This is a genomic window from Mycobacterium sp. NGS19, from assembly GCF_059813155.1.
In genome coordinates this window covers 1-56359 of record NZ_JCALEB010000007.1, presented here as the reverse complement: position 1 = coordinate 56359, position 56359 = coordinate 1, and the positions used below count along the sequence as shown (strand labels likewise).

Annotated in this window: 55 protein-coding genes, 1 tRNA gene and 1 pseudogene (1 of these 57 cut by a window edge); 40 read left to right on the top strand and 17 right to left on the bottom strand. The window is 64.2% G+C overall.

The features are described from left to right. A protein-coding gene (locus AC5Y4N_RS19290; RefSeq protein WP_005086619.1) for an alpha/beta fold hydrolase crosses the window boundary here: on the top strand, positions 1-721 show its 3' portion. The gene continues 191 nt to the left of window position 1, outside the view; the window shows 721 of its 912 coding nt (coding positions 192-912); the start codon falls outside the window, past its left edge; it ends in the stop codon at positions 719-721. 90 nt (positions 722-811) lie between these two features. Continuing rightward, positions 812-1393 (top strand): TetR/AcrR family transcriptional regulator, encoded by a 582-nt coding sequence (locus tag AC5Y4N_RS19285; protein WP_005116470.1) that lies wholly within the window; start codon positions 812-814, stop codon positions 1391-1393. 16 nt (positions 1394-1409) lie between these two features. On the opposite strand, the gene AC5Y4N_RS19280 is transcribed toward AC5Y4N_RS19285, so the two are convergent. The 3 genes from AC5Y4N_RS19280 to AC5Y4N_RS19270 are packed head-to-tail and all read right to left on the bottom strand — an operon-like array spanning position 1410 to position 4345. Then, a complete protein-coding gene (locus AC5Y4N_RS19280) occupies positions 1410-2609 on the bottom strand; it encodes an NAD(P)/FAD-dependent oxidoreductase (protein ID WP_005086617.1) in 1200 nt (399 codons plus the stop codon). Then, the gene (locus tag AC5Y4N_RS19275; RefSeq protein ID WP_005086616.1) at positions 2606-3994 is read right to left on the bottom strand and encodes a cytochrome P450; all 1389 of its coding nucleotides are present in this window, start codon (positions 3992-3994) and stop codon (positions 2606-2608) included. The genes AC5Y4N_RS19280 and AC5Y4N_RS19275 overlap by 4 nt, the downstream gene beginning before the upstream one ends. 30 nt (positions 3995-4024) lie before the next feature. After that, complete coding sequence (locus tag AC5Y4N_RS19270; RefSeq protein WP_005086615.1) at positions 4025-4345, bottom strand: 2Fe-2S iron-sulfur cluster-binding protein; 321 nt, start codon at positions 4343-4345, stop codon at positions 4025-4027. A 114-nt stretch (positions 4346-4459) separates the two neighbouring features. Between AC5Y4N_RS19270 and AC5Y4N_RS19265 the strand changes: the two genes are divergently transcribed. The 11 genes and pseudogenes from AC5Y4N_RS19265 to AC5Y4N_RS19215 all read left to right on the top strand — a co-directional run bounded on the left by AC5Y4N_RS19265 (position 4460) and on the right by AC5Y4N_RS19215 (position 13601). Continuing rightward, positions 4460-5464 carry a helix-turn-helix domain-containing protein gene (locus tag AC5Y4N_RS19265; RefSeq protein WP_005086614.1) on the top strand — a complete coding sequence of 335 codons (1005 nt, stop codon included), beginning with the start codon at positions 4460-4462 and terminating at the stop codon, positions 5462-5464. Positions 5465-5746: 282 nt separating this feature from the next. Continuing rightward, positions 5747-6914: pseudogene (locus tag AC5Y4N_RS19260) on the top strand (thiolase family protein). Then, complete coding sequence (locus AC5Y4N_RS19255; protein WP_005061010.1) at positions 6911-7348, top strand: Zn-ribbon domain-containing OB-fold protein; 438 nt, start codon at positions 6911-6913, stop codon at positions 7346-7348. Before AC5Y4N_RS19260 ends, AC5Y4N_RS19255 begins: the two are co-directional and overlap by 4 nt. Continuing rightward, entirely contained in the window at positions 7345-8388 is a 1044-nt protein-coding gene (locus tag AC5Y4N_RS19250) for an LLM class flavin-dependent oxidoreductase (RefSeq protein ID WP_005086613.1), read from the top strand. The genes AC5Y4N_RS19255 and AC5Y4N_RS19250 overlap by 4 nt, the downstream gene beginning before the upstream one ends. Beyond that, the gene (locus AC5Y4N_RS19245) at positions 8381-8839 is read left to right on the top strand and encodes an FAS1-like dehydratase domain-containing protein (protein WP_005086612.1); all 459 of its coding nucleotides are present in this window, start codon (positions 8381-8383) and stop codon (positions 8837-8839) included. The genes AC5Y4N_RS19250 and AC5Y4N_RS19245 overlap by 8 nt, the downstream gene beginning before the upstream one ends. Further along, positions 8836-9261, top strand: a complete 426-nt coding sequence (locus tag AC5Y4N_RS19240; protein ID WP_005086611.1) for a dihydroxy-acid dehydratase — start codon at positions 8836-8838, stop codon at positions 9259-9261. Before AC5Y4N_RS19245 ends, AC5Y4N_RS19240 begins: the two co-directional genes overlap by 4 nt. 32 nt (positions 9262-9293) lie before the next feature. Continuing rightward, on the top strand, positions 9294-9785 hold the full coding sequence (locus AC5Y4N_RS19235) for an FAS1-like dehydratase domain-containing protein (protein WP_005115562.1): 492 nt from the start codon (positions 9294-9296) through the stop codon (positions 9783-9785). Continuing rightward, positions 9782-10252, top strand: a complete 471-nt coding sequence (locus AC5Y4N_RS19230) for a hotdog family protein (protein ID WP_005086609.1) — start codon at positions 9782-9784, stop codon at positions 10250-10252. Before AC5Y4N_RS19235 ends, AC5Y4N_RS19230 begins: the two co-directional genes overlap by 4 nt. A gap of 43 nt (positions 10253-10295) precedes the next feature. Continuing rightward, the gene (locus AC5Y4N_RS19225; RefSeq protein WP_005086608.1) at positions 10296-11063 is read left to right on the top strand and encodes an enoyl-CoA hydratase/isomerase family protein; all 768 of its coding nucleotides are present in this window, start codon (positions 10296-10298) and stop codon (positions 11061-11063) included. Between the two features lies 1 nt (position 11064). Continuing rightward, the gene (locus tag AC5Y4N_RS19220; protein ID WP_005116473.1) at positions 11065-11877 is read left to right on the top strand and encodes a TIGR03084 family metal-binding protein; all 813 of its coding nucleotides are present in this window, start codon (positions 11065-11067) and stop codon (positions 11875-11877) included. Next, entirely contained in the window at positions 11874-13601 is a 1728-nt protein-coding gene (locus tag AC5Y4N_RS19215) for an acyclic terpene utilization AtuA family protein (RefSeq protein WP_005119331.1), read from the top strand. The genes AC5Y4N_RS19220 and AC5Y4N_RS19215 overlap by 4 nt, the downstream gene beginning before the upstream one ends. On the opposite strand, the gene AC5Y4N_RS19210 is transcribed toward AC5Y4N_RS19215, so the two are convergent. From AC5Y4N_RS19210 to AC5Y4N_RS19185, 6 genes are all read right to left on the bottom strand, one after another. Beyond that, complete coding sequence (locus AC5Y4N_RS19210; RefSeq protein WP_005086604.1) at positions 13598-14191, bottom strand: TetR/AcrR family transcriptional regulator; 594 nt, start codon at positions 14189-14191, stop codon at positions 13598-13600. The two genes, AC5Y4N_RS19215 and AC5Y4N_RS19210, sit on opposite strands and share 4 nt — an antisense overlap. Before the next feature lie 213 nt (positions 14192-14404). Further along, positions 14405-15958 (bottom strand): acyl-CoA synthetase, encoded by a 1554-nt coding sequence (locus AC5Y4N_RS19205; RefSeq protein ID WP_005086603.1) that lies wholly within the window; start codon positions 15956-15958, stop codon positions 14405-14407. Between the two features lie 26 nt (positions 15959-15984). Continuing rightward, entirely contained in the window at positions 15985-17139 is a 1155-nt protein-coding gene (locus AC5Y4N_RS19200; RefSeq protein ID WP_005086601.1) for an acyl-CoA dehydrogenase family protein, read from the bottom strand. A gap of 54 nt (positions 17140-17193) precedes the next feature. Then, positions 17194-19227: an ATP-binding protein gene (locus AC5Y4N_RS19195; protein ID WP_005116476.1), complete on the bottom strand. Its 2034-nt coding sequence runs from the start codon at positions 19225-19227 to the stop codon at positions 17194-17196. A 5-nt stretch (positions 19228-19232) separates the two neighbouring features. Further along, positions 19233-20834 carry an acyl-CoA carboxylase subunit beta gene (locus AC5Y4N_RS19190; RefSeq protein ID WP_005086599.1) on the bottom strand — a complete coding sequence of 534 codons (1602 nt, stop codon included), beginning with the start codon at positions 20832-20834 and terminating at the stop codon, positions 19233-19235. Between the two features lie 351 nt (positions 20835-21185). Further along, on the bottom strand, positions 21186-21860 hold the full coding sequence (locus AC5Y4N_RS19185; protein WP_005086598.1) for a TetR/AcrR family transcriptional regulator: 675 nt from the start codon (positions 21858-21860) through the stop codon (positions 21186-21188). Positions 21861-21928: 68 nt separating this feature from the next. Here AC5Y4N_RS19185 and AC5Y4N_RS19180 point away from each other — a divergent pair, with 68 nt between their 5' ends. Continuing rightward, entirely contained in the window at positions 21929-22798 is an 870-nt protein-coding gene (locus AC5Y4N_RS19180) for a metal-dependent hydrolase (RefSeq protein WP_005086597.1), read from the top strand. 183 nt (positions 22799-22981) lie between these two features. Here the strand turns inward: AC5Y4N_RS19180 and AC5Y4N_RS19175 are convergent, their stop codons facing one another. Beyond that, positions 22982-23614, bottom strand: coding sequence for a TetR/AcrR family transcriptional regulator (locus AC5Y4N_RS19175; RefSeq protein ID WP_005086596.1), 633 nt, complete (start codon positions 23612-23614; stop codon positions 22982-22984). A 128-nt stretch (positions 23615-23742) separates the two neighbouring features. Between AC5Y4N_RS19175 and AC5Y4N_RS19170 the strand changes: the two genes are divergently transcribed. The 15 genes from AC5Y4N_RS19170 to AC5Y4N_RS19100 all read left to right on the top strand — a co-directional run bounded on the left by AC5Y4N_RS19170 (position 23743) and on the right by AC5Y4N_RS19100 (position 41338). Next, the gene (locus AC5Y4N_RS19170; protein ID WP_005086595.1) at positions 23743-24597 is read left to right on the top strand and encodes an SDR family NAD(P)-dependent oxidoreductase; all 855 of its coding nucleotides are present in this window, start codon (positions 23743-23745) and stop codon (positions 24595-24597) included. Between the two features lie 13 nt (positions 24598-24610). Then, a complete protein-coding gene (locus tag AC5Y4N_RS19165) occupies positions 24611-25534 on the top strand; it encodes a hypothetical protein (RefSeq protein WP_005086594.1) in 924 nt (307 codons plus the stop codon). Beyond that, complete coding sequence (locus tag AC5Y4N_RS19160) at positions 25531-27024, top strand: flavin-containing monooxygenase (protein WP_005086592.1); 1494 nt, start codon at positions 25531-25533, stop codon at positions 27022-27024. The genes AC5Y4N_RS19165 and AC5Y4N_RS19160 overlap by 4 nt, the downstream gene beginning before the upstream one ends. 44 nt (positions 27025-27068) lie before the next feature. Beyond that, positions 27069-28586: a flavin-containing monooxygenase gene (locus AC5Y4N_RS19155; RefSeq protein WP_005086591.1), complete on the top strand. Its 1518-nt coding sequence runs from the start codon at positions 27069-27071 to the stop codon at positions 28584-28586. Further along, positions 28583-29548 (top strand): alpha/beta hydrolase, encoded by a 966-nt coding sequence (locus tag AC5Y4N_RS19150; protein WP_016895701.1) that lies wholly within the window; start codon positions 28583-28585, stop codon positions 29546-29548. Before AC5Y4N_RS19155 ends, AC5Y4N_RS19150 begins: the two co-directional genes overlap by 4 nt. A gap of 76 nt (positions 29549-29624) precedes the next feature. Further along, positions 29625-31154, top strand: a complete 1530-nt coding sequence (locus tag AC5Y4N_RS19145; RefSeq protein ID WP_005086589.1) for a flavin-containing monooxygenase — start codon at positions 29625-29627, stop codon at positions 31152-31154. Positions 31155-31269: 115 nt separating this feature from the next. Further along, a complete protein-coding gene (locus AC5Y4N_RS19140; RefSeq protein WP_005086587.1) occupies positions 31270-32727 on the top strand; it encodes a cytochrome P450 in 1458 nt (485 codons plus the stop codon). Continuing rightward, the gene (locus tag AC5Y4N_RS19135; RefSeq protein WP_005086585.1) at positions 32724-33377 is read left to right on the top strand and encodes a transglutaminase-like domain-containing protein; all 654 of its coding nucleotides are present in this window, start codon (positions 32724-32726) and stop codon (positions 33375-33377) included. The genes AC5Y4N_RS19140 and AC5Y4N_RS19135 overlap by 4 nt, the downstream gene beginning before the upstream one ends. Positions 33378-33403: 26 nt before the next feature. Further along, the gene (locus AC5Y4N_RS19130; RefSeq protein ID WP_005118169.1) at positions 33404-35023 is read left to right on the top strand and encodes a fatty acid--CoA ligase; all 1620 of its coding nucleotides are present in this window, start codon (positions 33404-33406) and stop codon (positions 35021-35023) included. Between the two features lie 38 nt (positions 35024-35061). After that, complete coding sequence (locus tag AC5Y4N_RS19125; protein ID WP_005086582.1) at positions 35062-36207, top strand: acyl-CoA dehydrogenase family protein; 1146 nt, start codon at positions 35062-35064, stop codon at positions 36205-36207. A gap of 49 nt (positions 36208-36256) precedes the next feature. Further along, on the top strand, positions 36257-37315 hold the full coding sequence (locus AC5Y4N_RS19120) for a BtrH N-terminal domain-containing protein (RefSeq protein WP_005086581.1): 1059 nt from the start codon (positions 36257-36259) through the stop codon (positions 37313-37315). Between the two features lie 91 nt (positions 37316-37406). Next, a complete protein-coding gene (locus AC5Y4N_RS19115) occupies positions 37407-37817 on the top strand; it encodes an SCP2 sterol-binding domain-containing protein (RefSeq protein WP_005086579.1) in 411 nt (136 codons plus the stop codon). A 148-nt stretch (positions 37818-37965) separates the two neighbouring features. After that, positions 37966-39072, top strand: coding sequence for an NDMA-dependent alcohol dehydrogenase (locus tag AC5Y4N_RS19110; protein ID WP_005086578.1), 1107 nt, complete (start codon positions 37966-37968; stop codon positions 39070-39072). Between the two features lie 159 nt (positions 39073-39231). Continuing rightward, positions 39232-40431: an acyl-CoA dehydrogenase family protein gene (locus AC5Y4N_RS19105; RefSeq protein ID WP_005086577.1), complete on the top strand. Its 1200-nt coding sequence runs from the start codon at positions 39232-39234 to the stop codon at positions 40429-40431. A 370-nt stretch (positions 40432-40801) separates the two neighbouring features. Beyond that, on the top strand, positions 40802-41338 hold the full coding sequence (locus AC5Y4N_RS19100) for an HD domain-containing protein (protein ID WP_005116484.1): 537 nt from the start codon (positions 40802-40804) through the stop codon (positions 41336-41338). 10 nt (positions 41339-41348) lie between these two features. Here the strand turns inward: AC5Y4N_RS19100 and AC5Y4N_RS19095 are convergent, their stop codons facing one another. Both AC5Y4N_RS19095 and AC5Y4N_RS19090 read right to left on the bottom strand, forming a co-directional pair. Then, on the bottom strand, positions 41349-41816 hold the full coding sequence (locus tag AC5Y4N_RS19095) for an NUDIX hydrolase (protein ID WP_005086575.1): 468 nt from the start codon (positions 41814-41816) through the stop codon (positions 41349-41351). A gap of 5 nt (positions 41817-41821) precedes the next feature. Then, entirely contained in the window at positions 41822-42622 is an 801-nt protein-coding gene (locus AC5Y4N_RS19090) for a hypothetical protein (protein WP_005086574.1), read from the bottom strand. 254 nt (positions 42623-42876) lie between these two features. Here AC5Y4N_RS19090 and AC5Y4N_RS19085 point away from each other — a divergent pair, with 254 nt between their 5' ends. From AC5Y4N_RS19085 to AC5Y4N_RS19070, 4 genes are all read left to right on the top strand, one after another. Beyond that, a complete protein-coding gene (locus AC5Y4N_RS19085) occupies positions 42877-43221 on the top strand; it encodes an SCO3933 family regulatory protein (RefSeq protein ID WP_005086573.1) in 345 nt (114 codons plus the stop codon). 104 nt (positions 43222-43325) lie between these two features. After that, complete coding sequence (locus AC5Y4N_RS19080) at positions 43326-44771, top strand: FtsK/SpoIIIE domain-containing protein (protein WP_005086572.1); 1446 nt, start codon at positions 43326-43328, stop codon at positions 44769-44771. Beyond that, positions 44764-46254, top strand: coding sequence for a replication initiator (locus AC5Y4N_RS19075; protein WP_005086571.1), 1491 nt, complete (start codon positions 44764-44766; stop codon positions 46252-46254). The genes AC5Y4N_RS19080 and AC5Y4N_RS19075 overlap by 8 nt, the downstream gene beginning before the upstream one ends. A 186-nt stretch (positions 46255-46440) precedes the next feature. Continuing rightward, positions 46441-48087 carry a recombinase family protein gene (locus AC5Y4N_RS19070; protein ID WP_005086570.1) on the top strand — a complete coding sequence of 549 codons (1647 nt, stop codon included), beginning with the start codon at positions 46441-46443 and terminating at the stop codon, positions 48085-48087. Here the strand turns inward: AC5Y4N_RS19070 and AC5Y4N_RS19065 are convergent. After that, positions 48069-48154: transfer RNA gene (locus AC5Y4N_RS19065), tRNA-Leu, on the bottom strand. The genes AC5Y4N_RS19070 and AC5Y4N_RS19065 overlap by 19 nt on opposite strands. A gap of 94 nt (positions 48155-48248) precedes the next feature. Between AC5Y4N_RS19065 and AC5Y4N_RS19060 the strand changes: the two genes are divergently transcribed. Both AC5Y4N_RS19060 and AC5Y4N_RS19055 read left to right on the top strand, forming a co-directional pair. Beyond that, positions 48249-49589 (top strand): M20/M25/M40 family metallo-hydrolase, encoded by a 1341-nt coding sequence (locus tag AC5Y4N_RS19060; protein WP_499911699.1) that lies wholly within the window; start codon positions 48249-48251, stop codon positions 49587-49589. 31 nt (positions 49590-49620) lie between these two features. Then, positions 49621-50157, top strand: a complete 537-nt coding sequence (locus AC5Y4N_RS19055) for a YbhB/YbcL family Raf kinase inhibitor-like protein (RefSeq protein WP_499911701.1) — start codon at positions 49621-49623, stop codon at positions 50155-50157. Here AC5Y4N_RS19055 and AC5Y4N_RS19050 read toward each other — a convergent pair. Genes AC5Y4N_RS19050 through AC5Y4N_RS19040 form a run of 3 tightly spaced genes read right to left on the bottom strand, consistent with a single transcriptional unit; the run spans position 50154 to position 52416 of the window. Continuing rightward, positions 50154-51188, bottom strand: coding sequence for a quinone-dependent dihydroorotate dehydrogenase (locus AC5Y4N_RS19050; RefSeq protein ID WP_499911703.1), 1035 nt, complete (start codon positions 51186-51188; stop codon positions 50154-50156). The two genes, AC5Y4N_RS19055 and AC5Y4N_RS19050, sit on opposite strands and share 4 nt — an antisense overlap. Further along, a complete protein-coding gene (locus AC5Y4N_RS19045) occupies positions 51188-51412 on the bottom strand; it encodes a DUF5703 family protein (RefSeq protein WP_499911705.1) in 225 nt (74 codons plus the stop codon). Before AC5Y4N_RS19045 ends, AC5Y4N_RS19050 begins: the two co-directional genes overlap by 1 nt. Continuing rightward, positions 51409-52416 (bottom strand): hypothetical protein, encoded by a 1008-nt coding sequence (locus tag AC5Y4N_RS19040; protein ID WP_499911707.1) that lies wholly within the window; start codon positions 52414-52416, stop codon positions 51409-51411. Before AC5Y4N_RS19040 ends, AC5Y4N_RS19045 begins: the two co-directional genes overlap by 4 nt. A gap of 75 nt (positions 52417-52491) precedes the next feature. Between AC5Y4N_RS19040 and AC5Y4N_RS19035 the strand changes: the two genes are divergently transcribed. Genes AC5Y4N_RS19035 through AC5Y4N_RS19015 form a run of 5 tightly spaced genes read left to right on the top strand, consistent with a single transcriptional unit; the run spans position 52492 to position 55787 of the window. Then, positions 52492-52791 (top strand): hypothetical protein, encoded by a 300-nt coding sequence (locus tag AC5Y4N_RS19035; RefSeq protein ID WP_499911709.1) that lies wholly within the window; start codon positions 52492-52494, stop codon positions 52789-52791. A 38-nt stretch (positions 52792-52829) separates the two neighbouring features. Then, on the top strand, positions 52830-53663 hold the full coding sequence (locus AC5Y4N_RS19030) for an undecaprenyl-diphosphate phosphatase (protein WP_499911735.1): 834 nt from the start codon (positions 52830-52832) through the stop codon (positions 53661-53663). Beyond that, positions 53660-54349: a histidine phosphatase family protein gene (locus AC5Y4N_RS19025; protein WP_499911711.1), complete on the top strand. Its 690-nt coding sequence runs from the start codon at positions 53660-53662 to the stop codon at positions 54347-54349. The genes AC5Y4N_RS19030 and AC5Y4N_RS19025 overlap by 4 nt, the downstream gene beginning before the upstream one ends. Positions 54350-54409: 60 nt before the next feature. Next, positions 54410-54988, top strand: coding sequence for a DUF3090 domain-containing protein (locus AC5Y4N_RS19020; RefSeq protein ID WP_499911713.1), 579 nt, complete (start codon positions 54410-54412; stop codon positions 54986-54988). Next, positions 54972-55787 (top strand): SCO1664 family protein, encoded by an 816-nt coding sequence (locus AC5Y4N_RS19015; RefSeq protein WP_499911715.1) that lies wholly within the window; start codon positions 54972-54974, stop codon positions 55785-55787. Before AC5Y4N_RS19020 ends, AC5Y4N_RS19015 begins: the two co-directional genes overlap by 17 nt. 22 nt (positions 55788-55809) lie before the next feature. Here AC5Y4N_RS19015 and AC5Y4N_RS19010 read toward each other — a convergent pair whose 3' ends face one another. Next, positions 55810-56208: a hypothetical protein gene (locus AC5Y4N_RS19010; RefSeq protein ID WP_499911717.1), complete on the bottom strand. Its 399-nt coding sequence runs from the start codon at positions 56206-56208 to the stop codon at positions 55810-55812. Between the last annotated feature and the right edge of the window lie 151 nt (positions 56209-56359).

Genomic DNA, 56359 nt, shown 5'->3' with positions numbered 1-56359 from the left:
CACGGTGGCCGCGTACGACACCAGGGGACACGGGGACAGCGACTGGGACCCCGACGGACGCTACGACATGGACCGGCTGGGGTCCGACCTATTGGCCGTGCGCTCATACGCCGATTCCGGCCGCCCCGTCGCCGCGATCGGCGCATCTCTGGGCGGGTTGACCATTCTCGGAACACACTTGCTCGCCCCGCCGGATCTATGGCAGGCCGTCGTGCTGGTTGACGTCACTCCGAGAATGGAGATGGACGGCGCCCGACGAGTCGTAGCGTTCATGTCGGCACACCCCGAAGGTTTCGACAGCCTAGAGTCGGCCGCTGACGTGATCGCCGCCTACAACCCGCACCGCCCTCGCCCCGAAAACCTCGACGGGCTCCGAAAAGTCCTCGCCCGTCGCGAAGACGGTCGCTGGTCCTGGCGATGGGATCCAGCCTTCGTGACGTCGAATTTCCAGTTCCTGCAGGGTGATCCAGACGAGGGCGCTGAGTACTTCGAGATGATGAGCGCCTTCCTTCTCGATGGTGCGCGGCAGGTGTCCGCGCCAACGCTGCTGGTCCGGGGCCTACTATCTGACATCGTCTCCGAAGAGACAGTAAGGCATTTCCTGACCGTCGTTCCGCACGCGCAAACCGTTGACGTGTCGGGCGCGGGACACATGATTGCCGGCGACAACAACGACGCATTCTCGACGGCGGTCGTCGAATTCCTCGACAGGACCATATGAACCCTGCTGTCGGTTGACTGCCCATGTAGGGCTGGCGCCTATCCTGCTCCTATGCCAACTGAACCAGTGCGGGTGTCTTTCCGCCGGCATGTGCGCGAAAAGGTTTTGAGGGCGACACGAGAACTCGCCATCGAGAAGGGCTGGGATCAGGTCCGGATGAGCGAGGTTGCCGAATCGGTCGGCGTCTCCCGCCCGACGTTGTACAAAGAGTTCGGCGACAAACAGGGGCTCGGCGACGCGCTTGTGGTGTCGGAGGGCCAGCGCTTTATGGAAGGCATTCTTGCCGTCCTTGCCGAACACGTGGGCGACGTGCGGGGCGGCATCACCGCAGCGGTGCAATTCACCCTCTGTGAAGCAGAAGACAGCCCGCTCCTCAAGGCAGTTCTGACGTCCAACGCTTCGGGGAATGATCGCGGTGGCTCGTCGTCTACTGGAGTCCTACCTCTTCTGCCGACGTCGGCTTCCCTGCTTCAGCTCTGCTCCGCGGCTCTGATCACGTGGTTTAACGACCACTTCGACGATCTCGATCCCGAAGACGTTGAGGAGGTCGCAGATGTTCTGGTGCGACTGACAGTGAGTCATGTTGTACTCCCCGCCGCGGACATCGCCACCACCGGTGAGCGGATCTCCCGCGTAGCACTCAGGTACCTGGGAGTTGTCCACAGTTTGTAGCCAGCAAGCTCTCGTGTCAGATCGAGCCGGCGAGGAGCTCTGAGCGGTCAACTCGGAGCTGCTGGCTGATGGCCCGCTTACTGGACATGAAATCGCGAGGACGATTGACGCAGTCGGCGGCGATGAGTTCGCCCTCGCGGAAGTAGAAGCAGCTGAAGTCACGGTCACGCGACGGGTCACCACTGAGCAACAGTTCGTCGTATCCGGCGTTGAGACCGGCAATCTGGAGTTTGAGATCGTACTGGTCGGACCAGAACCACGGAAGCGCAGCGATTGCGCTGTGTTTTCCGCAGATTGTCGCCGCAGCGATCTTGGCCTGCTCGCCGGCGCTCGATACGGATTCCAAACGAATACGCGAGCCGTATCGAGCCATGGTGTGGCTCGTGCAGTCGCCGGCGGCCACGATGTCGGGGTCGCTGGTGCGGGCCTGGTCGTCGATCACGATGCCGTTGTCGACGGATAATCCTGCGGCCGAGGCGAGCTCGGTGTTCGGCACCACACCGACGCCGACGATGACCAAGTCGGCGGGGATCGATTCGCCGTCAGCCAGCACGACCTCCTGCACCCCACCGTTACCGGAGAAGGCTTCGACGAGGGCGTGTGTTCGGATCTCCACTCCCTCGCCGCGGTGGATTCGCGTGTAAAACGCGGAAACCTCCGGCGCGGTGACCCTTTCGAGTACACGCTCGGTTGCCTCGAGGACGGTGACGTTCATGCCGAGCGAACACAGCGAGGCCGCCGTTTCCAACCCGATGTAACCGCCGCCCACGATCACAACCCTCCGACCCGGTGTGGCGGCGGCACGGATCAACTCGACGTCTGCAGCGGTACGCAGGTAGTGAATTCCGGGAAGATCCACCCCTGGTGTGGGGAGTCGTCTGGCCCTTGCGCCGGTGCACAACGCGAGCTTGGTGTACGTCAGCGTGTCGCCGGTGCTCAGAGACACACGCTTGGCACTCCGGTGGATCGCCTCCACGGTCGCATTCAAGAGTCGAATGTGCTGCTTTTCGTAGAAATCAGCGCCGCGAATCAGGAGGTCGTCGAGGCCGTTCTTGCCGGCCAGGTATCCCTTCGACAACGGAGGCCGGTGGTAGGGCAGTCCCCCCTCGTCGCCGATGAGCACGACCTCCCCAGACCACCCCTCCCTTCGAAGATTAGCTGCCAACTGCGCGCCGGCGTGGCTCGCGCCGACGATCACCGCTCGTTCGGGAGTCATGCACTCGGCCTGGGAGTGAGGCGAACCATCAGCTTGCTGATACCCCTGACGAAATTCGATTGCACATACTCGGGTTCGCCGACCACCTCGATGTTCTCAAAGCGAGGGAGCAATTCCTCCCACAGGATTCGAAGCTGCAACTCAGCAAGTCGGTTTCCCATGCACCTGTGCACGCCGAACCCGAACGAGATGTGATTGCGGGCGTTGCTCCTATCGATGATCAACTCATCGGCCCGCTCGAAGACACGCTCATCGCGGTTACCAGAGGCGTACCACATCACGACCTTGTCGCCCTTGCGGATGAATTGCCCGTTCAACATGATGTCTTTTTTCGCGACTCGGCGCATGTACGCCAACGGGGTCTGCCAGCGAATGATCTCGGACACCATGTTGGGAATCAGGTCAGGGTTCGCCTTCAACTTCTCGAACTGATCGGGGAACTGGTTCAAGGCGAGAACCCCTCCGCTCATCGAGTTGCGAGTCGTGTCGTTTCCCCCGACGATCAGCAATACCAAATTGCCGAGGAATTCCATCGGGCGGTCGATGAGATCCTTAGTGTCCTCGTTGGCCTGCAGCATCGTGATCAGATCGAAGCCCGGTCGCTCCCCGTTGGCGGTACGGGCCGCCTTGTCATGCCAGAGAGCGCTGAGCCCCTTCGCCATGTCGACCATGCCACGAAACACTCTGTCGTTGTCGGAAGGACCGCCATTGGCTTGCTCCATGGAGGTGGCGAGGTCCGACCATTCCACGAGCTTGTGCCGCTGCTCGTACGGGAAGTCCAGCAGGGTCGCGAGCATGCGCGCTGTCAGTTCGATGGAGACGTGGTGCACCCAATTGAACGGCTGATCCACCGGTAGATCGTCCAGCACTTCCTGGACACGCGAGCGGATCAGCCCCTCCATCTCGCGCAGGTTCTTCGGCGCGACAACCCCTTGGACGGAAGCGCGCTGCAAGTCGTGTTGTGGCGGATCCATCGCGATGAACATGGCGATGTCCATAAAACGAGGCGGTCTCCCGATGATGATGAACGGCTCTGCGGAGAAAGCCTCGTGGTTCTTGTCGACGGCGATGATGTCCGCGTGGCGGGTCACCGACCAGAACGGGCCGAACGGACTGCGAGCCTGGTAATGCACCGGCGCCTCGTTGCGCACGCGTTCGAAGTAGGACTTCCAGCGGCCTTGGCGGTAGAGGAACGGGTTGCTGAGATCGATGTCGGCGATATCGACGTCCTCGACCGGAGGAATGGGCGTCTCGGTGAAGATCTTCTTACCATTGGTTCCGGTTACCCACCGACGTGTCTTGTCGTAGAGGTGTGCGCCGCGGATTTGCAGCTCCAGAGGCACGGCAGACTGGGCTTTGGCGGCCACTGCCGCGGGAATACTCATTATTGTTTCCTCCAAATCCATGACGTTGTTTCAGAGCTGGAACTCAGGTAGCTCGACCGTCAAGCCATCCCATGCCTCGGAGGCGGCCATCTGGCAGGACAGCCTCGACGTCCGCTGACGCTCGGGGTTCATCGCGAGCATCTCCTCTTCGTTGGCGCCGCAGAGTCCCACCGTGTCCGACCACTCGGGAGCGACGATCACGTGGCATGTTCCGCATGCGGCTTCCCCTCCGCAATCGCCGTCGATGCCGGGCACCGCGTTATTGACCGCAATCTGCATCAAGGACTGCCCTTCGGCCAAGGGGGCTTCGTACTTCTCGCCGTCATGAGAGACGAAGGTGACGACTGCCATGATTAACTCTCCTCAATCTGGAACTTCTCTTTTTAGTGTTGTCGCGCGTGACCAGCGTCGCTAGACTCGCAGGAGTCAAAGAGTTGTGTTTTTAGCTCACGCGCAGGGAGGCACGTGAAACTCGACGACTCGGGTATGCCAGCGCTGGCTTTCCTGCAGATGCTGGACAGTGAGGCGCTGGGGCATGACGCCAGCATTGCGCTGCGCAGCATCATGGTTCGCGAGCACGTCACCGAGTCGATGTTGGTGGGCCGCGACGCGCAGGTCCCCTTACGGTGGTTCAGGGAGATATATTCCGATTTCGATTGTGATCAGGGAACCCGTCTGGGTTTCGCGTTCGCTGAACACGCCAAACTGACGTCCTTTGGGGCACTCAGTGTTCCCTTGGTCAGCGCGGGCTCGGTAGCCGAGGTTGTCGAGTTGCTTGCTTATCTGCCGGTGATCACCACAGCCCTCAGCCCGTCGTTCCATTCGACGGAACGCGGCCTCACGATCGGGCTCACCGGTCGCACCGGTGACGCGGGCCTGAACTGCCTGGCCGTCACCTACGGTGGGCTGGCGCTGTTGCGTCTGCTCGACATGCTCGCGGGTGCCGTACCGAATATTGAACTGCATCTGAGTCATTCAGCGCCGGAGTCGTGGGTTCTTCATGACGAAGTGTTGGCGGGTCGGATCTTCTTCGACGCCCCCAGCTCGTTCGTCCACGTTCCCGCGGCTACGCTGGAGGAGGTCTGTCGATTCTCCGATCCTGTGGCGTACCGGATTGCCGTCACCGATTTGCAGCGAACTCTCGATCAACGACGTGACACGTCGGTCTCCGAAAAAGTAAGGGACCTGCTCGAGAAAGATCCCGGAAAAACGAACATCAGCCGGACGGCGGGCGAGCTCTCGATATCCCCGAGCACGTTGAAGCGGCGCCTGCGCGAAGAGGGGACCACCTTTCGAGAATTACGTCAGTCGTTCTTGCAGGAGCGAGCAATTCTGCGAATTCTCGACAGATCGGTGTCTGTAAGCGAGATCGCGGCAGAACTCGGGTACGCGGACCTCACGAACTTCACACATGCGTTCAAACGGTGGACCGGTCGGTCACCGCGCCACTTCAGAAAAACGCGCGACTGAGCGCGCAAAGTTCCGCCCGGGCGCGTGCCGGGCGTCCACCGGAACCAGCGGGCTTCGCGATCGGCCTCATCTGTCACCTGGACATCGTCGAGAAACGACACGATCGGCGCGGGTTTCGGTCATCGCAGCACCCTCTTGGGAAGAGGCGCAACGACATCCAGAGAATCCATACCGCGCTGGCGGCGGGTGCGGGCCGGGGGTGACGCGGACCCCCTAGTCACGCTATGCTAACCGTCGTTCACGTCGGGACCGGCGTTGAACGCGTGGTCGGAAGGAGTCCGGATGCCACACGACCAGCCGGCCATCATCGGTGCCGCCGAAGTCGCTCCAGGAAGAAACGTTCCGTACACCTCCACTGAATTGCATGTGCGCGCCGCGGTCGCGGCTCTCGCCGACGCAGGGGTGGTCCCAGACGAGGTCGACGGTCTCGTGTGCGCCGGGCCGATGACGAACGAGGGTTCGATCTTCCTGTCCGAGGACCTCATGGACTATCTCGGGCTGCACAACCTGAAACTTCAGATGACCTGTCAGCTTGGCGGCGGGACCCATCTGGCCATGACGCGCATGGCGAGTAACGTCATCGCCCGGGGCGAGGCCGAGACGGTGCTGGTCGTGTCGGCGGGCAAGTTTCCACCGATCCGCGATGGCGGGCGCGAACTGATGGCGCTGGTGTGTGACCACGCGTTCGAGATGCCCTACGGACCCTCCGTGCCGGCGCTGTACGGTTTGATCGCGCAGGCCTGGATGCACGAGACGGGACAGGGCAAGGCGGACATCGCCGAGGTCACCGCGTCGCAGGACCGGTGGGCCGCGCTGAATCCCGCGGCGATCGCGCACCGCTCACAACGCCTGACTGTGGAGGACGTGCTGGCGTCCCGCCCGATCGCCGGGCCGTTCCACTTCTACCACTGCTCGATTCCCTGCGAGGGCGGTGGCGCGCTCGTGCTGGGCTCGGCCCGCCGGGCTCGCGCGGGCAAACACCGGCCGGTACACCTGCTCGGGTTTGGAGAGGGTCACACCCACGGTTTTCTGACCTCGCTGGCCCGCCCGGGTCGTACCGGGGCCGCCCGTTCGGGTCCGATGGCCTTCGAGCGCTCCGGACGGGCGCCGGCCGACATCGACATCGCCTTGCTCTACGACGCCTTCGCCTCAAACCCGGCGATGATCCTGGAGGAGGCGGGCTTCGTGAAGCCCGGCGGGGCAGGCGATTTCTACCGTGACGGCCGCGCCGATCCGGGGGGCGACCTTCCGGTGAACACCGACGGCGGCCTGATCCGGTTCGGGCACACCGGGACCTCCTCTGGCATTTCGCAGATCCTCGAGGGTTATTGGCAGTTGTCCCGGTCGCGCCGAGGGCCGTCAGGTCTTCGGGGCGGACACCGCGTTCGTGCACAGCTACGGCTCGATGCTGTGCAGTCACGTCAGCATGGTGATGGAGGGAGCGTCATGACCGCAGCTTCGAGTTCCCTCGACGGTCTGCACGATCCTGAGGCGCTGCCGCCGCTGACCGATGTCAACCGTCCCTACTTCGCAGCAGCGGCCCGCGGCGTACTCGTCTTCCAGCGGTGCGCGAACGGCCACCCGTTCCTCTACCCGCGGCTGGTGTGTCCCGTCTGCCATGACGGTGAGTTGGCCTGGGAGACCGCGGCGGGTACTGGTGAGATCGTCAGTTTCGCGCCGGTGTACCGCCCCCCGTGGGACTCGTTCCCGCGCAGCGAGCCGTACGTCGTCGTGCTCGTTCGTCTGGACGAGGGGCCGCAGTTGTTGGCCAGTCTCGAGGGCGTGGCCCCCGATGAAGTTGCGATCGGCGCAAGAGTGCGCGCAGTGTTCGAGCGGGTGAACGAGGACCTTGGGCTGGTCCGATTCAGGCCGGCGGCGTCGTGAGCACGTACGGGGTCTCGGTGCTCGGCGCGGACTTGGCCACCCTTGTCGAGACCGCCGAGGCTACCGACCTCGCCGGCTTCGACGCCGCCTGGGCCTCGGAGTTCTACTCGCGCTCCGGCTCGATCTCGATGGCCGCGATGGCCGCGCGCACAAAGCGCTGCCGCATCGGGTCGTCGATCCTGTATGGCGTCGGGCGCAGCCCGCTCGTGCTCGCCACCGAGGCGCGTGACCTCGACGAGCTTTCAGGCGGGCGCGTCGTGCTCGGGCTCGGCAACGGCACACGCCGCATGATGAGCGACTGGCACGGCGTGGAGGACACCTCCGCTCCCGCTCTGCGCATGGAGGAGCTGGTCCCGCTCGTGCGTCGGATCTGGAACCTGCACGAGGGCCCCGTGCGCCATGAGGGTCGCTTCTATCGGATGAATCTCGTCCCGACCGGCGACGTCGCGCCGCCGCAGCGGGCCATCCCGATCATCACCGCGGGCGTGCGTCCGCGGATGTGCGAGGTGGCAGGGCGCGTCGCCGACGGGTTGGCCGGTCATCCGCTATTCACCACGACCTACGTCGAGGAGGTCGCCCGCCCAGCCGTCGTGCGCGGTGCGGAGCGGGCCGGACGCGATCCCGCCGACATTGAGATCGTCTCGATGGTCATCTGCGCGGTGCACGACGACCCACAGATCGCACGCCGTGAGGCCGCGCAGCAGATCGCGTTCTACTCCTCGGTGAAGACCTACGAACACGTTCTCGATGTGAGCGGCTTCGCCAGGCAGGGGGCGGCGATTCGCGACGCGTTCGCGCGGCGTGACCTGCCGGCCATGTTCGCAGCCGTCACCGACGACATGATCGACGCGATGGCGGTGGCCGGCACCGCCGCCGAGGTCCGAGAAGGGCTGCGCCGCTACGAGGGCGTGCTGGACCACATCGTTCTCTACTCACCCTCGATCGGCCTCGCGCCCGAGCGCATCGCCGAGAACCTAGGCAGCCTCATTCGCGATTGTGCACCGGCCTTCGCCGGCGGGAAAGGTGACCAGAGTGGCTGACGCATCGCTCATCGGGACGCAACTCGGGAGCACCACATTTCCCGTCGACCGGTCCAAAGTGCGCGAGTTCGCGCTGTCCCTCGACGACCACGACCCGATCTACCAGGACGCCGCAGCGGCCCGCGCCGCCGGCTTCGGCGCGATCCCCGCTCCGCCGACCTTCGTCGTCTCCTCGGCTCACTGGCGCGCCGACGACGACATGTTCGGCGCCCTCGGGCTCGACCTGCGACGCGTACTGCACGGTGAGTGCGGCTGGGAGTATTTCGCGCCGGTGGTCGTCGGCGACGAGCTCACCGAGACGCGTCGGGTGTCGAACGTGACCAGCCGCGAGGGCAAGCGCGGCGGCACCATGACAATCGTGACGATCGAGACCGACTTCACCAACCAGCGCGACGAACTCGTCGTGCGCCAGACCGACGTCTTGATCGAAACCGGAGGCTCCACCCAATGACGACATCCCCCGCGCCGGTGGCGTTGGCCGCCGGCGACGAGATGCCGAGCTCACAGTTCGGCCCGCTGACGCGCTCGCACATCGTCCGCTACGCCGGGTCCGGCGGCGACTTCAACCCGATCCACCATGACGAGGAGTTCGCCCGCGCGGCCGGCATGCCCGGTGTGTTCGGTATGGGACTGCTGCACGGCGGTGTGCTCGCCCAGCGGCTGACCGCCTGGGTGGGGCTGGCCAACATCCGCTCGTTCCGCATCCGGTTCACCGGTCAGGTATGGCCCGGTGACCTGCTCAGCTTCGGCGGCAGGGTCACCGGCGTGCGCGAGGCCGGAGGGCAGCAGGTGGCAGACCTCGAACTCGTGGTCACGCGCCAGTCCGGCGAACCCGCGATAAAGGGGAGCGCCGTCGTGCAGGTGGCCCGGTGAGCGCGCCAACGAGCGACGTCACCGGCCTCGGGATGACATTCGGGACCTTCGACGAAGGCCGGGCGTGGGTCGGTCATCGCTCCGAACCGCGGCGTGCGTGGTTCCCGATCGACCGCTCGATGGTGTTGTACTACTGCTCGCTCGTCGAGGACGCGAACCCCCGTTACTGGGAGGGTGAGGACTGCCCGCCCGGGCTGCTGATGAGCCTCGGCTTCGCGCCGCAGTGGGTGCCCGGGTACCTAGCGCGTGCCGACATGATGTTCGCGCTCAGCGTCCCGTTGCCGGGCCACCACATCATCAACGCCTCGACGACGACGGAGTTCGAACGCCGGCCCCGGGTAGGCGATCACGTGTCGATCGTGGAGGAGATCGCCTCGATCTCCGAGCCGAAGACGACGCGGGTGGGCACCGGCGTGTTCATCACCACGGTGAGTACGTTCTCCGACCAGCACGGTGAGGTCATCGGCCGCAACACCAACGTGCTCTTCCGATACGACACCGCCGATAGTGAAGGCGCATCATGAACGGATCCACCGAGCACAGCATGGTCCGCTTCCCCGTGCGGTTCGAGGACATCGCCGTCGGCGACACCCTGACGCCCGTCTCGATCGAGATCAGCTACAAGCGCATCTGCATGAACGCGGCTTCGACATGGGACTGGTTCCCCGGTCACCACGACCCCGACTACGCGCGCAGCCAGGGCCAGCGCACAATCTACCTGTCAACCCTCTTCTTCCATGGCTTCATCGACCGCGGCCTCAACGAATGGGCCGGACCCGACGCGCTCATCCGGCGCCGCAGAATCTCAATGATCCGGTCGATCTACCCGGGCCAGACCGCGACCCTGAGCGGCAAGGTCGTGGCCAAACGCGACGATGGCGGACGGCGCCTCGTCGACCTCGAGTTGCTCGTCTCGAGCGAAGATGGTCCGTGCGTGCCGAGTGAAGCCACCGTTGAGCTGGCCGACCCGTTTGTCGAGGTGCCGGGGTGAACTGCCACTCACATGCGAGACGACGGTGAGGGACGGAGGCTCGGTGGCCGAGCAACCGATTCGCTACGAGGTCGTCGACAGCGTGGCCTGGCTGACGATCAACCGGCCCGAGGCGCGCAACGCGCTGAACAACGCTGTGCGCACGGGGCTTATCGACGCGGTACTCCGCTTCAATGACGACGACGCGGCGAAGGTGCTCGTCCTCACCGGCGTGGGCGATAAGGCGTTCTGCGCCGGCGGGGACTTGAAGGAGATGGCGCAGAACGCGCTCAAGGTGCCCCCGAAGGACTTCGCTCCGCAGTTCGGCCGCAACATCGATGTCGCGAAGCCGACGATCGCGGCCGTCAACGGTGTCGCGTTCGCCGGGGGCTTCCTGCTCGCGCAGCAGTGCGACCTGGTCGTGGCCGCCGAACACGCGACCTTCGCCGTCAGCGAGGTCAAGGTCGGCCGCGGTTCGCCGTGGGCGACACCCCTGTCGTGGCTGGTGCCCCCGCGCGTTGCCATGCAAATCCTGCTGACCGGCGACCCGATCACCGCCGCGCGCGCCCACCAGGTCGGCTTGGTCAATGAGGTGGTGCCGGCCGATCAGTTACGCGAGCGTACCCAGCAGTTGGCGCTCAGCATCGCCGCGAACGCACCGCTGTCCGTGCTCGCGTCCAAGCGCACCGTGTACCTCTCGGCGCAGCACCACCTCGCCGCCGCGTACGACCTGGCCGACGAGATATGGGAGCCGGTCTATCTGAGCGACGACGCGCAGGAAGGCCCGGCGGCGTTCCGCGAGAAGCGCGCGCCGCAGTGGAAGGGACACTGACATGGCGGTGAGCATGCAGTCGGTTATCACCGACATCGAAGCGGAGACGGCAGCCCTACGCGGATTGGTCGCGCCGCTGACCGAAGGTCCGCGCGGCTGGGACGCGCCGACTCCGGCCGTGGGCTGGACGATCCGCGACCAGATCAGCCATCTGGCGTTCTTCGACGACGTCGCGGTGCGCTCGGCCACCGACCCCGACGGGTTCAGCAGCGACTACCTGCCGATGATGGCCGACGGAGCCATCTCACCCGACGTCATCGCCGAGCGCTACCGTCAAATGCCGGCTGCCGACCTGCTCGCGTGGTTCGACACGTCGCGTGCCGCCCTCGTTGCGGCGTTCGCGGACATTGACCCGGCGACCCGCCTGCCGTGGTTCGGGCCGCCGATGAGCGCGGTCTCGTCGCTGACAGCGCGACTCATGGAGACCTGGGCGCACGGCCAGGACGTCGTCGACGCGCTCGGCGCGACCCGCGAGGCCACGGCACGGCTGCGTCACGTGGCCCACATCGGGGTGGGTGCACGCGCGTTCAGCTACCTGGCCAACGGTCTGGACCTGCCCGCGGACCCGGTACGCGTTGAGCTGACCGCTCCGGACGGCAGCGTCTGGACGTGGGGGCCAGCCGACGCGGCCAACCGCGTGAGCGGGCCGGCGCTCGACTTTTGCCTGTTGGTCACCCAACGCCGCCACCGCGACGACACCGCTTTGGTCGCCGACGGCCCGCTGGCCGACCAGTGGCTCGCGATCGCCCAGGCCTTCGCGGGGCCCCCTGGCGGCGGGCGCGTGGCGGGCCAGTTTGCAGGGCGTCAGCGGTGAGCGTCCCGGTCCGCATCGGCAACTGCTCCGGCTTTTACGGCGACCGCATCGCCGCAGCCCGCGAGATGGTCGAGGGCGGACCGATCGACGTCCTGTGCGGTGACTATCTGGCCGAGCTGACCATGCTCATCCTGGCCAAGGCCCAGGCCAAAGACCCGTCCGGCGGGTACGCGCGGACTTTCCTCACCCAAATGGAACAGGTGCTGGGCACCTGTCTCGATCATGGCATCAAGGTCGTCGCGAACGCGGGCGGGCTGAATCCCGCCGGCTTGGCCGCCGCGTTGCGCGAGCTGTCCGCCCGTCTCGGCCTCACCGCGCGCGTCGCTCACGTCGAGGGCGACGACCTACGTGGCGACCTCCACGCAATCACGCCGCCCGTCGGCGACATCAAACCGGTATCGGCCAACGCGTACCTCGGCGCCTGGGGCATCACCGAGGCGCTGCGTTCGGGCGCCGACGTCGTCGTGACCGGCCGGGTCACCGACGCATCCCTGGTCGTCGGTCCAGCCGCCTGGTGGCACGCCTGGGCACCCGCCGACTGGGATCGGCTCGCGGGCGCGGTCGTCGCCGGGCACGTGATCGAGTGCGGCCCTCAGGCGACGGGCGGCAACTACGCGTTCCTGGACGAGATCACGGACCGCCGCTACCCGGGGTTTCCGATCGCCGAGGTCGCCGAGGACGGCTCTTCGGTGATCACGAAGCATCCCGGCACCGGGGGACTGGTCTCAGTCGGCACGGTCACCGCCCAGCTGCTCTACGAGACCGCTGAACCTGCCTACCTCGGCCCCGACGTCGTCGCCCACTTCGACACCATCCGGCTGGCTCAACAGGGTGAGCACCGCGTCGCGATCAGCGGTACGAAAGGCAGTCCGCCGCCGGACACGTTGAAGGTGGCGTTGAATGAGGTGGGCGGCTTCCGTAACACAATGACCATGGTGCTCACCGGCCTCGACATCGGGGCCAAGGCGGCTTTCGCCGAACAGCAGCTCTTCGACGTTCTCGGCGGACGCGACGCCTTCGACGAAGTCGACGTGAGGCTGTTGCGTTTCGACGTCTCCGACGCACCGACGAACGAGCAAGCCTGCGCGCACCTGCGTGTGACGGTGAAGGACGCCGACCCGCGCAAGGTGGGCCGAGCCTTCTCCGGGGGGGGGGTCATGGAGATCGCCCTGGCTGGTTTCGCCGGCTTCCACACCACCACGCCACCGTCCTCGGAGACCGCCTTCGGCGTCTACCGGCCGGCCTACGTAGCGCGGTCGGCCCTCACGCACGTACTCGTCGACGCCGACGGCACACGGCACGAGATCCCCGACCCGCCGACCGGTGCCGTCCCGCCGGCTAGGATCGCCGCGCTCGCGAAGCTGCCAGTGCCGTCCGGGCCGACACGTCGCGCGCCGCTCGGGTCGGTACTCGGCGCGCGGTCCGGAGACAAGGGCGGCAACGCTAACCTCGGCCTGTGGGCACGGGATGACCCTGGGTACGCGTGGGCGCGTGACTACCTCAGCGTCGAGCGGCTGCGCACTCTGCTCGGGCCGGAGACGGCGCACCTGCCCATGGAGCGCTTCGAACTGCCGAACCTGCGCGCCCTCAACGTGGTGGTGCACGGCTTGCTCGGTGACGGGGTGGCCTCCTCGACCCGGCTGGACGCACAGGCCAAGGGGCTCGGGGAATACGTGCGGTCCCGCATGGTGGACATTCCCCAGTCGCTGCTCGACACACACTAAATCCGGTGCGGGGCGCCGTCTACCTGCTGTGTAACCGCGCGGCTGAACAGCGCCGCAACGGCCGCGGCGGCCAGCATCGCCTCAATCGTCGCGTCGTCCAGCGACGCCGGCATGTACGCGGACGCGTTGAGCAATGACAGCACGGCGGCGACCAGGCCCTGTGCGCGCTCACGGTCCAGATCGCCCCGTGCTCGTACGAGTGCCTCGACCCAAAAGGACTCGTAGCTGTGCTGTCGGCGTCGCAGGGCACGGGTCGCCAGCGGCGACAGCGAGCGGTGCTCGCGGGCGTAGACGGCCAACAGGCCGCGTCGTCGCGCGCCGAAGGCCGCGTGCAGGTCGACAAGGGCGTGCAGGACCTCCGTCGGTGTGCCGGCCGTGGTGGCGCGCCGGGCGCCGGCCAGCAGCTCAGTCATGGCGGCGTCGCATAACTCGCGAAGGATCGCGTCCTTGTTCTGAAAGTGCCGGTAGACGGCCGGCCCGCTCACCCCTGCTGCGGCACCGATGTCGTCGATGCCCACGGCGTGAAAGCCTTGCCGCGCGAACAGGTCGGCGGCGGCCTCGAGGAGCAGTTTGCGGCGCAAACCGGCCACTTTCAGGCCTCCTGTCGATTTGTGGTTACGTTGTTCGCCGTCCGATCCGCTGGGCTGGGATCCTACCGACGCTGGGGTTGCCTGCGTCGGCACCCGCCGCACCGAATCGAGGGAAGTGAACGAAACCGCTAGCCCCCGCCGATGCTGTCGATCCTTTTCTCAGTTCATGATTTAGGGGCCCTGCTCCGAACCCGCGATGTGCAGCGGCACGACTCAGCGCAAAACGACTCCGCCCTCGATGCCCGTGAACTGCGCGCGCAGCTCGGTCTTGAGCAGCTTGCCGGTGGCGTTGCGCGGCAGTTCGGCGACGAAGTGCACGTCACGCGGACACTTGAAGTGTGCCAGCCGCTCCCGGCACCACGCCACGATCTCCTCGGCGCTCGGCGCCTGCGTCGCCGGGTCGGCAACCACGACCGCGACGACGCGTTCGCCCCACTTCGCGTCCTTACCGCCGATCACGGCGGCGTCGAACACCGCCGGGTGGCGGAAGAGGACCTGCTCGACCTCGATCGGGTAGACGTTCTCGCCGCCGGAGATGATCATGTCCTTCTTGCGGTCGACGAGGGTGATGAAGCCCTCCGCGTCCATGCGCCCGAGATCGCCCGTGTGGAACCAGCCCCCGCGCAACGCCTCGGCGCTCGAATCGGCCTTCATCCAGTAGCCGGTGAACACATTCGGACCGCGCACGATCAGTTCGCCCACGGTGTCGGTCGCGACGTCGCGGTCGTCGTCGTCGACGATGCGGGCGTCGACATGCATCGCGACGCGGCCGATCGACCCGGCCCGCGTGCTGATGTTCTCGGCGTCGAGGACGGTCACCAGGGGAGCGGTCTCGGTCATGCCGAAGCCCTCGGTGAAGGGCACGCCTCGCTCGCGCATGAAGTCGATGACCGTGAGGGGGACGGGCGACCCGCCGCCCATGGCGAAACGCAGCGCAGACAGGTTGAAGGAGTCGAAGTCGGACACCTGTGTGAGAGCGGTCCACATGGCCGGCACCATGAACTGAACCGTGACGTGGTGGTCGGCCATCGCCTGCAGCGTAGCTCGCGGCTCGAAGGACGGCATGATGACGCTGGTGCCGCCGACGTAGAGCAGCGGCAGGGTGTGTACTCCCAGCCCGCCGATGTGGAACAACGGCGCCACCGCGACGGTGACGTCCTCGCCCCGCAGGCCGATGTCGGTGCCGAGGACGTTGATCGCGTTCCATAGCAGGTTGTCGTGGGTGAGGATCGCGCCCTTGGGTCGGCCCGTCGTCCCCGACGTGTACATGATGAACGCGGGGTCGCTGCCGTCGACGTCACCGTTGAGCGGTTCGGGCGCGGCGCCCGAGACGACGTCTTCGTAGCCGAGCTCGCCCGGCGCCGGCGCCCCACCGGCGCGTACGACATGGCGCACGCGGACTCCGGACTCGGTGACGGCGCTCTTGGCCTGCGCGGCGAACGGCTCGTGGAAGACCAGAACATCGGCGCCTGAGTCGGCCAGGATGTAGCCGATCTCGGGTCCGGCAAGGCGCACGTTGAGCGGAACTGCAAGTGCGCCGATTTTGGCGCAGCCCAGCAGCACCTGGATGAACTCGGTCGAATTGACCAGCAGCATCGCGACCCGATCGCCCTTGCGCACGCCGAGGGCGATGAGTGCGGCGGCGACCTGGTTGGTGCGCCGATCGAGGTCGGCGTAGGTGATGTGCGCGCCGTTGCTGATCAACGCGGTGCGCCCGCCGTTGAGGAAGGCGCGCCGGGTCACCCACTGACCGATGCCGAGTTGCATGCGATTCCCTTTCCGTCCGCGGCGACTCAGTAGGACGCGGGCAGTTTCAGGCTGTGCTGCGCCACGAAGTTGAGGATCATTTCGCGGCTGATCGGCGCGGTGCGCATGAGCCGGGCCGGACCCCACAACGTGGCGAGGCCGTACTCGGTGGCCATGCCGTTGCCGCCGTGGGTCTGAATCGCCTGGTCGAGCGCCAGGATGCCCGCCTCGGCTGCGGCATATTTCGCCATGTTCGACGCCTCACCCGACCCCGGATCGCCGGCGTCGTGCAGGGCGGCGGCACGCTGGGTCATCAACCGGGCCAGCTCGACCTGGATCTTGGCGTGGGCGAGGGGGTGCGATACGCCCTGGTGCGAGCCGATCGGCGCTCCCCACACGTGGCGGTTGCGGGCGTAATCGGCGGCTTTATCCAGCGCGTAACGGCCGATGCCGTTGCCGAGCGCTGCCCCCATGATTCGCTCCGGGTTCAGGCCCATGAAGACCTGGCGCAGGCCCTCGTTCTCCGTGCCGATAAGGTTGGCGGCCGGCACGCGGACGTCATCGAAGAATAGAGTGAACTGCTTCTCTGGAGTGACCGCCTGGACCGGGATGAGTGACTTGGTGAGCCCGGGGACATCGGTGGGCACGACGAGCAGGCTGAGTAGTCCGCGACCACTGTCGTTGGTAGACGTTCGGGTGACGACCAGGATCGCTTCGGCTTCGTCGACACCGGAGATGTAGTACTTGGTGCCGTTGATGACCCAGTCGTCGCCGTCGCGTTTCGCGGTCGTGGAGATGTTGTGCGAGTTCGAGCCCGCGTCCGGCTCGGTGATTGCGAATGCCATGATCGTCTCGCCGCTGGCGATGCCCGGCAGCCACTGCTGCTTGAGTTCCTCACTGCCGAATGCCTGGATGATCGTGCCGCAGATGGTTGGCGAGACGACGGTCATCAGCAGCGGGCAGCCCGCCGCGGCGAGCTCCTCACCGACGATCTGCATGTCGTAGATGCCGCCGCCGCCGCCGCCGTACTGCTCGGAAAGGTTCACCCCGAGGAAGCCCTGTTTGCCCACGGCCTGCCACAGCTCGGTGCTCTTCGCGCCGGCCAGCGATTTTTCCAGGTAGTACTCGTGTCCGAAGTCCTTGGCGATCTCGGCGACCGCCTTGCGCAGGTCCTGACGTTCCTCTGTCTCGTGCAATTCCATGACACTCCTCACATCGGTATCGACGCGCCACCGATCGGGAGCGCGCCGGGTTCATTAGAGCTCGGTGGCGTCCGACGCCACTTCACCGCCGTCCACCGCCTCGACCACGGCGAGGACGTCACCGCTCGAGACCTGATGGCCGACCTGGACCGGCAGGGCGCTCAGCACCCCGTCGATCGGGCTCGCGACGGTGTGCTCCATCTTCATCGCCTCCAGGACGACAAGGGTTTGGCCCGCCGAGACCGTCTCGCCCTCGGCGACCGGTAGTCGGATCACCGAGCCCGGCATCGGCGCGGTGAGCGACCCGGGCGGGTTGAGAGTGCTCGGGTCGACGAAGCGTGGCGCCAGCCGCAGGGCGGAGTAGCCGGCGACCGAGTCGAGGTGGGCAACATCGCCGTCGAGGACGACATCATAAGTGCGGCGCACCCCGTCGACGCGCAGCACCACCCGCTCGCTACTGCCCTCGACAACCTCGACGTCGGCCAACGGCTCGTCGTCGACCTGCAGGCAGGTCCCTGTCGAACCTAACGTGTACCCGACGCGCACTTCGCGCCCACCCTGGGTCTGCCAGGTCGTGGTCTGCGGCTGCGAAGGGTTGTTGCGCCAGCCGGCGGGCAACGTGGCCTGCAGAGTTGCGACGGCACGCCGCGCGGCCACCCCGGCCACGGTCGCCGCGACGGCGTGCAGGCGCTCGGACTGCGTGTCTGGGAGGGCAGCGCCGAGTTGGGCGACGTCGTGTCGGTCAAGGAACCCAGTGTCGGTGCCCCGCCCGGCGAACTCGTCATGGCGCAGGACGCGAACAAGCAGGTTGCGATTGGTGGTCACGCCGTGAATACGGGCGCCGGCCAGCGCCGCCGAGAGGCTGGCAAGTGCCTCGTCGCGCGTTGGTGCCCACGCGATGACCTTGGCCAGCAGCGAATCGTAGTAATGACTGATGACCGAACCGGCACGAAAACCCGAGTCAACCCGCACGCCGGCAAGCGCCGGGACATCCAAGGTGCGCAGGGTGCCGGTACAGGGCCGGTAGTCATCGGCCGGATCCTCGGCGCACAGACGGGCCTCGACCGCGTGACCGCGAATTCGCGGGTTGTGCATCTCCTCAGGCAGCGGGCGGCCCATGGCTACGAGCAGCTGGGCACGCACCAGGTCGAGGCCGGTGATCAGCTCGGTAACCGGGTGCTCGACCTGCAGCCGGGTGTTCATCTCGAGGAAGGCGAAGGAGTCGGCTTTGCCATCCTGAGCGGCGTCGTAGACGAACTCGACCGTCCCGGCGCCTACGTAGCCGACGGCGCGCGCGGCGGCGATGGCGGCCTCGCTCATCCGAGCGCGCAACGCGTCGTCGACGACCGGTGACGGCGCCTCCTCGATCACCTTCTGGTGTCGACGCTGCACGGAGCACTCGCGCTCGAACAGAGAGACGACGTTTCCGTGCGTGTCGGCCATGATCTGGATCTCGACGTGGCGTGGGCGCTGGACGTAACGCTCGAGGAAGACGGTGCCGTCGGCGAACGCGGCGGCGGCCTCACGCGAAGCGGAGGTGACCGCTTCGTCGAGCTCGTCCGGCGACGCGACAATGCGCATGCCTCGGCCACCGCCGCCGGCGCTGGCCTTGACCAGCACGGGGTAGCCGACGTCGGCGGCCAGCTTCGCCAGCTGCTCGGCCGATAGCCCCGTCGTGTCGCCACCGGGCAGCACAGGCACCCCCGCGTCGGACATCGTCTTCTTGGCCTGCAGCTTCGAGCCCATCGCGTCGATCGCCCCGGGCGGCGGACCGATGAAGACGAGGTCGGCGGCGGCACAGGCGCGCGCGAACCCGGCGTTTTCCGAAAGGAAGCCGTAGCCGGGGTGTACTGCGTCCGCGCCGGTGAGCGAGGCAGCGGCGATGATCCGGTGGATGTCGAGGTAGGTCTCAGCGGCAGACGAGCCGGGAAGGTGCACGGCCTCGTCGGCGTCGGCGACGTGCCACGCGTCGGCGTCGGCGTCGGAATAGACCGCGACGGTGGCGATGCCGAGATCGCGGCAAGTGCGGAACACCCGCCGCGCGATCTCGCCACGGTTGGCGACCAGGACCTTGCGGATCTTGGGCATCGCCATCACATCCGGAACACGCCGTAGCCACGCTGGCCACGGACCTCGCCGTTGTGGATCACCGACAGGCAGAACCCGAGAACGGTCCGCGTATCGCGGGGATCGATGATCCCGTCGTCGTAAAGTCGGCCGCTGTTGGCCAGTGCGACGGATTCGCGCTCGATCTGTTCCTCGACGGCGGCGCGCATCTGGGCGTCGGCCTCCTCGTCGAAGGGCAGCCCGCGGTCGGCGGCGGACTCGCGCGCCACGATGGACAGCACTCCGGCCAGTTGCGCCGGACCCATCACGGCCGACTTCGAGTTAGGCCAAGCGAATAGGAAACGCGGCGAGTACGATCGCCCGCACATGCCGTAGTTCCCGGCACCGTAGGACGCACCCATGGTGATGGTCACGTGGGGGACCGTGCTGTTGGATACGGCGTTGATCATCTTGGCGCCGTCCTTGATGATGCCGCCCTGTTCGTACTCGGCACCGACCATGAAACCGGTGGTGTTCTGCAGGAAGATGAGGGGGGTGTCGATCTGATTTGCCAGTTGGATGAACTGCGAACCTTTCTCGGCCTCCTCACTGAACAGGATGCCCCGTGCGTTGGCGAGGATGCCGACTGGGAAGCCGTGGATCGAGGCCCAGCCGGTGACGAGTGACGTGCCGTAGAGAGGTTTGAACTCGTCGAAGGCCGAGCCGTCGACCACTCGGGCGATGACGTCGCGGGGGTCGAAGGGCACCTTCGGATCGACCGACGCGATGCCGAGCAGCTGATCGGGGTCGTGCACCGGTGGGTGCGGCGGCGTGGTGGGTCCGGGGCCGTTCTTCCGCCAGTTGAGCCGCGCCATGATGCGACGGCCGATGCGGATCGCATCCTGCTCGTCCTCGGCCATGTAATCGGCCAGCCCCGAGGTGCGGGCGTGCATGTCGGCGCCGCCGAGCGACTCGTCATCGGAGACCTCGCCCGTGGCCATCTTGACCAGCGGCGGACCCCCGAGGAACACCTTGGAACGGTTGCGAACCATCACGACGTAGTCGCACATGCCCGGGACGTACGCACCTCCAGCGGTGGAGTTGCCGAAGACCAAGGCCAGTGTCGGCAGCCCCGCTGCGCTGTGCTGTGTCAAGTCGTGGAACAGCTGTCCGCCGGGCACGAAGATGTCTGCCTGTGTGGGCAGGTCGGCGCCGCCAGACTCGACGATGTTGATGATGGGCAGTCGGTTCTCCCGCGCGATGGCCATGCCGCGGAACACCTTGCGGAAGGTATAGGGGTTCGATGCGCCGCCGCGGACGGTGGGGTCGTGGGCGATGATCATCGACTCGATGCCCTCGACTACGCCGATGCCGACCACCACGCTACCGCCGACGGGGAACTTACTGCCCCAGGCGGCGAAGGGACATAGTTCGAGGAACGCCGTGTCGGGGTCGAGCATCAGCTCGATGCGCTCGCGGACGAGCAGCTTGCCCCGCTTGCGGTGGCGCGCAACGTATTTCGCGCCTCCGCCGCCGTTGACCAGCGCCAGTTGCTCCACGATGGTGTGGAGTTGCGCGCTCAGTCCTTCGCGGTTCTTGAGATACCCGGGCGCGGTGTCGTCGACCCGGTCGGGCAAGACCTGTACCAAAATTTTCCCTCCGGGCGAGCATCGACGTCATCTGCTAGGCGCTGATGTTAGCCGCAATTAACATCAGGTGACAACGGCGGCAGGGCTTGCGTCAGATTTGTTTCCCGCGCCGCGATTCCGTCGAAGCGCGATGGATCGAAGCGGTGCGCTTCGCTGCAGATCGAGCGATCAAAGGAATTGACTGCGGGCGCGACGGCACACACAGGGCCCTTGCTAGGTCGTATCGAGTTCCTCGTCCGGCGCGCGTGGAGTCTACGGTCGCGATCTCGGGTGAACGCCAGCAGTGATTATCAGCGTCGCGCCATGCGCCTCAGCCAACCGAGTCGTATATAAATCCGGGTCGGTCAGAATCTATCGGGTCTCGTCAACTGCGGCCAGCCGCGGAGCGGCCTGATCAGGCGCCTGCCCGAGGGTATATAGGCCGAGACTGCCGAGAAAACCCGCACAGTGCTCGATAAGCATTTCAGTCGAGAGGTTCAGTTGTCCGTCTATCCAGCGACGGAGTATCTCGAACAGGCCCCCGACACCGTAGGTGGCGGCGAGATCTGCGACTTGAAGCACCTCGCTGGGTATATCGAGGTGCAAGCGGGCCTCTCTGAGCACCAGCTCCGCAAAATCGGTCATCAGCTCGCTTCGCAGCTGCCGAAGGAGGGGTTCTGCGCCCGATTCGACAAACAGTATGCGGGCCATGCTGGGATCGTTCTCGATCACCTGAACCAGGGCCTTGATCGGAGCGTAAGCGAGTTCTTGAGGAGCAACCGTGTCGTCCGGAATGGCGCTGGTTATCACCGCCTGGAAGGTGGCGGAGATCTTGGCAAATACCGCGCGCAAGAGTGCGTCTCGGTCGCGAAACTGCTGGTAGAAGTACCGGCTCGTCACTCCTGACTTCGCACACACGGCGGTCACGGTGCACGCGGTAGCTCCGTGGGTGCCCATGATTGAGACCGCGGCATCAATCAACATCACGCGGCGCTGCGCATCGCGTTGAGCTGCGGACAGCCCGCCATAAACACGTGCTGGACTCATGTCCTACAGTCTGGCAGTCTTATCTGACAAGGCATAAAGTCAGATCCAACTTCGAGGAAGGACCTCCAGTGTCGGAAGATCAAGCCCGGACCAGGACCCGCGTGCTGCCAAAACCCAGGCGTGTTCGTTTTCCGATGCCGACCTCCACGAAGCGGCAACACTTCGTGGATGGCGACCTGGTGATGAGCCATTTCATCTCGGTGCTTTCTGCGACGTTCCCGGAAGGCGAGGATTTCTTCATCCGATCGGTCAGGAACTTCCAGAGCTCCATCGACGATCCCCAATTGGATACAGCGGTCAAGGGTTTCATCGGACAAGAGGCCACACATCGACACCAGCATCGTCTCCTCAACGAGCGACTCCAGGTCATGGGGTATCCGACGGCGCGAATCGACCGTCATGTCGCACGCCTGATCAAGCGATTGGAACGGCGCTTTTCGCCGGAAATGCGGCTGTCCATGACCTCCGCGTTGGAGCACTACACCGCTACGCTGGCAGAAATCATTCTTACCAGCGAAGACGCCCAGAAGCTCATCGGACAGACAGAGGTTCGACCGATTCTGCTGTGGCATGCCTTCGAGGAGTCGGAGCACAAAGCGGTTGCCTTCGATGTCTATCGGCTCGTGGGAGGAACCGAGCGCACCCGTGTACGCGGCATGCGGATCGCTTCAGTAATTCTGTTCGGCGAACTCATTCTGCAGACTGCCCTGTCCATGGCCGCTGACAAAGCCTCATATAACCCGGTCACGTTGGTGCGCAGTCTGTACCGCTTCAGTCGCACCCCGATGTTCACCGCCGATGCGCTGCGGCGTTTCCGTTCCTACAATCGCCCGGGTTTCCATCCTGATGATTGGGACAGCGCCGCGGTCCTGGAGCATTGGAGCAAAGAACTGTTCGACCAAGACGGTTCACAGCGAGTTATCGCTTCGTCGGGATAGCAAAGATGCGGAAGTGCGGCGACGCAGGAGCACCGTTCCTGCGTCGCTCCTTCCGAACAGGGTGCGACGCGTCGGTCGACTCACGGATTCGGTGCTCGGTGGCCGGTGAAGGTGGCGGTCGGACCCGCAAATGCGGTTCGCAGCGATCGCCACGGGGCTGGCTGGCCCTGTTGTGAGCCTCGATCAGTCGCTGATGACATAGCGTTGAGCCAGGGTTTCAGCAAGTCTGCTGGTGTGCGCGACCACTTCTTTCTCGGTCACCGCAAGCAAACCGGAGTGCCAGGCGGTGATGACTTCGACGAATCCCCCGACAGCGATCAGGGTGTCCATGCGAAGGGCTATCTCGTCGGCATCTTGTCGGAGGTGTGGCCGGCTTGCCTCAACGACCAACTGCGTTGCTTCCTGTAGCGCCACGGCGCGGCGGTCTTGTAGCGGTGAGCTACCGACATGCTGAGCGAGGAGGATGCGTGCCCGGCCGGGATCGCGTGCGATCCGGTCGACCACGATGGTGATCGCCGCGGTGATGGTTTCGATCGGCGGCCGATTCGCACGCTCGTTGAAGAGCGCGGCGACCTCGCCGAGCATGTCATTGCGGACGCCATCCCACGCAGCAACGAGCAGCTCATCGCGCGTCTTGAAGCCCTCGTAGAAGTATCGATCGTTCAGCCCTGTGCGGGCGCATACGCCGCGCATAGTGACCGCGGCCCAACCGCTCTCACTCCAAATCTCGGTTGCGGCCTCGATCAATTGCTGCCGTCGCTCGGCACGACGCTCGGCCCCGGTCCGACCACCCCAGCGCTTGTTTCTCGACCGCACCTCTCCATCTTGACAAGGTGCTCGTTCCACCACCAAACTGGTGGCATGCGACACCAATGGTGGCTGGTGCCCCCAGATGAGAGTTTCCCCACAGCAGACGTCCATGTCGCGACCCGAAAGGCAGACGGATGAGATTGCTGCCCTTCGGCGGCGCACCAGGCAGAACGCACCGCGCCGATGCAGTCGTCACGGGCGCAGGAAGCGGTATCGGCCGCGCATTCGCCGTGGAGCTTGCGCGCCGAGGTGGACGCGTGGTGTGCGCCGACAAAGATCCCGTCACTGCAAAAGAGTCGGCAGAGTTGGTGAGGCAGGCTGGCGGCGAGGGCTTCGACATCGCATGCGATGTCACCGATCTTGAGCAGGTCCGCAACCTCGCTGATGTGAGCGAAGACTGGTTCGAGAAGGCTGCGAGCCTCGTCATCAACAACGCCGGAATCGGTGCGGGCGGCAACCGCATCGGCGCGACGTCGATCGAGGACTGGAACGCGGCGATTTCTGTCAACCTCTGGGGCGTTATCTACGGCTGCGAGACTTTTGTGCCTCGGCTCCGCAGCAATGGGCATGGCGGAGTCATCAATGTGGCGTCGGCAGCGAGCTTTGGCTCGGCCCCTCGGATGGCGGCTTACAACGTGAGCAAGGCCGGGGTGCTCGCTCTGTCGGAGACATTGGCGGCCGAACTGAGCGGTACTGACATCAACGTCACAGTGCTTTGCCCCACCTTCGTGAAGACGAACATCGTCAACAATCCTCAAATCGACGAGGCGGCTGCAAGACTCGCGGCCAACCTGATGAAATGGACCGGCATTTCGCCACAGCACGTTGCTCGAACGACGTTGAACGCGCACGATCGCGGACAAATTTATGTAGTACCCCAACTCGATGCCAAAGTCTTGTGGCAACTCAAGAGAGCCCTACCCGGCCCCTTTACTCGCACGCTGGGCCTCGTGGAGCGCATGGCCTCATGGAACGATTCAGCCGAGTAGAGGAGCAGGGAAAATGGCTTTCGCATACAGTGACATGCTCGAGACAATCAAAAACAAGCAATGGGCTCTTGCCGATATCGATTGGAACGCCCCTGGCGCGGAACTGATCACCGATGAACAGCGTCCCAAACTCAAGCAATTCATGTCCGACGTGGTGTGGATTGAGCATGTTGGAGCACGTGCCTTCGCCGCGATGGCTCCAAAGGCGCCATTCGAAGCGCTCGGAGACATTTACCGTTACTTTCACGCCGAGGAGCAGCGTCACGCCAATGCCGAACTTGCCTTGATGCGTCGCTGGGGCATGCTCGAGGAAGGCGAGAAACCGGTCCCGAACAAGAATATTCGGCTGGTCATCGAATGGCTGGACCGTTATGCGGAAGCCCTGCCCCTGACCGTCATCGGGGCCGCGATTCCGGCACTGGAGACTGCGCTCGATGGAGCGCTGCTGAAGTTTCTCCTCGATGAGGTTGACGACCCTGTGTGCGGGGAGGTGTTCAACAAGGTCAACAGCGACGAATCAAGGCATCTCGCGGTTGGCTTCCAGGTCTTGAATGACCTGGGCGCCAGCCCGATGCGAATCCACGCCATTCAAACTGCGGGTGCTCTTGTCGACCCGCGAATTCTCACCGGCGCTTTGCTGTATATCCCGCTCCTGACGCGCATGTTGATGAATCTCAACGCTATGGGTCTGTCCGAGGAGAAGTTATACAACGCAGTGACGCGGTATGCCAATGTCGGCGATCGCAGTGAGCATACGCGGAGGGTGCCCGGCTATCACATCTTGAAGGCGCACATGTCGTCGTCCATCAAGCGGTCCCAGCCTCTGCACTTCGTGTCTCAGCGCCTTGGCAATGCGATCGATGTTTTCCCTGTTCAGATTTTCGGTCGGCCGCCATCCTGGACGGACGAACTGACCTACGAACCGGTTGCCAAATGACAGGCACCACGACGACGTTGATCGTCGGCGCCGGGTTCGCAGGTATCGGTGCGGCGATCAGACTGCTTCAAGAGGGCACGGATGACTTGGTCATCCTGGAACGGTCAGATCGCGTCGGAGGCACCTGGCGAGACAATACTTATCCCGGTGCGGCCTGCGATATTCCCTCGCTTCTCTACTCCTACTCGTTCGAGCCGAATCCGGGCTGGACTCGTACCTACTCGGGGAGCGCTGAGATCCTCGAATATATCGACGATATGGTCGCCAAGTACGATCTTGCCCGGTTCATCCAGTTTGATACCGACGTGACTGCCTTGGAATTCGATGAGAGTGCCGGCATCTGGATGGCCGACACGGCAGATGGAAAGCGGTATCACACCCGGTCAGTTGTGATGGCCAGTGGACCACTTGCCAACGCCAGCTTTCCCGATATTCGGGGTATTGACTCGTACGGTGGAAAAAAGATCCACAGCGCTCGATGGGACCATGGCTACGATCTCGGCGGTAAGAGGGTTGCAGTCATCGGGACAGGCGCGAGCGCGGTTCAGATCATTCCCGAGCTCGTAAAGTCGGCTGCCTCGGTCAAAGTCTTCCAGAGAACGCCCGGCTGGGTGTTGCCCAGGGTGAACTTCAGGCATCCGGCCTGGGCGCGTTCGACCTTCACACACCTGCCGGTGAGCGAACAAGCGCTCCGCGACGCGTGGTTTTGGGCCCACGAAGTGATGGCAGTGGGTATGGTCTGGAACACCGCCGCGACGTCCGCGATACAGCTGGCGGCCAAGGCTCATCTCCGTCGGCAGGTGAAAGACTCCTGGTTGAGACGTCAGTTGACGCCCCATTTCAGGCCTGGATGCAAGCGCATGCTCATGACCAGTGATTATTACCCTGCGCTACAGGCGGATAACTGCAAGCTGATCAGCTGGCCGATCGCCACATTGTCACCCAACGGTGTTCGGACCGCCGACGGTGTCGAGCACGAAGTGGACTGTATCGTATTTGCCACTGGCTTCGATGTGGCCAAACGTGGCACCCCGTTCCCGATTAGCGGCCTCGGCGGTCGGAAGCTCGGCGATGAATGGTCTCAGGGGACATTTGCCTTCAAGAGCGTGAGCGTGGCCGGGTATCCGAACTTATTCTTCACTTTCGGACCGAATTCGGGGCCAGGCCACAACTCGGCGCTCGTATATATGGAGGCTGCAATTGACTATATAGTCAAGGCGATCAAGCTCCTTCAGCAAAATGACATCGGCACTTTGGATGTGAGGGAGGATCGTCAGGACCGCTATCACTCCGAAATTCAGCGCCGCCTTCGACGAACGACTTGGAATTCGGGGTGCAGCAGTTGGTATTTGACCGAGGACGGCTACAACGGCACGATGTACCCAGGTTTCGCGACCCAGTTTATGAGAGAACTATCCCGCTTGGATCCTCATGATTACGTGATAACCCGGCGCGACGATACACACGTCGAGCTGACGCAATCACTCTGAATACAAGTTTGCAAGGCTGACCGTCAGAACGGTGAAATACAGGAATGGATCGCAAGTCCGACCGTAATTACGAGATAATTATCATAGGAGCTGGATTTTCCGGCATCGGGTCTGGCATTAGCTTGATGAAGGCGGGATTTACCGACTTCTTGATGGTTGATGACGCCGATGGCGTAGGTGGTACGTGGCACTGGAACACCTACCCGGGTATCGCTGTCGATATACCGTCGTTCAGTTATCAATTCTCATACGAAATGCGGCCCTCTTGGTCGCGCACGTACGCCCACGGCAATGAGCTCAAAGCCTATGCCGAGCGATGTGTTGAAAAGTATCGGCTCTGGGACCATATTCGTTTCAACACAACCATTACCGAGGCTTGTTTCGACGAGAACGCAACACGGTGGCATTTGACCAGTGCCAATGGTGAGGAGTTCACGGCACGCTTCGTGATAAATTGCTCCGGCGTTCTCAGTCGGCCAAAGTGGCCTGAAATCAAGGGGGTGCGAGATTTCGCCGGCGTTACGCTCCACACGGCTAGATGGGACAATGCCAAAGATCTCAGCGGGAAGAGGGTTGCAGTAATCGGTACCGGTGCATCGGCGGTGCAACTGATACCCGAAGTCGCAAAGAAAGCAGAGAGTCTGACGGTATTTCAGCGAACTCCAATTTATTGTCTGCCGAAGCCAGACTTCCCCATACCGACGTGGGGTGGAAGGCTTCTACATTTCCTGCCGGGGGCACAATTGGCGACCCGGACCGCCAGCCAGGCGTTCGTGGAAATCACTTTCCCAATCGCCGCTCACTTTCATACGGTGATACCGTTCGCCGATGTCATGGAGAGCGCCGCAAAGCGGTACATGCGGCGTGAGGTCCATGACCCGACGACGAGAGAACAACTCATTCCGCGCTACTCGTTGGGCTGTAAACGACCCAGCTTCCACAATTCCTATCTCGCAACCTACAACCGGTCCAACGTTTCGCTCGAGACGAGCGGCATAACCCATATCGACCATGCATCCGTCCATACTCGAGACGGCAAAGCTCATCCCATTGACGTCTTGATCCTGGCCACCGGCTTCAAAGTGATGGAGTCGGGCAACATGCCTACTTACGTATTGAAGGGACGCGGCGGGCTGGAGCAGGCTACATGGTGGGGCGAGCATCGACTGCAGGCCTTCGAAGGGGTGAGCGTCCCGGGATTTCCGAATCATTTCAACATCTTCGGCCCGTACGGCTACAACGGTTCCTCGTACTTCACGCTCATCGAGGCGCAGAGTCGGCACATCGTCCGGTGTCTTCGTCGCGCGCGGGCGCTGGGTGCTAACTGGGTGGAGGTCAAGAAGGAGGCGAACGACCGTTATTTCGCCGAAGTGCTAAGGCGGCGTCACAGACAGGTTTTCTGGCAGCCGAGCTGTTCCAGTGCCAACAGCTACTACTTCGACAGGCACGGTGACGTTCCACTCCGTCCATCAACGACTCTGGAGACCTATTGGCGGAGCCGCACCTTTCGCCTCTCGGACTACCGATTCGAGAATCGGCCCGAAGAGGTGTGTCCCCGGTGACCAGAATGGATGCCCCTGACTGGCAGCCCAGTCTTGCCAGTCATCTCGTCGCGATGTCCTCGCGAACCACGCTGCGGCCACTGGCGCAGCTGATGCCATCAAACGCCTACGGACTTGCGGTGATGGATCGCGTGCTTCGAACAGCGCTCGTAGCCTCACGGCCTCGGCGCGGCGTCACAGTGCGCAAGGTTGACACTGTATTCGCCGGAGGCCCGGTTCGTGGGGACTGGATCACCACGCCTGCCATTAATCCGCATGCCAACCCTTTGCTGTACATCCACGGCGGCGCCTATTCTATGTGCTCGCCGGAGACGCACCGCGGTCTTCTTGGTGAACTCGCCTCGGCGAGCGGGCGCCCCATCTTCGCAGTGAAGTATCGTCTTGCCCCGCGGTATCCCTATCCCGCAGCCGCGGACGATGCGCTGAATGCGTATCGCTGGCTTACCAGCGGAGGGTCCCCGGGTTCTTGTCAGCGCACCGTCGCGGTTGCCGGCGATTCAGCGGGCGGTCAGCTCACGATGGCCACGGCCTTGGGCGCTCGTGCAGTTGGATTGCCGCTCCCTGATGCGATGCTGCTGATGTCTCCCGTCCTGGATCTCAGGTGCGAACTTGCCAGAGCGCGTGAACTTCGCCGCCGGGATCCTTTTGCCTCCGCTCAATCAGCGGCGCGCGCTCTTGACCTCTACGTAGGTGGCGCAGATCGCGGAGATCCGCGCCTCAGCGTGCTTGACGCGGACCTCACCTCGATGCCGCCGATCCTCATTCAGGTGGGCGGGAGAGAAATGTTGATCGATGACTCGCGCCGTCTCGCCGAGCGACTTCAATCAGCTGGATCCCACGTCGACATCCAGGTATACCGGGGACAGATCCATGTATTCCAGGCTATGTTCCGGATTCTTCCCGAAGCCCGAGACGCGATTCATCGAGCGGGACGCTTCCTTGAAGCCTCGGAAGTCAGGTGAAAGTGTCCGAACAGGCAATGCTCCTACACCTACACCACCTCGACCGCCGCAGCGTGAAGTCAGTCGTCTCTGCCTCATGAGCAGCAACTTCGCGACGGCCTGTCGCGCGTACGATCCGTCGATCGTGATCATCGGGGCCGGCTTCGCCGGGGTTGCGATGGCCCACCGGCTGAAGAAGGACGGGTTCACGAACTTCACGATCCTGGAAAAGGCTGCAGACATCGGGGGTGTTTGGCGTGACAACACCTATCCGGGAGCGGCCTGCGACGTGCCGTCAGCGTTGTACTCACTCTCGTACAAGCCCAATCCTCGTTGGTCACGGCGATATGCCGAGCAGCCCGAGATACTCAAGTACCTCCAACAACTCGTGGAGAGTGGCGGACTGGCCGCGCATCTGCGTACCCAGACCGAAGTTGTCGCAATGACCTTCGATGACCAGCCAGGGCGTTGGACCCTGGTTACGAACTCGAACGAGACAATAACCTGCGATGTCGTCGTCTCGGCCGTGGGTCAGCTCTCCTTGCCCCACGTACCCGTTATTGCCGACGCAGACACCTTCCAGGGGCCGCGCTTTCATTCGGCGCGTTGGGACCGATCGGTTTCGCTTCGCGGCAAGCAAGTAGCCGTCATCGGCACAGGAGCTAGTGCCATCCAATTCGTGCCACACATCGCCCAGGAGGCGGAGCATGTCACGCTATATCAGCGCACGGCTCCGTGGATCTTGCCGAAGTGGGACAGCAGGTATGGAGTCCTTCACGACAGGGTGAGCGAGTTATTGCCGATGGCGCTGCGCCTCGAGCGTTTCGCGGTATGGCTAATTTTCGAGTTGCTCGCTGTGACGCTAGTCGACGCGAAGCCCCTCTCACGCGTCCTCGGTGCGATCGCGCGCCGCCACCTACATCGGCAGGTTGCTAGCCCATCTTTGCGCGAGCAATTGATGCCTTCGGACGCGCCAGGGTGCAAGCGAGTGCTGTTCTCGAATGATTACTATCCAGCAATCGCGAGTGATCGCGTGTCGTTGGTGCCGAAGGCTATCGCAGAGCTCTGCGACAACGGTGTCAAGACCGTGGATGGAAAGTTTCGTCCTGCAGATGTCGTGATCTACGGAACCGGGTTTCGCGCCACCGATTTTCTCGCCCCGATGTCCGTGCGCGGCTCTCGCGGAGTCTCCTTGGCCGAGGGTTGGAAGACCCAGGCGTACGCATATCTGGGCATCACTGTCCCCATGTTCCCGAACCTGTTCCTGCTTTATGGTCCCAACACGAATGTGGGCTCGGGGTCGATCCTCTACATGATCGAGTCACAAGTCCGTCACATCGCAACGCTCATCAAAGCCGTGGCTGCTCATCCGGGTCATGCGATCGATGTCAGGGCGGAGAGCGCGCAACGCTACAACACGCGCTTGAGAAGGCGACTACGGAGGTCGGTGTGGGCGCTGTGTGCGAGCTGGTATCGAACCTCGAGCGGGGAAATCCCGACGAACTGGCCGGGGCCTACCTTGGTTTATCGACTCCTTACCCGGAAGCCGCACAGCGGCGATTACGTCTTGAGAAACGTCGGGCGTCTAAAGGTCGGAGACCCTGCAGAACCGAGCCTGGCCGACTAAGGGCACGAGACGCGCACTTAACCGCTAGGCCAATAATGTCTAGATATTGACATCAATGGCATCTTTGTAAAGACTGGTGGACGCCGTCAAAGCGGCCCAGCGTCCAGGAGGAACCATGACGAATCACCTTCTCGCACCTGCGCACCACGTGAAGGAGCGGTTGTCCTCTGTGATCATGGTCCCCGCGCCTCACGCCGTCGACGACAGATGGCGTCGATGGAGCCGGGACTGGCCGGTTCGTGAACTGGCACCGGCACCCGCGGGCAGTGGATTGAAAGCCGTCCGGGGGGATGCCGGACTGCCCTTCGTAGGTCACACGCTCGACTACATCCGATTCGGCTCGGATTTCAGTCGAGAGCGCTACGACCGTCTGGGTTCGGTGTCGTGGATGGGCGCGTTCGGCACCAAGATGGTGGTCATCGCCGGCCCTGACGCCACTCGAGAGGCGTTCACGAGCGAAGCGAAGGCATTCTCTCAGGATGGCTGGTCCTTCCTGATCGACGCCTTCTTCCATCGCGGTTTGATGCTCATGAGCTTCGACGAGCACTTGATGCACCGGCGCATCATGCAGGAGGCGTTTACGCGTCCGCGCCTGACCGGATACGTCGAACAGGTAACGCCATGCGTTCGCTCGGCAGTGCCTGCGTGGCCGGTGGGCCCGTCGGTTCGAATCTACCCACTGTTGAAGGAACTCACCCTCGACATCGCTACCGACGTCTTCATGGGCGGCCGCGGCAAGGACGAGAGCGATGCTGTCAACAAGGCGTTCGTCGCTACGGTCCGGGCGGCGAGTTCCCTTGTGCGTGCTCCGCTTCCGGGAACCAGATTCCGCGCTGGTGTGCAAGGGCGGCGCGTTTTGGAGGACTACTTCTTCCGGCATCTGCCGGCCGCGCGAGCCGGTGAAACGGAGGATCTGTTCGCTGCTCTCTGTCAAGCCACGACCGAAGACGGGGAGCGGTTTTCCGACGAGGATGTGGTGAATCACATGATCTTCTTGATGATGGCGGCCCACGACACCTCGACGATCACCACCACAGCGGTCACCTATTTCCTTGCCAAGTATCCGCAGTGGCAGGAGGCTGCGGCTGCGGAAGCCGCGGCCATCGGTGACGGGTTGCCGGACATCGAGGCCCTGGAGAAGATGACGGTCATCGACCTCGTGATCAAGGAAGCGCTCAGACTGCTTGCACCTGTTCCGCTGGTGATGCGCAAGACGGTTCGAGATGTCGCCATCGATGGATATCACATCCCCTCGAACACGTTATGCGCTATAACGCCTGCCGTAAATCACTTCGATCGAACGATCTGGAGTGATCCGGGGCGGTTCGATCCCTCACGTTTCGACGAGCCTCGGCGCGAAGACCAACACCACCGATTCGCCTGGGTTCCGTTCGGAGGTGGAGCGCACAAGTGCATCGGCATGCAATTCGGGACGCTCGAGGTCAAAGCAATCCTGCACAGGATGCTGCGTTCGCTCACCTGGACGGTGCCGGAGAACTATCACGTCCGATGGGACAACACCTCCCTGCCCATTCCGGTGGACGGACTTCCGTTGCAGTTGAAGCGCCGATGACCGTCGACCACAGGCCCTACCTCGAACCCACGGAGTTTCTTGACTGGCAACAAGATTCGGTACGTGACTTCGTGTCATCGACGATCCGTGATGCCTGCGGCGACACCGAGAAGGCCATCGCCATCTTCACCGCGGTCCGTGACTCCATTTGGTACGACCCCTACACGGTGACCGACAACCCGCACGCGTATCGCGCCAGCACCGTCGCGACCGCAGAACGGGCCTACTGCGTCCCGAAGGCCGTGCTCTTGACTGCAGCGTGCCGAGCGGCGGGAATCCCGGCGCGGCTGGGGTTCGCCGACGTCCGAAACCACCTCCAGACCAAGGCATTGCGCGAGCGGATGGGTGGTAGCGACGTTTTCGTCTACCACGGCTACAGTCTCATGTTCCTCAACGGTGCGTGGGTAAAGGCCACCCCGGCGTTCAATCGCGAGCTGTGCGCACGCTTCGGTGTCTCGCCGATCGAGTTCGACGGCCGTAGCGACGCGCTACTCCATGGTTTCACCGCTGACGGCACCCAGCACATGGAGTATCTGCGCGACCGGGGAGCCTACGACGATCTACCCCTAGCAGACATCCTGCAAGCACTGAGAACGCATTACGGCACATTCATCGATCAGCCGAACAGCCGTCCCGACCTCTTCGCCTGAAAGGGCACTACACGATGCAAAGCACAATGCAAAATGTTCCGCTCACGGTGTCGGCGATCGTCCAGCATGCGGCAGCCATACACGGTGACAGCGAGGTCGTCACTCCGACCGGAAATGGATATCGGAGAACGCCTTACCGCATTGTGCTGGCGCGAGTGGCTCGCCTTGCCAATGCGCTGCGCAGTCTTGGCGTCACGGCAGACCAACGCGTGGCCACCTTCCAGTGGAGCAACCAGGAACATCTGGAGGCCTACTGTGCGATTCCCTCCATGGGCGCGGTCCTGCACACGCTCAACATTCGTTTGGCCCCAGAGCAACTGGCGTACATCGCCAACCACGCGAGCGATCAGATCGTCCTAGTCGACGCTTCGGTTGCCCCGTTGTTGGCGCGCGCGCTCCCAGCGATGGCGTCGGTGCACACCGTCATCGTCACCGGAGAGGGCGACCTTGCCCCGCTACAGGGATGCGGGAAGACCGTTCTGCGTTACGAGGAAGTGCTTGCCGGCCAAGAAGAATCATTCGACTGGCCTGAGCTCGACGAGCTGTCCGCCGCGGCCATGTGTTATACGAGCGGTACCACCGGAGATCCCAAAGGCGTCGTCTACAGCCACCGTTCGACGTACCTTCACTCCCTGACCGCCTGCACAGCTAACGCTTTGTCAGTCAGCGAGGCCGACCGTCTGCTGGCCATCGTCCCAATGTTTCACGCCAATGCGTGGGGGCTTATTTACGCAGCGTTGATGTCCGGTGCGGATCTGGTACTGCCTGACCGGTATCTCCAAGCCGAACCGTTGGTGTCGATCATCGAAGACACCAGACCGACCTTGGCCGGTGCAGTGCCGACGATCTGGAACGATGTCGACCGATATCTGGATTCGCACCCTGAGCGGGACATTTCTTCGTTACGGCTGGTCGCGTGCGGGGGGTCTGCTGTTCCGCTTTCGTTGATGCGGGCATTCGAAGAGAAGTACGACGTGCCCATTGTGCAGGCCTGGGGTATGACCGAAACCTCTCCGTTGGCGACCGTTGCACGTCCGCCTCACAGAGCCGACGCGACGCGGCGCTGGGAGCTGCGCGCATCCCAGGGCCGGCCGATCTGCGGTGTCGAAATCCGGTTGCGGGACGACGACGGGAAAGACGTGCCGTGGGACGGGCAATCAGTTGGGGAGATCCAGGCGCGCGGTCCCTGGATCACCGGGTCCTATTTCGGAGACAACGATACGGAGAAGTTCGACGAAGGATGGCTGCGTACCGGTGATGTGGGCAAGATCGAGGCCGAGGGCTATCTGACACTGACCGACCGCTCGAAAGACGTCATCAAGTCAGGTGGCGAATGGATCTCCTCGGTGGAGCTGGAAAACACGCTGATCGGCCACCCTGCCGTGTACGAAGCGGCGGTAGTCGGCGTCGCGGACGATAAATGGCAGGAAAGGCCGTTGGCGCTTGTCGTCGTCCACCCCGGAACCGATGTTGACATTGACCAACTCCGATCGTTCCTTGCGGACAAAGTCGCCAAATGGTGGATTCCCGAGCGATGGAGCTTCGTGTCCGATATTCCGAGAACGAGCGTCGGAAAGTACGACAAAAAGGCCATCCGTGCGCGCCACTCTGCCGGCGAATACCTCATCGAAATCGAAACGTCATAACGTCAAATCCCTGGAATTCCAACTGTCGGAAGGTAATCATGTCCTCACCAATCTCTCCCTGGATGAATGCCGAATTACTCGAGCTTCGTGACCTCGCTGCGAAGTTCTTCTCGGCCGAATTGGCGCCGCATGCGAACCGCTTTGCAGACCAGCACCACGTCGACCGAGAACTGTGGAACCGAGCAGGCGAGCTGGGCCTGCTCTGCATGTCTATACCTGAGGAATACGGCGGAGGCGGTGGCACTTTCGCGCACGAAGCGGTCGTGCTTGAAGAGCAGGCCCGCATAGGTGACAGCTCATGGGGCGCGGGACTGCACAGCGGAATCGTCGCCCACTACATCCTGCAGTACGCGACTGAAGAGCTGCGCGCGCAGTGGCTTCCCAAGATGGCGTCCGGTGAAATGATCGGGGCGATCGCCATGACAGAACCGGGGACCGGGTCCGATCTGCAGAGCGTCAAGACAAAAGCCCTCCTGGACGGTGACGAGTACGTGATCACCGGCTCCAAGACTTTCATCACCAACGGCCAACAGGCCGACCTCATCATCGTTGTTGCCAAGACAGATCCGAGCCAGGGCGCTGCGGGCATCTCTTTGATCGTTGTCGAGGCTGACCGGGCGGGATTCCGGCGCGGCAAGGTTCTCGACAAAATCGGCCAGCGCGGCCAGGACACCTCCGAGTTGTTCTTCGATGAAGTGAGAGTTCCGCGCTCGCATCTACTGGGCCAGTCTGAGGGACAGGGCTTCATTCAGCTGATGACGCAGCTGCCACAAGAGCGACTCATCGTCGCGGTGGGGGCTGTCGCAGCGATGGAACTTGCCCTGGAGCAGACGCTCAAGTACACCCGTGAGCGGGAGGCGTTCGGTCGGCCTGTCTTTGGCTTTCAGAACACTAAGTTCACGCTGGCTGAAGCCGCGACAGAAACGCGCATCGCACGAGTGTTCCTCGACTACTGCATCGACCTGCACCTTGCGGGTCAACTCGACGTGCAGACCGTCGCCATGGCGAAGTGGTGGACCACTGAGCGAGCGATGAAGGTACTCGATGACTGTATGCAGCTTCACGGCGGATATGGCTACATGACCGAGTACCCCATCTCGAGGTTGTGGGTGGATCAGCGCGTGCAAAAAATCTATGCCGGCACGAACGAGGTGATGAAGGAAATCATCTCGCGTTCCCTATGACTCAGAGGAGTTGCCGCCCGCACGTTAGTCATCTAGAGGAGGAGGACTGATGGCATCGATGGTGGTGCCGTATCGCCACGACATGGGCGGCCACTGCGGATCGGGGGCTCTTCGGGATTTGACCGAATGGGCCGGGATCCGTTGGGGTGATGACACCCCGGACGAAGGCATCGTGTTTGCTCTCGGCGGGGCCCTCGACTTCTCGTATGTTCGCTCGGCCCACCTACGTCCACCGATCTACCTCGTTGGACGCAGCGCGGACCTCGAAGACGAATACTTGACCCGGTTGGGCGCGCGCTTCGAGTGTCGTTCGACAGACGACCCCGATCTCGGGTGGAAATGGGTGACCGAACAGATCGATGCCGGTACGCCGGTCATGGTGTGGACTGACATCGCCGAATTGCCCTATCTGAGAACGCGTCTGAGTATGAGCCGGCACGATGTCGTGATCGTAGGGTACGACGACGACGAGGAACTCGCCTTCGTGGTCGATAACGATCGCGATACACCTCAAGCCGTGCCTTACGAGAATCTACGGAAGGCGCGGGCATCGACGGGATTTCCCGTCCCCACGCGGCACACCACCTACGTAGTCGAGTGGCCCGGCGCGGCACCAGATCTCGGCAATGCTGCCCGGTCGGCCTTCCGTAGGTCCGCGGACGCGATGCAGGGTTCGTGTGTGAGCGCGCCGATCACCGAGGACTCCGATTGTGAAATTCAGGTGCGTGGGCTACCAGGGGTATCGACTTTTGTGGAGGATCTCAAGCGGTGGCCGAAGATCTTTGACGACGACACCCTCGACGGAGCCTTGTTTGCGCTGAGCGCCTTCATCGAAAAAGCCGGAACCGGAGGCGGTCTGTTCCGAGATCTGCAAGCACGTGGATGTCGGCGCGTCGCTGAAGAGTTGAGTTTCGAACCTGCGTTTAAAGCAGCGGAGGCTGCAAAGACCGCATCTGAGTTGTGGACCGCGGTTGCGCACGCCGCTTATGACCGCGGTGCAGATCCGCACCGAAGAGCGAGCGGCGCCGCGTCCGTGGCTGCGCAATTGCCGACAGCCGAACGTCGACTCGCGGAGGCGCTGAGGGAGGCAGGAGATCTACTCCTATGAGTTCTGATTGCTTCGGAGCAAGCCGAACTGGTTGCGACCCAGCAGATTTATTTGAGCGCTTTGAATTGTGTCATAAGAAGGGAGAATCACGATGGCTGTCTTCGCTGATGCGGAAGAGGTTTACCGCTACCTCGCCGGCATCTTTCGACGAGGTTTGGAGAACGAAGACCTTGCGAACAGACTTGCCGGGTCCGGGGTGGTGTTACGGATCCACTACACCGATCCGGATGCGGTACTAACCGTGGATATGCCGGAGAAGGTCGTAGAGACCGGCGCGGACAGTGGCGTTACACCGAATGTCGAATTGTTCATGTCCGCGGATACCGGCAACAGGTTCTGGTTGGGGAAGGTGAACTTGACCATGGCGATGGCGAAAGGAACTGTACGAGCGAAAGGTCCTGTCACCAAACTGATCAAGCTCATACCGCAGGCAAAGAACCTCTTTCCGGAATACCGGGCAATCCTTGAGGCCGACAAGCGTCACGACCTGCTCAATGTGTGATGTCGGTGCGGTACCGCGCCCGGGCACGGGTGAGCGGCGCGGGCCTCTGGGCGATGTGCCCGGAGATCATCCAGGACAGTTCGCGCGACCACCGTGCGCGGTCGGGATAACTACTCGAGAAGCGTAATTCGATAGAAGGGACTTCAACATGAAGACACGTGCGGCTGTTTTGTGGGGCTTGGAGCAGAAGTGGGAGGTCGAAGAAGTCGATTTGGATCCGCCAGGTCCCGGGGAGGTCCTCGTGCGGCTGGCGGCCACCGGCTTGTGCCATTCCGACGAACATCTGGTGACCGGCGACCTCCCGATCCCATTGCCGGTAGTGGGGGGTCATGAGGGTGCTGGCACAGTCGTGGAGTGCGGCGAAGGGGTTGAGGAACTGTCCGAAGGTGATTCTGTCATCTTGACCTTCCTTCCCTCGTGTGGGCGCTGCTCGTACTGCGCGCGCGGCATGGGCAATCTCTGTGAGTTGGGAGCGGCGCTCATGATGGGACCGCAGATCGACGGCACCTATCGCTTTCACGCACGAGGCGAGGACGTCGGGCAGATGTGTTTGCTCGGGACGTTTTCCGAGTACACAGTGGTGCCGCAGGCGTCCGTGGTCAAGATTGACGGCGGAATCCCCCTGGATCGGGCAGCCTTGATCGGTTGCGGCGTCACGACCGGTTACGGATCTGCGGTGCGGACTGGGGAGGTGCGCGCCGGGGACACCGTCGTGGTAGTGGGAGCGGGCGGAATCGGAATGAATGCGATTCAGGGCGCGCGAATCGCGGGAGCGCTGGCGATTGTGGCGGTCGATCCGGTGAAGTTCAAGCGAGAGCAAGCGAGCGGGTTCGGTGCGACGCACACCGCGGCCTCGATGGATGAAGCTTGGTCGCTGGTCAGCGATATGACGCTGGGCAAGCTGGCTGATGTCTGCATCCTCACCACCGATGTGGCTGAGGCCTCCTACACCGCGGAAGCGCTGGCCTTGGTCGGAAAGCGCGGGCGCGTCGTGGTCACGGCCATCGGGCACCCCGACGACTCATCGATCTCAGGATCACTGCTTGAAATGACGCTTTACGAGAAGCAGATTCGTGGCGCTTTGTATGGCTCATCCAATGCGCCGCACGATATTCCGCGACTGGTCGAGCTGTACTCCGCTGGGTTGTTGAAGCTCGATGAATTGGTCACCCGCGAATACTCCCTCGACCAAATCAATGAGGGCTACGAGGATATGCGTTCAGGAAAAAACATCCGAGGGCTGGTCCGGTTCTGAAGAGCATCATGCCCACTGCTGGTCTTCATGTCCTTGCGTCGCTGCAGATCATGCGGCCGGGCCGCTTGGGTGGTTGGCGTCGCGTCCTTCTTTCCCGTCGTGAGGACGGCAAGCATCAGACACCTCATAGATCATTTATCAAATTCTCTGGAGGCTGAGATGACGGACGCTGGCACGACCACGGCAAGCGGGGATGGGGCTGCTCGTTTCGCTATCGCCCCGGAGGTGTGGACCACGCCGGAGCGACGAGCGCTGAGCCAAATGGCGCGGTCTTTCGTGGAACGTGAAATCGCGCCGAAGCTAGCGGAATGGGAGCACGTGGGTGAGATTCCGCGCGACCTGCATCTCAATGCTGCCGAGGTGGGGCTTCTCGGAATCGGGTTCCCGGAAGAAGTCGGCGGCAGCGGCGGCAATGCGATTGACTCTGCACTGGTCACTGAGGCCATCCTGGCCGCAGGCGGGTCCACTGGCGTCTGCGCCGCCTTGTTCACCCATGGCATTGCCCTTCCCCACATTGCCGCCAATGGCTCCGACGCCCTGATTGAACGATATGTCCGTCCGACGCTCGCAGGAAAGATGATCGGCTCGCTGGGCGTTACCGAGCCTGGGGCAGGTTCAGATGTCGCGAATTTGCGCACACGCGCAGTGCGCGACGGCGACACCTACGTGGTCAACGGAGCAAAGACGTTCATCACCAGCGGAGTTCGGGCGGACTTCGTTACTACGGCGGTACGCACCGGCGGACCGGGTTACGGTGGAGTTTCATTGCTCGTGATCGACAAGAATTCGCCTGGATTCGAAGTGTCCCGCCGGTTGGACAAGATGGGATGGCGATGTAGCGACACCGCCGAGTTGTCTTTCGTCGACGTTCGCGTACCGGCTGAGAACCTGGTGGGGGCAGCAAACAGCGGGTTTTTGCAGATCATGCAGCAATTTCAGGCTGAACGGCTCGGCATCGCCGTCCAGGCGTACGCGACGGCGGGTCGGGCTCTCGATCTCGCCAAGAGTTGGGCGCGGGAGCGTGAAACGTTCGGTAGACCCTTGACGGGGCGCCAGGTCATTCGCCATAAGCTCGCGGAGATGGCTCGACAGGTCGACGTGGCGTGCACCTATACCCGTGCGGTCATGCAGAGGTGGCTAGCGGGGGAGGATGTCGTTGCCGAGGTGTCGATGGCCAAGAACACCGCTGTGTATGCGTGCGACTACGTGGTCAATGAGGCGGTTCAGATCTTTGGTGGGATGGGCTACATGCGTGAGTCTGAGATCGAGAGACACTACCGAGACTGCCGGATTCTCGGAATAGGCGGCGGCACCAACGAAATCATGAATGAGATCATTGCCAAACGTATCGGACTCTAGTTCTTGATACCAGTAAAGAAAGTTCTCACATCGCAGGTCAACGACGGTCAGGCGGCTGTTGGTCCAGCCTGCCGCTCGCGGCGTCTCGATGCGGCGAGGAGCGAGGGCAGCTGCGCTTCGTCGTGATGCCAGAGCTGTGGTGGCCTGCGACTTAGTTCCGGCGCCGGTCGTGGGTGCATGTGTGCGTGGCGGCGGACGGAGGGCGAAGCGCAGGGAGCGGCGCGGACGGGAGCGCCAGCGTACGGGAGCAGAGCGAGCGTAGCGAAGCCTGCAGGTAGCCGCCGTTCCTCGCAGATCCTGGCCTCCAGGATCTACGTCATAAGCTGCGAGGGGGCTGCGTCATGGTGCTGTGGCTCGTAAGCTGGCGGCTGTGAGCGGGGTTCTGACGCAGCGTGCACGGCGCGAGACCGAGACGCGGCTGGCTGAGCAGCCGCGGCGGTTGGCGCATGTCCGGGGCGTCGCGGCGACTGCCGAGCGGTTGAGTCGGCGTTTCGATCCCCAGACAGCGGACTGTCTGGTCGCAGCGGCGTGGCTGCACGATATCGGTTACGCATCGTCGTTGCGCCGGACCGGGTTTCATCCGCTCGATGGAGCGGAGTACGTGCGAGCGGCCGGCTTCGGGGAGCTGGCCGCCTCCTTGGTGGCCTTTCATACCGGAGCGCACGCGGAGGCTGCCGAGCGGGGCTTGTCAGGCTTATCCGCGTTCAGTGATCCGCCCAGCGATTTCCTTGATGTGCTGACTTTTTGCGATCTGACGACCGGACCTGACGGGGCGCCGATATCACCGCGCGATCGGTTACGCGACGTGCTGTCGCGTTATGGATCCGAGGACCCGGTGCACCGGGCGGTCGACGCGGGCCGCGACGAATTGTTGGCGGCCGTCCGGCGAGTACGCGACTGGCTATAAACCCAGCCGGTTAGCCGAGGTAGGGGCCGTCGCGGTGTTGCAGGTAGTGCTCGATGCGCAGCCTCATCGACGGATGCATATCCAGGTTAGGGATCTCGTCGGGTGCAGTCCAGGCGATGTCCGTGCTTTCGTGGTCGATGGCAAGGGTGCCGCCGAGCACCGTGGTGGTGAACAGGAGCGAGAATTGCTGGCGGACTTCGCCATCGGTGAACGCGACCACGTGGCGGGGATTGGTGTAGACACCGACCAGACCCGTGACTTTGACGTCAAGCCCGGTTTCCTCTTTGACTTCCCGCACGGCGGTGTCGGCGATAGTTTCGCCGATGTCGTGGCCGCCGCCCGGTAGCGCCCACAGGGTGTTGTCGCGGCGTTTGATCAGCAGAATGCGACCGTGTTCGTCGGTGACGATGGCCGAGGCCGACGGAACGACACTGTTGGGCGCCGGGGCGTTGGGGTCGTTGTAGTAGTCGGTGCGCATCGGGGTCAGCCTTTCGAGGTCAGCGGTCTGGCATGGTCCCAGACCTGGGTGAAAGCGTCTTCAAGGGTGGCCCAGAGCCGTGGCTCGTGGTGACGTGACAGAACCAGCACAGGGTTGTTGCGCCCGGCTGAGCCGTAGATGTGGAAGTTGACGATCATGGCGTCATCGACCCGAAAGATCGACGTGTAGAGCGCGGTGTCGTGGGTGCGGATGTCCAGCCCCGGGGTGCCGGCGTGAGGGGCGAGCAGTTCCACGGACGTGCGGCAGCGGGCGATGACGGCCTCGCCGATCCCTTCCTCCTCGCCGCGCAGGATCGTGGTGGGGGTGTCGGGGTCCCCGACGAGAAACCGCACCGTCACACCGCGGGCGGCGGCGGCGAGCAGGGTGTCGAGGAATCCGTCGAGGGTGTCGAACAGGAACGTGGCCGCCAGGACGAGGATGTCGATGCCGGTGGTGGCGTCGGCGAAATGCTGCTGCCACATGGTGATGGGTAGCTGGGTGCGGCTGGCATACAGGGTCGCGGTGAACGGCCCACCCGCAGACGCTGTTGCCACTGCGCTCGCGGTGGAGGGTGGGTACTGGTTGGGCCACAGGTCATGCGGGGTGCAGTCGAGCACCTCGCTGGCTCTGTGGGCGTTGTGTTCGCGAATTCTGTAGTCGCTATCGGCCAGCCAGCGTCGCACCGACTTGATATCGACACCCACCGCGGTGGCGAACCGCTGCGAGGACAGACCTTTGGCGTGTAGCCGCTGCACGAGGCGATCGTTGGGAGTGATGGCGGCCTCGGTGCCGTCCTGCTCGTCCATCGTGCCAGCGCACATCTTCCCGTGTCGTCCGTATCCATCCCTCAGCGCGTGGTGTCTAGTTTGCCATGCGACTGCCGCCACCCGGCGGCGATAGTGCCGGTGTGATGTCCGTGGGTATGTCCGGGCCGTGTCCGAAATGCCCGTGGATGTGTCGGAAATGTCGGCATATGTCTCTCGCAACGTCCGTGATGTCCACGTGAACTGAGTCCAGCGCCGGACCGGCGTCAACAGCTCACGAAAGGACCAGTAGGACAATGCGTTTGAGAATCGATACGTCTGGGACTCGTTTTATCGTCACCCGCGCTCCTGAGCCACGGCTGAACTTCGAAACCGGCGCCCCGAAAGTCGACACCGCCACCGGGATGCCGATGTACGCCACCCAGGTCCTCGCGCTGGATGACTCCGGCGGCGAAGTGCTCATTGTCACTGTGGCAGGAGACCCCAAAGTGACAGTCACGCAGCCTGTTTCGGTAGTTGGTCTGGTGGCCATCCCGTGGGCCCAAGGTGATCGCAGCGGGGTGGCGTTCCGTGCTGATGCCCTCACCGCCGCCACCGCCAGTGGTGCTGCGCCGAGTGAGCAGACACGCCCGCAGAAGTAACAACCCCCAAGCGGGTGTGGGGTGCGGTGAGCAGATCATCGCACCCCGCCACCCCGACACCCCGGGCATTGCTGTTGACCACACGCTCACGGAGGGCATCTCTCATGACATCGAACAAGAAGAACACCACCAACAGTGGATCAGGCGATGACGACTGGTTCGGAGAACTGGTCATGTCGCTGTTCACCGCATCCGGGTATGTGCTGTGGTGGGCGGTGCTGTTCCCGGCGATCAGCGTGCCCATCATCGCCAGCCTCGTCCTTGCTATCAGCCACGGCCCACGCGTGGGCCTGATCTGCGCGATCGTGTGCAGTGCCGGGTATGCGGGCTGGGCCTGGCTCCAACCGGGGTCATTTCGCGCCTGGGTGACCGAACCGGTACGGCGGCGCTGGCTCACGTGGTCGCGCTACACCCGCACCTGGGAATCGACCTGCACCTTGCACGGCCTGACCGCCACCCTCGGCGGACGCACTCTCACTCCCACCCTGCGCACGGTGACGATCGGTAAAACCACCGATGTGCTCGTGGTGCGGATCGTCACCGGCCAGTCCGTGGCAGATTGGCATAAACAGTCCGACGCGCTGGCCGCCGCGTGGCGCGCCGGCCGCATCAGCATCACCGCCATCTCGCCCGGCGAACTGCGCATCACGTTAATGCGCGCAGACGTGCTGGCTGAACCGATCGCCCTGCCCATGCCAACCCCGGCCACCCCGGTCGATCTGGTGTCGGTGCGGGTCGGGATCACCGAAACGCGACATTGGTGGCAGGTGCCGCTGCTCGGTCACCACGTGCTGATCGCCGGGGCAACCGGCGCAGGCAAAGGCTCAGTGCTGTGGTCGTTGATCGCCGGCATTGCCCCCGCGGTGAAGACCGGGCTGGTCCGGTTGTGTGTCATCGACCCCAAAGGCGGCATGGAACTCGGTGCCGGAGCACCCCTGTTCACCGTGTTCACCCACGACGCCACCGACACCACCCTGGAGTTGCTACGCCAGCTCGTCACGGTGATGCACGCCCGGGCGAATCGTCTGCGCGGCCACACCCGCCTACACACCCCCACGACGTCGGAGCCGTTGTTCGTTGCGGTGATCGATGAGATCGCCGCACTGACCGCATACGTGACCGACCGCAAGGTCCGCACCGAAGTCGAACAACTCCTGGGCCTGCTGCTCTCCCAAGGCCGCGCAGTCGGCATCAGCGTGGTCGCCGCGGTCCAAGACCCGGCCAAAGACACCCTGCCGGTACGGCAGCTGTTCACGGTGCGGATCGGGTTGCGGCTGACCGAAGCCACCCAAACCACCATGGTCCTCGGCCAAGGGGCGCGCGATGCCGGGGCAGAATGCGACCGCATCCCCGACACCACCCCCGGGGTGGGCTACATGATGGTTGACGGCACCGCCCACGCCCAGCGGGTGCGGGCCTTTCACGTCACCGACCACGACATTACCGCCCTGGCCAGCCGGTTCCGCCGAACCGCGAGGCGACCGAACAAGCCCCACCAGCCACACAACACCGATACCGGCCACACCGCGAGTGAGGGCAGCGGTGAATAGCTCCACGACATCGGCGCAGCTTGTCCTACCGGGTGTTCCGGATACAGCTGACACCGCCCGGGTGGTCGAGCAGATGGTGCGGCGCGCCGCCTCGATGGGATACGAATCCTGGTGGCGACGAGCAGAATCCGTCGGATTCTGCGCCCACCCCATCCAGCTGATCGGTGCCGATGAGTACGGGCGTCAGCGGGTGGTATGGACGCGCTGCAACAACCGTCGCGCCCACATCTGCCCCTCCTGCTCGGATCTCTACGCCCGCGACACCTGGCAACTCGTGCACGCCGGTGCCGCTGGCGGTCACCACGGCATGCCCACCACGGTGGCCGATCATCCGCAAGTGTTTGTCACTCTCACCGCACCGAGCTTCGGGGCCGTCCACACCGCCACGAAGTCACGGGAGAAGGCAGCGCAGGTGTGCCGCGACCAGCACCGGGTCGGCGGCTACCGACGCTGCCCGCATGGAAAACAATTGTGGTGCAGCATGTCCCATGATCATGGCGACGAGCGGGTCGGCCAGCCGCTGTGTCCGGAGTGCTACGACTATGCCGGGCATGTGCTGTTCACGTGGCACCTGCCCGAACTGTGGCGACGCTTCACCATCACCCTGCGGCGCGCCCTACGCAAAAGCCTGAAAGCCGCCGGAGTTGACCCGGATACGGTGCGAGTGAGCTTCATCAAGATCGTCGAACTGCAAGCCCGCGCTATCCCACACATCCACGCACTGATCCGCCTGGATCCCCACGACGACCTTGACCGCCCCGGGTGGGAATCACCTATCGGTGCAGTCGAACTCGCTAAGGTCATCCAGTACGCCATCCGCACCGTCACACTCACCGTCAACGACCCGACAGCCGATGGCGGTGGGCAGACGATACGGTTCGGCACACAGATCGACACCCAACCGCTAACCGCATCGGTGGATCCGCCGCCAAATGAGCACAATTCAGGCTCAAGCCGGTCCATGTCTAGCCGGCTGGTGGCGCGCTATCTCGCCAAGTATGTCACCAAATCCTTGGCAGCCCTCGGAATCAGCGCACGCCGCCTATCTACGGAAGCCATACCCGACCTGGACGTGTCCGAGCATGTGCGGACCATCCTGACCACCATCAGCGATCTCGCGGACAAAGGACTGTCCGGCATCGGGCGGTGGTTGCACACCCTCGGATTCCGCGGCCACATCACCAGCAAATCCCGCCGTTATTCGACTACCATGACCGTGCTGCGCGAACAGCGCGCCATTTGGACGCGTCAGGAAAGCTCGAAAAGCACTGCATACCAATACGATCCCGACTGTGACTTCGCCGGTGGCGATGATCTGGTGGCGTGGGAGTTTGACCGTGCCGGCCCCGGCAGCCTCGGCGATCGCAGTCTCGTCTATTCCGCGGCCCTCCAACGTATTCACATCCGCCGCATCGGACTAGTGGAAGCCCGTCGCCACACACGCAGCCAGCATTGGGATCCACCAGGGGCAAGCGATGGCTGAACGATGCCCAACCCCACATGCTCGCTCCGAATGTGACGCTCGAATTAATGCACCGAGCATGTCAGAGGGAGGTGTTCAAATTGACCTGCCGAACCGGAATCGGCTTCCGCGCGAGGCCAACCGCGCGCTGGTAAACGTCATACTGGCTGTGCGGGACCGGACCCGCGGATCACGAAGGGAAGTGGCATGAGCCTCAGGTTCGCTTTCTATGGCCGAGTGAGTACCGAGGACGCTCAAGATCCCGAGGCGAGCCGCAGCTGGCAGAAACGTCGTGCCATCGATCTGATCACTCCGCATGGCGGAGTCCTCGCTGTCGACTACTTCGATATAGGTCAAAGCCGTTCGCTTCCCTGGAAACGCAGACCGGAGGCTTCACGTCTGCTTGCAGATGTCACTTCTCGTGACCGTGGCTTCGATGCCGTGGTGATCGGGGAACCTGCTCGCGCGTTCTACGGACCGCAATTTGCGCTCACTTTCCCGGTGCTCACGCACTACGGGGTTGGCCTATGGGTGCCTGAAGTCGGCGGAGCGGTTGATCCCGGATCCGAGGCACACGACCTCGTGATGACGCTCTTCGGCGGTATGAGCAAGGGAGAACGCGCACGAATCCAGATGCGCGTCCGTACCGCGATGTCGGCACTCGCGCAGGACACAACCAGATACCTCGGCGGTCGCCCACCGTACGGGTATCGACTCGTCGATGCCGGCCCGCATCCCAACCCTGCCAAGGCAAGTCTTGGGCAGCGGCTCCATCGTCTCGAACCCGACCCCGCGACATGTTCGGTCGTCGAGCGGATCTACCGCATGTACGCCGATGGTGCTGGCTTGCGCTTCATCGCACAGCAGCTCACCGACGATGGAGTGCCATCACCAAGCCAATATGACCCGGAGCGGAACCGGCACCGTGATCCGCGCGGATGGTCCCATTCGGCGATCCGCGCAATCCTCGACAACCCGGCGTACCGCGGTATTCGTGTGTGGGGCAAGCAGGAGAAATACGAGGTCTTGGTCAACCCCGACGATGTCGCTGCCGGGTACGAGACTCGCATGCGGTGGCGTGACGAGGTCGACTGGATCGCACCTGACCGGCGAACGCACGAAGCGCTGATCACTGACGAGCTGGCGCGGGCTGTCCGACTTCGGATGCAGGCGCGGCGGGGTCCGGGTCTTGTGTGTAGCAGAGAATCGACGGTGCCATATGCGCTGCGCGGGCTGCTGTTCTGTGCCGCATGTGGACGCCGCATGCAGGGCGCCGCCCGGCCGGGGAAGCAAACAACGCGGATCCTCTACCGTTGTGAGTTCGGCAAGTCACGTTCTGTACCTGTGGACCTGAGTGATCATCCGCGCACCGTCTATCTCCGCGAAGACGCAGTGACAGCGCGACTCGACGAATGGATCGCCACTCTGGCCGATCCAGAAGACCTCGCACGCGGGCAAGACGTGGACCCGGCGGCCGGACCTGGCTACGCCGCCTTGCAGCGCCAGCTGAGCGAGGCGAATGCCAAAGTGGCTGCCTTGATCACCGCCGTGGAGTCTGGCGTGGCCGTTGAGGATCTAACTGCTGCGTTGCGTCAACGTACCGCCGAGCGCGACGAGCTGAGGGCACGCGTTGAGCGAGTGGCGCGGCCCCGCGCCATGTGTGCCGCCGAGATCAGTGAGTTAGTTAAGGAGTTAGGCGGACTGTCGGTCATCCTCGGCGCGGCAACCGGAGCTGAGCGCGCCGAGGTGTACGCAAGCTTGGGCCTGCGTCTCGACTACGACCCGCATCTTCGGCGAGTCACGGCGACTGCCGACCTGAGTCGTGTCGCCGGATGTGTCCGAGGGGGGACTTGAACCCCCACGCCCGTTAATAGGGCACTAGCACCTCAAGCTAGCGCGTCTGCCATTCCGCCACTCGGACCTGTGTGGGCAGCTAAGGCTATCGGATTCTGCGTTCCTGACCCAAGTTGCCTCTCGGTCCTTCGCCGAGCGCTCGTCACCTGCCGCCACCCACAATGGTAGGAAAGGGGATTGTGACAGGTGCGATCGATGAGGTGGTCGACCTCGTCAGCGCGTTGATTCGCTTCGACACGTCCAACACCGGCGATCCCGCCACCACCAAAGGCGAACGCGAGTGCGCGCAGTGGGTGGCGCGACAGCTCGACGAGGTTGGCTACGAGGCGCAGTACATCGAGACTGCCCCCGGCCGGGCGAACGTTTTCGCCCGCCTGCCGGGCAAGGATTCCAGCCGCGGCGCGCTGATGATCCACGGGCATCTCGACGTGGTGCCCGCCGAGCCGGCCGACTGGAGCGTGCACCCGTTCTCCGGCGCTGTCGAGGACGGCTACGTGTGGGGTCGCGGAGCGGTCGACATGAAGGACATGGTCGGCATGACGCTCGCGGCCGCCCGCCACTTCAAACGCAACGACATCGTGCCGCCCCGGGACTTGGTGTTCGCGTTCGTGGCCGACGAGGAGGCCGGCGGCACGTACGGCTGCAAGTGGCTCGTCGAGCACCGCCAAGACCTGTTCGACGGCGTCACCGAGGCCATCGGCGAGGTCGGCGGCTTCTCGCTGACAGTGCCGCGCAAAGGCGGCGGCGAGCGCACGCTGTATCTGATCGAGACGGCCGAGAAGGCCATGATGTGGATGCGGCTGACCGCGCGCGGCCGAGCGGGTCACGGCTCGATGATCCACGACGACAACGCGGTGACCGCGGTGGCCGAGGCCGCGGCGAAACTCGGCAGGCACCAGTTCCCGATCGTGATGACCGACGCAGTCGAGCAGTTCCTGCAAGCCGTGTCCGAAGAGACCGGCTACACCTTCGACTGGACCTCGCCGGACATCGACGGCGCGGTGGCCAAGCTCGGCTCGATCGCCAAGATCCTCGGCGCCACCCTGCGCGACACCGCCAACCCCACCATGCTCAAGGCTGGTTACAAAGCCAACGTCATTCCGGCCACCGCCGAGGCCGTCGTCGACTGCCGGATCCTGCCCGGCCGGCTCAAGGCATTCGAGAAGGAGGTCGACGAGCTGATCGGCCCCCACGTCAGTCGTGAGTGGATCGTCAACCTGCCCTCGTACGAGACGAGCTTCGACGGTGAGCTGCTCGACGCGATGAACGCGGCGCTGTTGACCGCCGACCCGGATGCCAGAACCGTGCCCTACATGCTGTCGGGCGGCACAGACGCAAAGCACTTCGCGCGCTTGGGAATTCGTTGCTTCGGCTTCGTGCCGCTGCGGCTGCCACCCGATCTCGATTTCGCGTCGCTGTTCCACGGTGTCGACGAGCGGGTACCCGTCGAGTCGTTGAAGTTCGGCGCCCAGGTGCTCGAGCACTTCCTGCTGAACTGCTGAACTGATGCACTGCTGACAGAAAGGACCTCTGATGGCGTTTCCGTACAACCCGTACGACTTCCTGCCGAAGCTGCCGACGTTCACGCTCACGTCCGACGACATCCAAGACGGCCAACCGCTGGAAACGCCTCAGGTAAGCGGCATCATGGGCGCCGGCGGTGAAGACGTCTCGCCGCAGCTGAGTTGGTCCGGCTTCCCCGAAGAAACCCGCAGTTTCGCAGTGACCGTGTACGACCCCGACGCGCCCACCGCCTCGGGTTTCTGGCACTGGGCCGTGGCCAATCTGCCCGCCACGTGCACCGAGCTGCCCAGCGGCGTAGGCGACGGCAGCGAATTGCCTGGCAGCGCAATCACTTTGGTCAATGACGCTGGGATGCGCCGCTACGTCGGCGCCGCTCCGCCGCCCGGCCACGGCACCCACCGGTACTTCGTCGCGGTGCACGCCGTCAAAGTCGAGAAGCTCGAACTCGACGAGGACGCCAGCCCCGCCTACCTGGGCTTCAACTTGTTCATGAACGCCATCGCGCGAGCCGTCATCCACGGCACCTACGAGCAGAAAGAGGGCTAACGGCGCGCCGCCGAGCCCACCGCCTCGGCCAGATTCGCGAACCCGCCCTCGCGCAACCGCTGCGCGAGGCCGTCGTGAATGTGCTTGGCCCACAAGCCGCCGCCGTAGACGAACCCGGTGTAGCCCTCCAGCAGAGACGCCCCGGCGGTGATGCGCTGCCACGCGTCATCGGCGGTCTCGATGCCGCCGACGCTCACCAGTGCCAGCCGGCCGCCGACGCGCGCGTACAGCCGGTGCAGGACCTCCAGCGAGCGCGAGGCCAACGGTGGCCCGGACAACCCGCCCTCGCCGAAGTCGTGACGGACCGTGGTGTTGGTGGCGACGATCCCGGCCAGGCCGAGGTCGACGGCCAGGTCGGCGATCTGGTCCACCTCGGCGTCGGACAGGTCCGGTGCGATCTTGACGAGGATCGGCGTCGTCGTCTCCGCTCGCACAGCGGCCAGGATCGGCCGCAGCGCCTCCACGGCTTGCAGGTCGCGCAGGCCCGGGGTGTTGGGCGAGCTGACGTTGACGACCAGGAAGTCGGCAAGCGGACCGACCAGCCGCGCGCTGGCGCGATAATCGGCGACCGCGTCGTCGGCAACCTTCGTCTTGCCGATGTTGACCCCGATCGGCACATCGGGCAGATGGCGGGCCAGCCGCGCGGCCAGGGCGCCGGCGCCCTGGTTGTTGAACCCCATGCGGTTCACCAACGCGCGCTCTGTGGGCACCCGGAACAGCCGCGGCGTTGGGTTGCCGGGCTGCGGGTGCGCGGTGACGGTGCCCACCTCGGCGAAACCGAAGCCCAAGGCACCCCACACGTCCAGCCCGGTGCCGTCTTTGTCGAAGCCGGCGGCCAAGCCAAGGGGAGCGGGAAACCGTACCCCGAACACCGTCGACGCCAGCATCGGGTCAGACGGCGCCAGGAGCCGGCGCAGCCCATGGCGCAGCGGCCCGACACGGATGGCGGCTCGCAGCACCCAGAACACCCACGTGTGAATCCGCTCGGCGGGCACCAAGAACATCACCCGCCGCATCGCGCGGTACAGCATTACATCCCCGGCTGGTCGGTGGGACGCTCAGTCTTGCGGCGCCGCAGCAGCACTCGTCGGCTGCCGTCGGTGTACAGGCGCACCCGGGTCAGTTCCCAGCCGCGGTATTCGGCTTCGATCGACAGTCGCGTCGACGCGCTCAAACGGGTGACATCAGGAGGCAGCCGCAGCGGAACCCATTCGTAGTCGTCGGACATCTCGACGTCCCAGCCGGCCAACGTCATCGCCGCCGCCCCGCGTCCGGAATCACCTGAACGCCATCTCCGCTGGCCGACGCCACGTACAGCGTGCCGGTGGCGTCGTCGAAAGCCAGCACATCGGGTTGTCGCACGGTGGGGTAACGCACCTTCTCCACAGGTATTCCGGTGGCCAGATCGTAACCAACGACGACGTTGGCCGCGGTCAATGACACCCAGGCCAGGGTACTGGTCCCCGCCAGGCCGTAAGGAGCGTCGGGAACCGGGTAGCGCTGCCGCAGCATCAGCGGGTCCGTGCCGAACACCAGCAGAGCGCCGCCGCGCGTGTCCGCCACCAGAACCCGGCCCACAGGGTCAGCAGCCAGCGTGGTGGCGCCTTCGCCGGCGCGCAGCGCGTGCTGCGCCTTGCGCCCGTCGGGGTCGATGGTGGTCACCGACGTCTGTCCCCGGTCGAGCACAACGGCCGTATTGCCTTGGGTCACAAGGGCATCGACGCGGGCGAAGATCTTCACCGAAGCCGCAACGGTGGCGTCGGAGTTCAGCGTGTAGACGGCGCCGTCGGCACTGCCGAGCACGATCCGGCCGTCGGTACGCAAGGCAATCGCGGTGAAGTCGGTGTCGTCATGCCCCGACACTCCGGTGCGGGTGACCGCTCCGGCGCGCACGTCGAGACGCAGGTATCCGCCACGGGCCGACAGGTATACCGCGCCGCGGCCGTCGCCGGTGACCGCCGTCGCCGCACCGGGCAGCTGCACAAGTCGGACCGGCCCGCTCGCCACCACAGCGAGCCGGTCGCCGGACAGCACCACCAGTGACCCCGTCGCCGCGTCGAAGACCGCGGCCCGGGCGTTGAGCGTCACCGGACGCACCTGTCCTGTCGGAGCAGAGGTGGTGTGGGGGGACACCGCCGGGCCGGCCGGTGCGATAGTGGGCGGCGGTCCGCCGACCGGGCCGGACGAGCAAGCGCTCAGCACCACCAGGCACACCGCTGCGCCGACCACCCGACGGAGACGTTTAGCGCCTCTCACCATCGGGTAGGCCTGCGAGGTGGCAACGATGCTGACAACGAGCGGCCAGTCTATTCACGTCGGCGAAACGGTCGGCTGATGGCTCTCGCAGTCCACCGCGAGTGTCCTCGCGACGAATTCGTTTTCGAAGACGTGATGGCCGGAGTCCACGCCAACGGTTTTGGCAGGCTCGACGACGGCCGCAGCTTCGCGTTCTACTGCAGGCGCAACGAGCTGGTGGTCGAGGTGTACCGGCCACGCTTCGCCGGTCCGGTGCCGCAGCCTGAAGACGTGGTCGCGACGGCCACCCGTCGGCTCACCGACATCGATGTCACCGACGAGCGCAGCCTTATCGCGGCCGTGCGGGATGCGGTAGCCGAGGCACAGCCAGTCCGCTAGCTGCTGCAGGTACGGTCGTCGGCGTGGAACCGACGGCTATGTCCTGGGCGCAAGTGGTGTTTCTGGCCGTCGTGCAGGGGTTGACGGAGTTTCTGCCGATCTCTTCGTCGGGCCATCTCGCGATCGCGTCCCGCGTGTTCTTCGCCGACGACGCCGGTGCGTCGTTCACGGCGGTCAGTCAGCTCGGCACGGAGTTGGCAGTACTGGTCTACTTCGCCCGCGACATCTGGCGCATCCTCAAGGCATGGCTCGACGGGCTGGTCGTCAAGGCGCACCGCGACCGGACCGACTATCGGATGGGCTGGTACGTGATCATCGGCACCATTCCGATCTGCGTGCTGGGGGTGCTGTTTAAGGACGAGATCCGTACCGGGGTGCGCAACTTGTGGGTGATCGCGGTCGCGCTCGTCGTATTCTCCGCGGTGATCGCCGCGGCGGAGTACGTCGGCCGCCAAACCCGCCACGCCGAGCAACTGCGCTGGGGTGACGCGCTGATCGTCGGCCTCGCGCAGTGCCTGGCTCTGGTGCCTGGCGTGTCGCGATCGGGGGCCACGATCAGCGCCGGCCTGTTCCTCGGCCTGGATCGAGAGTTGGCCGCGCGCTTCGGGTTTCTGCTCGCCATCCCCGCGGTGTTCGCGTCGGGACTGTTCTCGTTGCCTGATGCCTTCAAACCCGTCCACGAGGGGATGAGCGCCACGGGCGCACAGTTGGCGGTGGCGGTGATGATTGCCTTCGTGGTCGGCCTGGCCGCAATCGCGTGGCTTTTGAGGTTTCTGGTCCGCCACAGCATGTACTGGTTCGTCGGCTACCGGGTGCTCGTCGGCGCGGCGGTGCTGGTGCTGCTGGGCAGCGGCGTGGTGTCCGCGACGTGACCGTCATCCTGCTGCGCCATGGCCAGTCGACGTCCAACACCGCCCATGTGCTGGCCGGCCGGTCCGAGGGCGTGGATCTCGACGACCACGGGCGCCGGCAGGCCGACGGCGTCGTGGGCCGGCTGTCGTCGCTGCCGATCCGCGCACTGGTGTCCTCGCCGCTGCTGCGCTGCGTGCGCACCCTGGAGCCACTGGCCGCGGCGCTCGGCATCGAGCCGGTGCTCGACGAGCGGCTCGCCGAGGTGGACTACGGCCAGTGGACTGGCCGCAAGCTGGGGGAGCTGGTCAAGGAGCCGCTGTGGAAGGTGGTGCAGGCCCAGCCCAGCGCCGCGGTGTTCCCCGACGGCGAGGGCCTGGCGCAGGTCCAGGCCCGCGCGGTGGCTGCGGTCCGCGAGCACGACAAGCGGCTGGCCGACGAGCACGGCCGTGACGCGCTGTGGGTCGCTTGTACGCACGGCGACGTGATCAAGGCCGTGGTGGCCGACGCGCTGGGCACGCATCTGGACAGCTTCCAGCGCATCGTTGCCGACCCGGCGTCCATGAGCGTGATCCGCTATACCCCGATGCGCCCCTTCGTGTTGCACGTCAACCACACCGGCGCTGATCTCGCCGCGGCTCTGACGGCACCGCCGTCCGACGGCGAGGTAGGGGCCTCTGATGCCGTAGTGGGCGGCTCCACCGAATAGCGAACCGACGCACCGCCGCAACTACGGCGCAGCAGCATCTACCGGTATTTTGGATATGTCATGGCGCGCGCTATTCATGTGTTCCGCTCACCCGACCGCTTCGTGGCCGGGACCGTCGGCCAGCCCGGAAACCGGACGTTCTACCTGCAGGCCGTGCACGATTCCCGCGTCGTGTCCGTCGTGCTGGAAAAGCAGCAGGTGGCCGTGCTGGCCGAGCGAATCGGCGCGCTGCTCAGCGAAGTTCACCGCCGTTTCGGCACGCCCATACCGCCGGACACTGGCGAGGTGGAGGACCTCAGCCCGCTGATCACACCGGTCGACGCCGAATTCCGGGTCGGCACCATGGGACTGGGCTGGGACTCCGAGGCGCAGACCGTCGTGGTGGAACTGCTGGCGGTCACCGACACCGAGTTCGACGCGTCGGTGGTGCTCGACGACGCGGAAGAGGGTCCCGACGCAGTGCGCGTGTTCCTGACGCCGGAGTCGGCCCGCGAGTTCGCCGCCCGGTCGCACCGCGTCATCTCGGCCGGTCGTCCGCCGTGCCCGTTGTGTGACGAGCCGTTGGATCCGGCCGGCCATATTTGCGTGCGCACCAACGGTTATCGCCGAGGCGCATTGGCTGATGACGCCGAGTCCTGACGACGTCCAGGCACTGCAGGTTGGCGAGCTGACGGTCATCGGACGCATCCGCTCGGCGAGCAATGCGACCTTCTTGTGCGAGGCGGACCGCTGCGGACATCGAGTGCACTGCGTGTACAAGCCGGTCGCCGGGGAGCAGCCGCTGTGGGACTTCCCCGACGGCACCTTGGCCGGCCGAGAGTTCGGCGCCTACTTGGTGTCGGAAGCATTGGGCTGGAATATCGTGCCGCACACCATAATTCGCGATGGCCCTGCCGGCCGTGGCATGGTGCAGCTGTGGATCGAGGAGCCCGGCGACACCTCGACCGACACCACCCGCACCACACCCGACCCCGTCGATTTGTTCCCGGCTGACAAGGTGCCCGCCGGCTATCTGCCGGTGCTGCGCGCCTACGACTACGCCGGCGACGAAGTCACGCTGGTGCACATCGACGACGCCCGGCTGTTCCGCATGGCGGTGTTCGACGTGCTGATCAACAATGCCGACCGCAAGGGGGGCCACATCCTCGTCGGCTTGGACGGCAACCTGTACGGGGTCGATCACGGCGTGAGCCTGCACACTCAGGACAAGCTGCGCACAGTGCTGTGGGGGTGGGCCGGCAAGCCGATCGACGACGACGTGCTGACCGCCGTCGAACAGTTGCGCGTCGCCGTCGACGGCAGCCTCGGGCGCGCGCTGCGCGGGCACATCACCCGCCAGGAGGTGGTCGCGCTGCGTCGGCGTGCAGAGGCGCTGCTGGACAATCCGGTGATGCCGACGCCGGACCGACGGCGGCCCATCCCGTGGCCCGCGTTCTAACGCGGCTGCCACGCGCCCATCCCTACCGCAGTGCGGCCTCGCGATCCGCGGCGTCGATCTGGTCGTGGAAGCGTTTGTGGACCCAATGACGTTCGCCGAGCAGTGAAACCTGAGCCCAGCGGCCCGTCACCGGCCCGAGCTGCGTAGCGCGGGGCATGGTGCCCAGCAGTCGCCGAGGCTTGGCGCCACCGGAGAACTTGGTGCTGTCCAGGACGTAGATGGCCTCCGGCGTGACTGCCACGCATCGATATTTGATCCACGGAATGGTCAGTCCCGTCAGATAGGCGATGACGAAGAACGCGAAGTGGGGTGCGGCCTGGCATATGAACGCCTGCCGTATGTCGCTGCCCGCGGGCAGGAAGGGTGTCGCGCGCTCCACCAGGTCTTTGCGCGGTGGGGGTGAGTGCGGTTGAGCGGTCATGAAGTGTCTCCACATGAGGATGCTGCTGCTTGATTGAGGCCGCCAGGCGTGTGGTCACGGCGATGACAAGCCGCCTCTCTCGCGCGTCGTATGAGACCACTTGGTGACAGGGCTTTGGGGAGTGTCGGGCAGATTGGGCAGTTTTCGATCG

Bases quoted from the DNA above. Each gene is read 5' to 3' on its own strand.
- AC5Y4N_RS19110 (WP_005086578.1), top strand. From the start codon at position 37,966: ATGAAGACACGTGCGGCTGTTTTGTGGGGCTTGGAGCAGAAGTGGGAG.
- AC5Y4N_RS19120 (WP_005086581.1), top strand. From the start codon at position 36,257: ATGGCATCGATGGTGGTGCCGTATCGCCACGACATGGGCGGCCACTGC.
- AC5Y4N_RS19040 (WP_499911707.1), bottom strand. From the start codon at position 52,416: ATGGTGAGAGGCGCTAAACGTCTCCGTCGGGTGGTCGGCGCAGCGGTG.
- AC5Y4N_RS19095 (WP_005086575.1), bottom strand. From the start codon at position 41,816: ATGCGCACCGACTACTACAACGACCCCAACGCCCCGGCGCCCAACAGT.
- AC5Y4N_RS19165 (WP_005086594.1), top strand. From the start codon at position 24,611: ATGGCTTTCGCATACAGTGACATGCTCGAGACAATCAAAAACAAGCAA.
- AC5Y4N_RS19045 (WP_499911705.1), bottom strand. From the start codon at position 51,412: ATGACGTTGGCCGGCTGGGACGTCGAGATGTCCGACGACTACGAATGG.
- AC5Y4N_RS19060 (WP_499911699.1), top strand. From the start codon at position 48,249: ATGGTAGGAAAGGGGATTGTGACAGGTGCGATCGATGAGGTGGTCGAC.
- AC5Y4N_RS19185 (WP_005086598.1), bottom strand. From the start codon at position 21,860: ATGAGTCCAGCACGTGTTTATGGCGGGCTGTCCGCAGCTCAACGCGAT.
- AC5Y4N_RS19140 (WP_005086587.1), top strand. From the start codon at position 31,270: ATGACGAATCACCTTCTCGCACCTGCGCACCACGTGAAGGAGCGGTTG.
- AC5Y4N_RS19135 (WP_005086585.1), top strand. From the start codon at position 32,724: ATGACCGTCGACCACAGGCCCTACCTCGAACCCACGGAGTTTCTTGAC.
- AC5Y4N_RS19115 (WP_005086579.1), top strand. From the start codon at position 37,407: ATGGCTGTCTTCGCTGATGCGGAAGAGGTTTACCGCTACCTCGCCGGC.
- AC5Y4N_RS19240 (WP_005086611.1), top strand. From the start codon at position 8,836: ATGACGACATCCCCCGCGCCGGTGGCGTTGGCCGCCGGCGACGAGATG.
- AC5Y4N_RS19055 (WP_499911701.1), top strand. From the start codon at position 49,621: ATGGCGTTTCCGTACAACCCGTACGACTTCCTGCCGAAGCTGCCGACG.
- AC5Y4N_RS19070 (WP_005086570.1), top strand. From the start codon at position 46,441: ATGAGCCTCAGGTTCGCTTTCTATGGCCGAGTGAGTACCGAGGACGCT.
- AC5Y4N_RS19030 (WP_499911735.1), top strand. From the start codon at position 52,830: ATGTCCTGGGCGCAAGTGGTGTTTCTGGCCGTCGTGCAGGGGTTGACG.
- AC5Y4N_RS19035 (WP_499911709.1), top strand. From the start codon at position 52,492: ATGGCTCTCGCAGTCCACCGCGAGTGTCCTCGCGACGAATTCGTTTTC.
- AC5Y4N_RS19125 (WP_005086582.1), top strand. From the start codon at position 35,062: ATGTCCTCACCAATCTCTCCCTGGATGAATGCCGAATTACTCGAGCTT.
- AC5Y4N_RS19160 (WP_005086592.1), top strand. From the start codon at position 25,531: ATGACAGGCACCACGACGACGTTGATCGTCGGCGCCGGGTTCGCAGGT.
- AC5Y4N_RS19010 (WP_499911717.1), bottom strand. From the start codon at position 56,208: ATGACCGCTCAACCGCACTCACCCCCACCGCGCAAAGACCTGGTGGAG.
- AC5Y4N_RS19105 (WP_005086577.1), top strand. From the start codon at position 39,232: ATGACGGACGCTGGCACGACCACGGCAAGCGGGGATGGGGCTGCTCGT.
- AC5Y4N_RS19130 (WP_005118169.1), top strand. From the start codon at position 33,404: ATGCAAAATGTTCCGCTCACGGTGTCGGCGATCGTCCAGCATGCGGCA.
- AC5Y4N_RS19280 (WP_005086617.1), bottom strand. From the start codon at position 2,609: ATGACTCCCGAACGAGCGGTGATCGTCGGCGCGAGCCACGCCGGCGCG.
- AC5Y4N_RS19270 (WP_005086615.1), bottom strand. From the start codon at position 4,345: ATGGCAGTCGTCACCTTCGTCTCTCATGACGGCGAGAAGTACGAAGCC.
- AC5Y4N_RS19255 (WP_005061010.1), top strand. From the start codon at position 6,911: ATGACCGCAGCTTCGAGTTCCCTCGACGGTCTGCACGATCCTGAGGCG.
- AC5Y4N_RS19015 (WP_499911715.1), top strand. From the start codon at position 54,972: ATGACGCCGAGTCCTGACGACGTCCAGGCACTGCAGGTTGGCGAGCTG.
- AC5Y4N_RS19020 (WP_499911713.1), top strand. From the start codon at position 54,410: ATGGCGCGCGCTATTCATGTGTTCCGCTCACCCGACCGCTTCGTGGCC.
- AC5Y4N_RS19145 (WP_005086589.1), top strand. From the start codon at position 29,625: ATGAGCAGCAACTTCGCGACGGCCTGTCGCGCGTACGATCCGTCGATC.
- AC5Y4N_RS19230 (WP_005086609.1), top strand. From the start codon at position 9,782: ATGAACGGATCCACCGAGCACAGCATGGTCCGCTTCCCCGTGCGGTTC.
- AC5Y4N_RS19090 (WP_005086574.1), bottom strand. From the start codon at position 42,622: ATGGACGAGCAGGACGGCACCGAGGCCGCCATCACTCCCAACGATCGC.
- AC5Y4N_RS19205 (WP_005086603.1), bottom strand. From the start codon at position 15,958: ATGCAACTCGGCATCGGTCAGTGGGTGACCCGGCGCGCCTTCCTCAAC.
- AC5Y4N_RS19170 (WP_005086595.1), top strand. From the start codon at position 23,743: ATGAGATTGCTGCCCTTCGGCGGCGCACCAGGCAGAACGCACCGCGCC.
- AC5Y4N_RS19200 (WP_005086601.1), bottom strand. From the start codon at position 17,139: ATGGAATTGCACGAGACAGAGGAACGTCAGGACCTGCGCAAGGCGGTC.
- AC5Y4N_RS19085 (WP_005086573.1), top strand. From the start codon at position 42,877: ATGCGTTTGAGAATCGATACGTCTGGGACTCGTTTTATCGTCACCCGC.
- AC5Y4N_RS19195 (WP_005116476.1), bottom strand. From the start codon at position 19,227: ATGCCCAAGATCCGCAAGGTCCTGGTCGCCAACCGTGGCGAGATCGCG.
- AC5Y4N_RS19220 (WP_005116473.1), top strand. From the start codon at position 11,065: ATGGCGGTGAGCATGCAGTCGGTTATCACCGACATCGAAGCGGAGACG.
- AC5Y4N_RS19235 (WP_005115562.1), top strand. From the start codon at position 9,294: ATGACATTCGGGACCTTCGACGAAGGCCGGGCGTGGGTCGGTCATCGC.
- AC5Y4N_RS19050 (WP_499911703.1), bottom strand. From the start codon at position 51,188: ATGCTGTACCGCGCGATGCGGCGGGTGATGTTCTTGGTGCCCGCCGAG.
- AC5Y4N_RS19275 (WP_005086616.1), bottom strand. From the start codon at position 3,994: ATGAGTATTCCCGCGGCAGTGGCCGCCAAAGCCCAGTCTGCCGTGCCT.
- AC5Y4N_RS19080 (WP_005086572.1), top strand. From the start codon at position 43,326: ATGACATCGAACAAGAAGAACACCACCAACAGTGGATCAGGCGATGAC.
- AC5Y4N_RS19155 (WP_005086591.1), top strand. From the start codon at position 27,069: ATGGATCGCAAGTCCGACCGTAATTACGAGATAATTATCATAGGAGCT.